The sequence below is a fragment of the Planktothrix serta PCC 8927 genome, from assembly GCF_900010725.2.
Taxonomy (GTDB): domain Bacteria; phylum Cyanobacteriota; class Cyanobacteriia; order Cyanobacteriales; family Microcoleaceae; genus Planktothrix; species Planktothrix serta.
Genome location: NZ_LR734855.1, coordinates 115,344 through 173,014 on the forward strand (window position 1 = coordinate 115,344; position 57,671 = coordinate 173,014).

The following is a 57,671-nucleotide window of genomic DNA, read 5'->3' on the forward strand; positions in this document are numbered from 1 at the left end:
GGTGTCAGTAACAACGAAACCGTTAACTTAAGCTACCTCACGGCGGGAACCTACTATGCCAGGGTTTATGGGTGGAACGGTGCTAGTAACCCAAACTATACGTTAAATCTTTCCACACCTGCTGGGGCAGGAACACCGACGACAGATGATCCCTATGAAGACAATGATTTTGTGGGAACGGGCGATTTAGGGTCGCTACAAGGATATAACCCCTATTATGCTTTAGTGCTTCAGTCTAATGATGAAGATTGGTTCCAGTTTCAAACCCCGAATACCGGAACCCTGAATGTTCGCCTAGATTTCCTCAATTCTCTGGGAGATTTAGACTTTAAACTTTACAATAGCGCGGGTGAAGAGGTGGGTTCCTCCGCTACTTCTGGAGATGTAGAACAGATCAGCATTCCCAATGCAGCCCCAGGTATTTATCATGCCAAAGTGATTGGATACAATGGAGTGGGTAACTCCAACTATACCCTCACCGTTGATGCTCCCACTGCGACTACCGTTGATGATCGGTATGAACAAAATGACTCCCTGGGAGGAGCAGCGCAATTACAACTACAAAATGGTCAATTTTCTGACAACAGTTTAATCTTAGCCGCCAACGATGATGACTGGTTCCAGTTTACGGTTCCCCAAAATCCGAGTCCTGGTAGCAATATTAGTGCGAATCTTGTTAACTCGATAGCCACCCTAGGCTTAACTTTGTACGATCAAAATGGCAACTGGGTTAACAGTTCATATAACTTTTCTAATGGCTACTCGAATGGTGCAACTATTCCCTTAGATTATCTAACTCCGGGAACCTATTATGCCGATGTTTGGGGGTACTCTGATTACGCTAACCCAGCTAACCCCAACGCTGCACCCATTACCTACGGCCTTTCAATTAATGCGACTTCTGCTGGTAGTGGAAATAATAATGGTATTGCAGATTCTTTAGAAGAAGATGACACGAGAGAAACAGCCACTCCCATCAGCCTAGGTTACTACGGTAATATTGCCAACATTCAATCCAACGATCCCGACTGGTACAGATTTGACCTACCAGGAAATCAAGACCCCAGTAGTAATATCACGATTAATTTTCAGAACAGTCTAGGGGATCTCGACTTCTATTTGTATGATCAAAATAATAGCCTGGTAGGCAGTTCAACATCAGGTTCAAATGACACCGAAAGTATTCCTTTAAGTGGACTGGGTGCTGGAACTTACTATGCACAAGTTATTGGTTGGGCTGGAGCTACAAACCCTAATTACGAATTAACACTAAATGCAACTACAGGTGGTAGTACGGGTACGGATGATCGGTATGAAACAAATGAACAAAATGTAGAAAATGACGATCGGAATGGAGCAAGACTATTAGAACTATCAAATGGTCAATTTTCTGACAACAGCTTAGTGGCCAACGATGATGACTGGTTCCAGTTTACGGTTCCCCAAAATCCAATTCCTGGGAGTAACATTAATATCGGGTTTAGTAACGCCCAAGGCAACCTTGACCTGTATTTGTACGATGAAAATGGCTACTACGTTGACGCTTCCTATAACTGGTGGGATGGCGAAACCATTTACCTAGACTCCCTACCCGGTGGCACCTATTATGCACAAGTGACGGGCTATGGAGTAGTAACGAACCCCAACTATAGTCTGAATATTAATGCTCAAGGAGGAATAACACCACCGACGACGGGCAGCAGCGATGATCAATTGGAAAACAATAATGATCTTCAAACAACCGCCACCAGTTTAACCCCAGGACAACAAACTTTTAACGCTTTGAGGGCTTTAGATGATGATTGGTACAAATTTACACTCAACAGCCCAGCCCAAGCCAGTGATTACGTTAGTATAGATTTTCAGCACAATCTAGGGGATTTAGACCTGGAAGTATTAACACCGACGGGTCAATATTTAGGTTCCTACGGGGTCAGCAACACTGAAACGATTAGTCTGCGTGATCAACCCGCAGGCGATTATTATATTCATGCCTACGGCTATGCTGGAGCAACGAATAACTATAACCTCAATGTTGTTACCTCAACTTCCTCAAGCCCGATCAATAATACCGGAGACGATCAATTTGAAGAAAATGATACTTCAGATCAGGCTACCGATCTACAGACAAAACTCCTGAGTGGAGAAAGCAGTTTTACCGATCTGAAGATTAACTCTAATGATGATGACTGGTTCAAATTTACAACAACTCAAACTGGAGGACTCAACGATAAGATTACAATCAACTCAACTCAATCGGGAGATTTAGATTTAGAAGTTTACGATTCTAATGGGCAAGTTGTTGGTGGTTCCTACAGTTTCTATGCTAATGAAGAAGTGAGCTTGGCTTATCTTCCAGCCGGAGAATACAAAGTCAAAGTCTATGGTTATGATGGAGCCAGTAATTCCAATTACAGTTTATCGGTTACTGCTCCGGTGACATCATCTAGCACCGCAGGAATTCAACCCGACTTACGAGAAACTAATGATACTGCGGAAACAGCAAGCCTTGTCTCCAACACCACGAAAATTGAAAATCTCAACATTCATGCAGCCAATAACCAAGATTGGTTCAAGTTTAACTTAACAAGTCAGGGTTTATCCTCAAATCAAATTGTTGTTGATGGTTTTCAACACGCTTCCGGGGATATCGATGTTGAACTGTATGATGCCACTGGAACGTTCCTACGAAGTTCAGGAAGCGTCAGTAACTCTGAAAATATCTCGTTAGAGGGACTACTCCCCGGTGAATATTATGTGAAGGTGTTTGGTTATGGTGAAGATACTAACCCCCGATATGACCTGACTGTTAATGGCAGTGTAGGTAGTGGAAGTGTGAATCCGGGGGTTCCTCAGATTACTGCGGATGGGTATGAAGACAATGACACTTTTGAAACCGCTAGTAACTTCGGTACAACTCGTGGTGGCCCCCCCGATCAAGCGCGGGTTGCCAACGCTATTCAAGATCAAATTGATACCGATTCAAATCAGTTTCGGCCTGTGAACCTGGAACAAAATGACGAAGATTGGTTCAAATTCAAAAAAACAACTGCTGGGAATGTCGATGTTCGACTCACTTTTGAACATGACTACGGAGATGTGGATCTTGAAGTTCGGGATAGTAATAACCAACCGATCGGTCAATCCCAAGGAACAAGCGACACTGAAACCGTTTCTTTTAATGCCGCAGCAGATGGAGTTTATTATGTCCGAGCCTACGGCTACCAGGGCGCGAGCAATCCCCATTATCGGTTGCAGATCACTCCTACCTTTGGCGATGGAGGTTCTGTAGAAGTTACCGCCGATCAGTTTGAACCGGGTAACGATACACAAGCAGGAGCCACTGTTCTCCGAGATTTAACCTCGACTCAAGGCAATTTGAGCATTGACAATGCTAATGATGTGGATTGGTTTCAATTTACTCCCGCAGCCAATAGCACCGAAAACAACCAAATCTTCATCAATTACGATTCCGTCGCTAATTTGACCCTGGAATTGTATGATCAAGCCGGAAATCTGCTCCCGGATCGACCGGTTGTTTCTCAACCCAATTCCGGTTTAGCCAGTATCTCCTTAGCTGGACTGACCGGTGATGGTACTACCCCCTACTATGCCAAGGTTTCAGGAGCGACTCCTTCCCCCTACAGTTTGTCCTTGAATGCACCGGAAACGGCAAGTGTGAACCCCGGTACATCCACGGATCAGTGGACGATTATGGTCTACATTGCCGGGGACAACAACCTGGGAGCAGCAGGTCTGGTTGACATTAATGAAATGGAATCCATCGGACTGCCCGATAATGTTAATGTTGTGGTTCAGTATGACGGCGCCCCAACACCACCTAATGGTAAGCCAGGTTATTCACCTCCCGGCTGGGAAGGTACTTTCCGGGGTGTGATTCAACAGGACTTTAACACCTCCACTGTTTCCAGTAACTTGAACAGTTTAGGTGAGTTGAATATGGGTGATCCCCAAACTCTAACTGATTTTGTCCAATGGGGTAAAAATAACTACGCGGCTCAAAACTATGCTGTTGTAGTTTGGGATCATGGTGGCGGTCGCGCTGGTGTGGCTTGGGATGAGACAAGCGGTAATGTTAACTTATCGGTGAACGAACTCACAACTGCAATTTCCAATGCCGGTTTAGGAGATAAGCTGCAAGTGTTGGGTTTAGATGCCTGTCTGATGGCTTTAACTGAACAAACCTGGGATTTGAAAGACTTAACCAAGGTATTTGTCGGTGCCCAAAACCCAGAGCCGGGTGATGGCTGGGATTACGCGGGCTGGTTCCAACGTTTGGCGGATGGAGGCGGTCGCTTGGATGCTAAACAAATGGGTGGAGCGATCGTCGATTCTTATGGTGAGTTTTATCGGAATCGTGAAACTCAGTCTGCTATCGATACTTCCAAGTTAGGTGATCTTCAAGCTAAATTGGATGCCTTCGTAGATGCTACCGCTAATGCCACCGAAAGCGATTGGCAAGCCATTACTCAAGCCCGTTCTGAAGCTACCTCGTTTTCCGAGTACACTGAAGACGAGCGAGATTTGGGCGGTTTCATGCAAGCGATTGATAATCGTTTAAGTAACCCCATTGGAGATGCGGCTCGTCAAGTCTCTGAAGCTCTGCAAGCAGCAGTGATTGACCAAGTGGACTATTCAGGAGCTTCCGGTTTGAGTATTTACCTGCCTCCAGTGAATGGTTCTGGTTATCAAAGTAGCTACAATGGCGATAACTACAATTTTGCCGCCGATACTAAATGGACTCAATTCCTCACCGCTTTCGCCAGTCGTGATCGGTCTGTGGCAAGCGATCGCAATCAACGGATTAGTCCTGACGCTGCCGAAACCACCGATTTAAGTGGCAATATTACGGGTAATCAAAATAACAACTCCGCCAGTGCTGCTTACTATCTGGGCAATTTAGCTGGATCGGAGTATACATTCTCTGATCTGAATCTGGATACGGCTGATGATAAGGATTGGTATCGGTTTATCCTGAGCGGAGATGGCACCGATGCCAATAGTATCTCATTAGACTCCGATACAACCACAGGTTTAACCCTGGAACTCTATAAAGCTGGAGATAATGGCAGTTTGGCAGCGAATCCAACGGCTGTGACAACGGGAACTGAAAGCGTCAGTCTTGCTGGTCAAACCGCAGGAACCTACTTTGTCAAGGTGGCAGGTAATGCTGCTAACCCGGAATATAGCCTGAAGGTTAATGCCCCGGCTGCCGCTATTAGTCGAGGCGGAGAAGGAATTACCTCGGATGCTTTAGAAGGTAATGCAGACAATAATATTCAGGCAAAAGCCCATGATTTGGGTGGGTTAGGGCCAAACGATTCCTTGAGTATTCCGGGTCTGAATATTACTTCTGGTGATACCGACTGGTATATGATTACGCCAACTCGCATTCCTGAACGTTATCCTAATGCGATCACGATTAACTTTGATAACGCTCAAGGCGACCTCAATCTGGCACTGTACAAAGCCGATGGGACTCTGATTGAAAGTTCTTCAACCAGCGATCGCAACTATGAGTCTATTAGTTTCCCCCCTGGTAGTGATCCGGTCTATATCAAAGTCTTTGGTAAAGACGGTGCTACTACCAATCCCAACTATACCCTTGATGTTGTGCGTCGGGAGTTGGATATTGATGGGAATGGTGTGGCGAATGCTAATAGTGATGGTTTATCAGCCTATGCTTATACTTTGTTACAAGATCAACCAAGTCTTCTCTCTCAGATACTCGAAAGCGATGGCTTCTCAGAAACAGGGGCACAGCGAATTTATTCTGATCAGCTAATAAATTATCTAGAAGATGCTGAACAAAATATGCTTGATGTTGACGGTAATGGAATCGTCGATCCTTCTTCTGATGGATTAATGACTTATGCCTATCTCCTTTTACAGGATCAACCTCAAGCTCTTCTTGATGGCGTATTGCAAAGCTTAATAGGATCTTCTGCACAGCGTACAACACCAGAAGAAATCAAGAACTTTTTGAATTTGTATTACCCATCAAATTCAAATTTATCTGGTAGCACTTCTCTGATTTAACTGTAACTTATTGACTTCTGTAACGATTGTTTTCTTCTGATCAGATTTTGTTGACTTTTAAGATTAGGAAGCTAAAATTTAGCTTCCTAATCTCTATAAATATAGAAACCAACATAACTATTAAAATAATATAAGTTTTCATTCTTTCGTAAGCCTAAATTCATGCCCTTAATGATACTTGAGACTGCTATGCAAATGTTGAATTTATTAAAAATTGTAATGAAACAAACTCTGGAATTCAAAATCTATTTTGCTTAGAAAATTTATAATATACTTAATGTATTTTAATGTGAATTTTAAGTAAAATAACAATCTTGATTTTCAATCTTTGTAAAGGGTATAATTGGTTATGAAAACAAAGATTGGGTTGATTAAATCAATCTAATTAGCACTCTTTTGATAGAGTAAAGGAATGATTATGGCTGAACAAATTTTTAGAGCCGGAAATACTGAGGATCAACAACCAATTTCTCCTTATACCGCACAACCAGGTGAAACTATTACATTTGATGTAGTTTATGAAACTAAAGATGATAATGGAGAAATTCCAGCACCAGGAGGCGAAGAACTTAAACCAATTCCCCTGTATGTAAATTTTGATTCTGATGAACTGACTTTAGTACCCGGCAGTGTCAGCTATCCTAATACATACGGATCTTCACCATTACAACCTGCCCAAAATTTAGCAGTAAATAATGATACTGTAGACGAAAACCCGGATCAAGACTTAGATACTAATGCCTACATTTTTGCAACATGGATTAGTTTTTCTCAAAACTGGACAGGGCCAGGCTCACAACCTGCATCTTTACTTCGGTTATCTTTTAATGTTTTAGATGGGTTTGATGGAAGTACAATTAACTTCACAACTATTCCCCAACAACAACAGGCTAATGCACCAGGATTTACATTTGCTCCTCAACCCCTACAAATTAATCTTTTAACAGATATACCCCCGACAATTAGTGATATCACTAACCAAACTACTAATGAAGACATCGCAACGACAGCTATCCCCTTTATCATTGGAGATGATCAAACTCCTGTTGCTGACTTACAAGTCACATTTACTTCTAGCAATACCACTTTAGTTCCTGCTGCTAATATCGCTTTAGGAGGAAATGGGAGCGATCGCACGCTCACCGTTACACCAGCCGCCAATCTAGCCGGAAGTTCAGATATTACCGTTACCGTCACCGATGGAAGCAATCAAGCGACATCGGACACCTTTACCCTAACGGTGAATCCGGTTAACGACCTGCCTACGATTACTGATATTACCAACCAAACCACCGCGCAAAACACAGTAACGGCAGCCATTCCCTTTACTATTGGGGATGTGGAAACCCCTGTAGCTGACTTACAAGTAGCTGTAACATCGGATAATCCAACCTTAGTTCCCAATACTAATATTGCCTTGGGTGGGGCTGGAAGCGATCGCACCTTAACCGTAACACCAGCAGATAATCAAAGTGGAACCGCTAATATCACCGTTACCGTCACCGATGCTGATGGTGGTATAGCCACAGATGTTTTTGCCCTAACCGTTGGAACTCCCAACCAACCCCCCACCGCCGATGCGGATACAGTTCAGGGTACACAAAATACCCCAGTTACGATTCCCGTCGCCACCTTATTAGACGGTGATACCGATCCCGAAAACGATCCTCTCAGTATTACGGCAGTTAGCAACGCTCAAAACGGGACTGTAGCACTGCAAAACGGTAACGTCATCTTTACGCCAACGGCAGACTTTATCGGAAATGGTACCTTTGATTACAGTCTCAGTGATAGTATAAATCCCCCCGTCACCGGAAACGTTACTGTTGAAATTACTGCTACTACTCCAGCCGGAATTACTGTTACTCCTACCACTGGATTAACTACCAGTGAAGCAGGTACAACAGCTACCTTTACGGTGAAGTTAGACACTCAACCGACGGCAGATGTAACGATTCCCGTTGCGAGTTCCAACACCGCAGAAGGAACAGCCGCTCCTACGAGCTTAGTCTTTACTGCTGCTAACTGGGATACCGCCCAAACCGTTACGGTAACGGGTGTAGCTGATGGTATCGTTGATGCAAATCAAGCTTACACGATTCAACTGCAACCTGCTGTTAGTGACGATGCCAACTATACGGGCATAGATGCGGAGGATGTCTCTGTTACTAATACCAATATTAATTTTCCTCCTCCTCCCGACACCACCACTACCACCACCACTACCACCGACACCACCACTACCACCGACACTACCACCGACACCGATCCCACCACCACCACTACCACCAACCTACCAACCGATGAAATCGATACCTTGCAAGGTGGAGAGGGTGCAGATAAATTTGTCCTGACAGGTACTTCACCGACCCAACCTTCTAATCCTTCAGCCACAGACTTTACCGAAGATCAACCCAATCAACTCTTTGGGACTGAGAATAATGATGTGATTATCGGTAGTAGTGGGGATGAAACCTTACTCGGTTTCCAAGGTAATGACTTCCTAAATGGACAAGGAGGCGGGGATGAACTATTTGGAGGTGTAGACAACGACACCCTCGTTGGTAGTAGTAGCGATCAACTCCTCTATGGCAACAAAAACAGTGACCTGCTCTTTGGTGGGGATGGTCAGGATACTCTCTATGGCGGTCAAGACGATGATACCCTGACTGGCGAAAGTGGCAATGACCTGGTGTTAGGAGATAAGGGAAATGATGTTCTCTATGGTGTGACTAACTTCAACTTCGGTTACACTCTGATTTCAGACTTCACCCCCAATCAAGACGTGATTCAACTCACAGGAAGTGCAGATAACTATCGTTTGACCGATGCACCCGCAGGTACAGGTATTGGCACCGGAATCGTCCGTATTGATGATCAAGGAAATCAGCAATATATTGGTGTGATTGAAGGAGTATTGATGTCACAAACGAGCTTAACGACTAGCAACTTCTTCCAATTTGTTTAAAAGTATCAATTACTCCCCCTTCCGAATAAAAACATTCTTCCTTTTCCCTCTCAAATAAAAACATTCTTCCTTTTCCCTCTCCTTGTAGGAGAGGGCAGGGAGAGGTGGAGAGGGCAGGGAGAGGTGGGAAGGGGGCTGGGGGGTTAGGTCATACAATTTACCAAACTTCCCAACAATCCCGTAGGGTGGGTTTTGCCCATCATCTCCCCCATTAAGGTTAAATATAAAGAAGGTGATGGGAGTCGGCTATCCGACTAATTAGTTTTCTATTTCCGGTTCAAAGAATAAATCTTCAGCTTGTTCCGAAGCGGGAGAAATCACACAATTAACAACATTACTAACAACACAAACAATAGGGGCTAAATCAGTTCCTTGTAAAACCGATCCTTTTAATACAGTTTGAGATAATTCCGCCCGATCTACATTAGTATCAGCTAGAATTGTAGCGGTTAAATTAGCACTTTCTAAATTTGTACGATCCAAATTAGCTCTCCGTAAATCCGCACCTAAAAGATTCGCACGGGTGAGATTTGCTGCTTCTAAATCGCTATTAAATAGAAACGCTTGACGCAAATCAGCATTTTCTAAATTAGCTTGATTAAGATAGGATTCACTCAGATTTGCATTAACTAAACTGGCATCTCTTAAATCGGCTTTAATCAAATTGACCTGAGATAAATCCGCTTGGGATAAATCCGCTTCTCTTAAATCTGCCCGTTCTAAGATAGTATTTCTTAAATTAGCATCAAATAAATTAGCATCCGCTAAATTAGCCTGGGTTAAATCGGCATCATATAAATTGGCTTGATTCAAATTAGCGCTGCGAAGATCAACGCCCCTTAAATTTGCTCCTTGGAGTTGCGCTTTAAATAAATGAGCCCCTCGTAAATCAAACTGTTGCAAATTTGCTCCTCTTAAATCACACTCAGGACAACGATTTGTTGTTCTTAATCGTTGTAAATCCGATTCATTTTCCGCTTGAGCGACTGTGGCAAATCCTAGTGTAGATAGAATTACAGAGAATGCTAAGGTTTTAAAGTTCATATAAATCTCATGGGAGTGTGGAAACTCAGCGTCTTCAGACCTGAGAGGAAACACGACTCAGGGGAATTTATTCCCCGTGAATATTGGATTGGGAACCGACAAAAATTTTTGTATTTGCCGATTCCCGGTTTTTTTGGGATTTCTCCCACTCCTATTGCTAGGGTAATGTTAGCTTCGCCAATGTTATCGGTCGGTAACTATCTCGGTCATCACTGTCTTACCCCTCGTAAAACTGTTTAACTTTTAAGTTCCAGAGCAACGGACTAGCTTCGCATCCATTGGTGGGTCTTTAACACTTGCCGATAACGTAGTCAATTAAGACTTAGGCTGGTCAACTATCCAAAGTTAGAGGCATGAAGCCCCGTCTCTTTAGAGCGGGGTGCTGACTCCATTTTTTTAGTATTATTGCTCAACCCGTTAAAATCCTACGGGTTAGCAATGGGTTAAGCATTTGCCCAAATTTTATCACAGACAGCAGGAGTGGCAAGAGCTTTTTGGCTGAATCATTGTCATTTTAGAAAATCGGAGTAAAATTAGACTGGAATTAACGTAAATTTTTTCAGGGGAAATTATGGACAACGAAATCTATGAGTTTAATGAATCCCAGAATCAACTGATTTTGGATTTGTCTAAAAAAATGCTGTTTGTGAGTTACTTTCTGATTGCGAGTGGAGTATTGGGGGCTATTACGGGATTAATCACAATTTTACAAGGAGGATTTGGTGGGATAGTTCAAGGAGTCGTTTTATTAGTAACGGGGATTTGGACAATTAATGCTTCAAAAGCCTTTAAATTAATTGTAGAAACCCAAGGCAATGATATTGAAAATTTGATGGGTGCTTTAGGACAACTTCGCAAACTTTATACCCTGCAATATTGGCTATTTTTTATTAGTTTAATCTTTTTGGCAATTGCTGTGATTGTGATTGTTATATTTGGTATTGCAGCAGGTGGAAGTTAATCTAATTTCATCAATTTGAAATCAAATTTCATCCTTAACCCCCCTTTAAGTTTTTTTCTGATATAACGAATTACTGAGCTAAATATTCTATTAATATTTTTGAAAAATATTAGGCTAATTCTGCCATAAGAAAAGTTAATAAAAAGGGGTATTATTGATGATTTACCATCAGTTATAGGTTAAAAATAGACAGTTCACTCTAATGAGATTAGCCGCTCAATATCGATCAAATTTGAAACGAATTGATGCCTTAGATGCGTTACGAGGACTTGCGGTTTTAGCAATGGTATTATCCGGTGTAATTCCCTTTAATGGAACCTTACCTCCTTGGATGTATCACGCTCAATTTCCGCCCCCAACCCATCAATTTAACCCGAAAATAGCCGGACTAACTTGGGTTGATTTAGTCTTTCCGATCTTTATTTTTTCATTAGGAACTGCTATTCCTTTAGCCTTATCTCGGCGTTTATCTCAAGGATGGACAAATCTTGAAATCAGTTTAGGAATAGTAAAACGGGGATTTTTATTAGGAACTTTTGCGATTGTTTTACAACATTTCCGTCCAACGGTGATTAATCCTGAAGCAAGTTCTGAAAAATGGCAACTTGCTTTAATCGGATTTGCTATATTATTTTTAATGTTTGTTCAGTTACCCAGGGTTATTCCTAAATGGATTAATTTAGCTATGAATTTAATCGGTTGGGGGGCTGCGATCGCAATTTTAACTCAAATTCAATATCCCCATAATGCCAAATTGCCTGAATTTTCTCTCTATCGAAGTGATATTATTTTATTGGTATTAACAAATATTATTATTTTTACTTCTTTTATTTGGTTATTTACACGCCATCATCCCCAATTTAGAGCGGGGTTGCTGGCGGTTTTATTCGCCTTAATGTTATCGAAATCAGCCGGAGGATGGATGAGCGATCTGTTATCTATTTCTCCTATTCCTTGGTTATATCGATTTGAATATTTAAAATATTTATTTATTGCTATCCCAGGAACCTTAATTGGGGATGAAATCGTCAGTTATACCCAAATTAATGATGAATATATCCCTAAAACTTGGAACCGATTTCGCCTAGGAGGAATTGTGATTTTAATGGTGCTAATCATTTTAAATTTAGTCATCGGTTTACAATCTCGTTTACTCCCCCAAACCACCGGAATTAGTTTAATTTTATTAATTTTAAGCTATCGCTTACTCAAAGACCCTAGCCATCCCTTAGAAGAGTTACTTTATCAAATGTATCAATGGGGAATTTATGGGTTAATTTTAGGATTAGCCTTTGAACCTTATCAAGGAGGAATTAAAAAAGATCCTACAACAATGAGTTATTTTTTTATAACATTGGCGATCGCAATTTTCCTATTAATTATCTTAACCATTCTCATCGATAGTTTTGATCAAACCCTTTGGTTTCAGTTATTCATCGATACGGGTAAAAATCCCATGATTGGTTATTTAGCCTTTGCCAATTTGTTATGGCCTATTTTAGAGTTAAACGGTTGGACTCCTAAAATTGAAGCCTTAACAAATACCCCTTTTCTGGGATTTTTGAGAGGATTATCCTATACTTTAATGATAGCATTATTTGTCAGTTTATGCACCCGGTTAAAATTATTTTGGAAAACCTAATTTTATGATAATTTCTGCTCAATTAACTGTCGTGACTGGCCCAGCCCGTTCAGGAAAAAGTGAATGGGCGGAAGCCTTAGCAATACAGTCTAAAAAACAAGTAATTTATATTGCGACATCTCAACGTGATCCAACGGATCAGGAGTGGGAAATTCGGCTTCAAAAACATCAGAAACGCCGTCCGATCAACTGGAAAATCTTAGAAGTTCCTGTAGAATTAACGACAACATTACAAACTCTATCCTGTCAAGATAATTGTATCCTTGTAGATTCATTAGGAACGTGGTTAGCTAATCTTCTGGATCAAGATGAAATCACCTGGGAAAATACTCAAGATCAATTGTTACAAACCTTGGATCAAATCCCAGGAAATATCATTTTAGTCGCAGAAGAAACGGGATGGGGAATTGTTCCCGCTTATCCTATGGGTCGAAGCTTCCGCGATCGCTTAGGGGCGTTAGTTCGTCATTTAGGGGCGATCGCCAACTGCGTTTATCTGGTGACAGGCGGTTATGTTTTGAATCTGACAGAATTAGGTTCGCCGTTAAAGTCAGAATTGCCAAAAACCTGATACCCTATGTTTGAGTCAAACTTTTTCCCTGCTACGGTCAGCTTCAATTTTATGCCTAAATGGTTTGTGTTGCACTGGCGTTTTCTATGTTTATTAATTGCTTTGGGAACAATATTAACCCCATTCCTTTTGACAGTTTATATTAAAACAGTTACGAATAAACGTCGATATTTTCAAGTTGAAAAAGTTCCCAATGAACCCGTTGCAATTGTATTTGGTGCGGGAGTTTGGGCTGATGGAACCCCGACACCGATGTTAGCAGATCGAGTAGAAGGGGCGGTAGAATTATATCGTTTAGGACGAGTTCATAAAATATTAATGACGGGAGATAATGGCACTCCTGAATATAATGAAGTCGTAGCAATGCAGCAATATGCAGAACGTTTAGGAGTTCCAAATAAAGATATTAAATTAGATTATGCGGGATTTAGTACCTATGAAAGTTGTTATCGAGCAAAAGAAATTTTTGGCGTAGAAAGAGCGGTTTTAATTACCCAAAAATATCATCTTCCCCGTGCGGTTTACACCTGTAACCAATTAGGGATAGAATCAGTGGGTTTAGGAACACCGGACTGGGGAAAATTTCGGGATGATTCTATGAGATTCTATACTCAACGGGAAGTTTTAGCTGTCCTAAAAGCCATCCTAGAACTCCATATTATTCGTCCTAAACCTACCTTTCTCGGCCCCTTTGAAGGAATGTCTTAATCAGTTGTAGGGGCGGGGTTTTCCCGCCCAAACTCAAATAATCAGCAAGGGCTAACTGTCAACAATTAACACAATTAAAATTATGGCTTTATATTTAGATTCTGCCATCATTTCCGAAGCAGAAATTGTCAAAGAGTGGGGATGGGTGAAAGGAATTACCACGAACCCTACCCTATTAGCCAAAAGTGAATTATCTCCTGAAGAAACGTTAACTCAGTTAAAAAGGTTAATTTCCGGGGAAATTTATTATCAATTAACGGCTTCGGATTTTCAGGGAATGGTAACAGAAGGAAAAAAAGCCTTTGAACTATTAGGAGAACAAACGGTTTTGAAGATTCCAGCTACCTCTGTAGGATTTCAAGTTGTTGCTAATTTATCTCCAGAAATTCCCTGTTCTGTTACTGCTATTTATAGTGCGGCTCAAGCGGCTGTTGCGATGGAAGCAGGAGCTAAATATGCGATCGCGTATGTTAATCGTGCTACCCGATTATTAGGGGATGGAATTGCATTAGTAAAAGACATGGCGAATATATTAGCAGGAAGTCCTACAAAAATATTGGCAGCGAGTCTTAAATCTCCTCAAGAAGCAGCCGCAACTTTGCAAGCAGGAGCTTATCATTTAACCTTACCCTTAGACATTTTAACCGCCATGACTACCCATGAATTATCGGAAAAAACCGTTATCGAATTTAATCAGAATGGCATGGGAATTAACTTAGTAAGTTAAAATAATCCTTACAATCTTTTGGGGTTTGGGCGAGAAGACCTCGCCCCTACGGACATCCTACAATAGAATAGAGAGTGTTGAATTCCCGTGTTTTTGTAGCCATGACTCAAACTGTTGATTTCCTTAGTCATTTGAATGCTTGTCAACGTCAAGCGGTTGAGCATTTTTGCGGCCCTATGTTGGTAGTAGCGGGGGCGGGTTCGGGTAAGACACGGGCGTTAACCTATCGTATCGCTAATTTAATCCGCAGCCATCGAGTTCATCCTGAAAATATTTTAGCAGTCACATTTACCAATAAAGCCGCCAGGGAAATTAAAGAGCGGGTTGAGTCAATTTTTGCTCAACAACAAGCAGAAATTGAATTTGGAAAACCGTTTTCAGCCTTAGCAGCCGATGACCAAACTCGCCTTAAATCAAAGGTTTATCGCAGTTTAACTAAACATCTGTGGATGGGAACGTTCCATAGTTTGTGCGCTCGGATTTTAAGATATGATATTAATAAATATCAAGATGAAAGTGGGCGAAAGTGGGACAAGAATTTTTCTATTTTTGATGAGGATGATGCTCAAAAATTGGTTAAATTCATTGTTTTAAAAGATATGAATTTAGACGATAAAAAATTTGAGCCTAAAAAAATTAGATATTCTATTAGTAATGCCAAAAATTTAGGGTTTTCTCCTCAACAATATGCGAGAGAGAATCCTGATTATTATGGGCGAGTCGTATCGGAAGTTTATAGTTCCTATCAATCTCAATTAGCCTCAAATAATGCCTTAGATTTTGATGATTTAATTCGAGTCACCGTTGACTTACTTAGTCAAAACGAGCAAGTATTAGCCTATTGGAATCAAAAGTTTTGTCATATTTTAGTGGATGAATATCAAGATACTAACCGCACCCAATATAACTTAATTCGATTATTAGTAACGAATGGCGAAAATCCTAGAACGATTAAAAATTGGCAAAATCGCTCTATTTTTGTTGTGGGAGATGTGGATCAATCGATTTATTCGTTTCGGATGGCAGACTATAAAATATTATTAGAATTTCAACAGGATTTTGGCGATCGCTTACCCGATGACGATACCCGGACGATGATTAAATTAGAAGATAATTATCGCTCACGGGAAAATATTCTCCAAGTCGCTAATCATCTGATTCAACAAAATACCGAACGCATTGATAAAATCCTGCGTCCAACGCGAGGAGAAGGTCAACCGATTTATTGTTATAAGGCGGATGATGAAATAGATGAAGCCAACTTTATTCTATCACAAATTCAAGGAATTAGTCAACAAAATCCCGAATTAGATTATGGGGCTTTTGCAATTTTATATCGAACTAACGCTCAATCTCGCGCCTTAGAAGATGTGTTATTAAGAAATAATATTCCCTATACGGTTGTCGGAGGATTAAGGTTTTATGACCGTAAAGAAATCAAAGATTCCATATCTTATTTACGAGTTGTTGCTAACCCCGCCGATAGTGTGAGTTTGCTGAGAATTATTAATGTTCCCCGTCGAGGAATTGGCAAAACCACCATTGATGGGTTAGTCAATGCGTCTAAACAGTTAGGAATTCCCCTTTGGGAAGTGCTAAGTGATGAAGATTCAGTGAATACAATAGCCGGACGTTCGGCAAAATCTGTGAATCAATTTGCTCAAATTATTAAAAATTGGCAAGAACGTATAGAAGACCATTCTGCACTGCAAATTTTAGAAGGAATATTAGAAGAAGCAGGTTATATTCAAGACTTAAAAAAAGAAGGAACAGACGAAGCAGAAAACCGCTTAGAAAATATTAAAGAATTGACGAATGCGGTGTCACAATTTCAAGAAGAATATGAGGATACAACATTAGAGGGATTTTTATCCAGTGCCTCCCTTGCTTCAGATTTAGATAAATTACAAGAAGGACAAAAAGCCGTTTCTTTATTAACCCTTCATGCAGCAAAAGGGTTAGAATTTCCCATTGTGTTTTTAGTCGGTTTAGAACAGGGACTTTTCCCTAATTTCCGCAGTTTAAATGATCCCTTATCTATTGAAGAAGAACGGCGTTTATGTTATGTGGGAATTACTCGCGCTCAAGAACAATTGTTTTTAACCCATGCGTGTCAACGGCGGTTATGGGGACATTTAGAACCCTGTATCCCCTCAATGTTTTTAAAGGAATTACCAGAAGGATTAATTCATGGGTATATTCCTCCGTCTCAACCGAAAACAAGTAAAAGCAAGGGAACTAAAAAAGAGGCAAAATCACCCACTGAGACGAAACAACCTGCAAAAAATGCCAAATTAGAATCCGATGTTAAGGACTGGAAAGTGGGGGATAAAGTTTTTCATCGTACCTTTGGAATTGGTGAAGTAACCCACGTTTTTTCTAATAAAGATAAAATGTCTTTAGCGATTAAATTTGGGAGTCTTAGTCCTAAAATTCTTGACCCCAATACTGTTCCCTTACAACGCTTCAAATAATCCCGTTGTTGCGCTTCAGCGCACTTCATTTATTATTGAAAATGATAAAGAATTGCACTAATAATCACACGGTTTATGACTGACTTACTCACAGAAGCCTTCAAAAAGTCCCAAAGTCTACCCGATTATTTAACACTGATTTTACCCCCGATCGCAAACCGAACTCGGACGAGAGGCACCCCTGTCCAGAGGATATAGCCTTCTCTGATAGACAGGTGGTTAGTCCGGTTTTCGGGTGGATGGGTCAACGATCGCCCAGCAGAAACTCAGCATTGCCCTGTCCGAAAATCCTGCTAAACTCAAAAAAACAGCCACGACCCGCCATAACCTGACTCCCTGGGATGACACATTATGGACTATTCCCGACTGGTGCGACTCAATCGACCCCTGTTAGCCGGAACCGCCCTCGTGGGCTTATGTTCCATCGTCACCGGAGGGGTAGCCGGTTCGGCTGCGGGGTTAGCGGTTCCCGTGTTAGCCGGATTTTCTAACTTTTTCGCGGGGATGACCGGGAATAATTTAGGCACATTAATCGATCGCTTTCGCAACAGTAGCGATGTGCTGCGGAATGAAGATATCGCCAAAGCCGCCGGACGCACCGTAGCCAAAGCCTTGATGGAAAAAATCAGCCCCAACTATTCCGACAAGGAATCCTTAGACGATTTCGCTAATCAAATCGAGGAATATTGGGTGCAATGGGCAGAACAAGCCAAAACCCTCAACCTGTTTGAAACCCTCCAGGAAGACCAACTCTATCAGATTTTCAGCCAACAACCGGAACAGTTTACCGAGTATCAGGTGTTACCGGAAGAGGAATGGCGGGAAGTGGTCACCTGGTTATTCCAACAGGGATGTGAGAGAGGGGTTTTGGGAGATACCCTGGAGAATTATCAAGATGTCATCAGAGATTTGGCGGCAGAATTAGCCACCAACTTTAATAAACACCTGCGCCAAGTCCTGAAAGATGATGCCAACAACGGGGGTCAAGCCTTTGTGGGGATGTTATTTGACCTGCATGGGGCGACCTTGGCGAAAGTTGACGAGATTCGGGACTATTTACCCGAAATCGCCACTCGTCAGGATATGCGCCGGGTATTGGCTGCCATTTCCCAATTACAACGCCCGAACCCACCGGCACCCGCCACCCCTTGGCACGGTTTAGGGGCAGTGGATACGGTACCCCAACTCCCCCCTCATTTTCTCCCCCGTCCTGAAGATATTGCCGCCTTAAAACAACGACTCTTGACCCCCACCAATCAAACCCTAGTGATGACTGGACAGGCGCAGAAAGTCGGGTTACAGGGGATGGGAGGCTTAGGGAAAACGGTGTTATCGGCAGCTTTAGGGCGGGATAATGAGGTGCGGCGACAGTTTCCCGATGGGATTATCTGGCTGACGGTGGGGATTAACCCGGACTGTATCGCCCTGTATCAACGCATTGCCACCACCTTGGGGGAAACCAGCGCCTATCAGGAAGGGGAACCCCAGTGGAATGCTTATCTCTCGAATCTGTTGCGGGAGAAGCGCTGTTTATTGGTGCTGGATGATGTGTGGTTACAACGGGAAGCCGAGCGATTTGTGGCGGTGTTGGGGCCCGACTGTCGCCTGTTGCTGACCACGCGGGATGCCCGGTTAATTGCGGGTTTGGGCGCGAATGGCTATGAGTTGGGGATGCTGGATGATACCCAAGGGCGACAATTATTAGCCAATTGGGCGAGAGTCCCTGTGGAGATGTTACCGCCGGAAGTGGCGGCGGTGATTGACCACTGCGGAAATTTGCCCTTAGCCTTGAAGTTGGCGGGGGCGCAAGTGGGCATGGGCAACAGTTGGGCGGATTTGGTGACGGCGTTGGATGCGGCGGATTTACACTTTCTCGACCATCCCGACGGCAGTATTTATAAAGTCATCGAGACCAGTGTGGAGCAGTTAGCCGCACCCTTGCGACAGGCTTATTTAGACTTAGGGATTGTTGCGCCGGACGTGGAAGTGTCCGAGGCGGCGTTAGTCAAGTTGTGGGGAAGGCGGGGAGAGGTGCCGGACTATCGGTTGCGGCAGGGGTTGACGGAGTTGGCGCAACGGGGGTTAGTGTTTGTGTCCGGGGAGTCGCCCTCGCGGTGGATGTCGTTGCATGATGTGCCGCAGAAGTATTTACGGGAACAGGTGCAGAATCCGGTGGCGCTGCATCGGGACTGGTTGCGGAGTTATGGCGGTGGCAAGTTTCCCTGGACGGGGGCGGAGGTGGCGGCAGAGGTTTATCTATATCAGCAGGCGCTTTATCATTTCCGAGAGGCGGGGGAAATCGAGGCGTTTCGGCGGTTGTTATGGGATTTTGATTGGTTGCAAGGGAAGTTAGAGGCGACCGATATTCGGGCGCTGTTGGCAGATTTTGAGGCGGTGACGGTTGGGGAGAGTCGGGATAGTGGGCTGAAGCGGCTGGAAGGGGCGTTGCGGTTGTCGGCTCATGTGTTGGAGCAGGATAGCAGCCAGTTGGCGGGGCAGTTGTGGGGGCGGTTGTTGTCTTTTGTTGACTCTCCCCAACCCTATCGCTATTTTTGGGAAAGAATCCCCCTCATTGGAAAGTATTTACCGAAGTATGGGTCGAATTTCCAAGCTAAAACCTTCCCCGGCATCAGCCAACTGCTGACAGAGGCACAACAATATCAAAGAAAACATTGGATTCGTCCCATCTTCCCCAACCTCACCCCCCCTGGCGGGCCATTAATCCGAACCCTCTCAGGTCATAGTGATTCGGTATCGGCTCTCGCCATTACTCCTGATGGGCAACGGGTGGTTTCCGGTTCAAAGGATAAAACCTTAAAGGTCTGGAACTTGACGATAGGGAAGGAGGAACACACCCTCTCCGGTCATAGTGATTCGGTATCGGCTCTCGCCATTACTCCCGATGGACAACGGGTGGTTTCCAGTTCAAAGGATAAAACCCTAAAGGTTTGGAACTTGACGACAGGGAAGGAGGAACGCACCCTCTCCGGTCATGGTGATTCGGTATATGCTTTCGCCATTACTCCCGATGGACAACGGGTGGTTTCTACATCATCTTTGGACAAAATATTAAAACTATGGAATTTGGCAACTGGTTCAGTAGAATTAGAAATTTCTATAGGTGGTCTTGTAACAGCAATGGCTTTAACTCCTGACGGACGACAAGTAGTTTTAACATCAGTACAAAGGGATCTAGCAGTTGATAAGACTGGACAGTGGTTTTCTACGAATGTCCTAGCCCTTTGGGATTTAACAACGGGGAAAAGACTAGCTTATTTCCGGCATAGTGACTGGCTATTAAGAGTGGCTATTACCCCGGATGGTCAACAAATTATATCTGGCTCTAGGGATACCAACCTTATACTGTGGCAGTTGGTAACGGATTCAGAAGTCGGTAAGCCTGCTTACGACAACTCCTTACTTAAAGCACGTTTAGTAAATGAACTACGAATTACCCCGAACGGTGAACGAGTGGTATCAGCATCAGGAGATAAAACCCTCAAACTTTGGAACTTAAAAACTGCAAAATATATAAGAACTATTACGACTTATCCAGGACCAGTAGAGACAGTTGCGATTACCCCCAACGGCAAACGAACCGTCTCAGGAACTTTAGCAAGTTTTGAAGAAATGAAATTATGTAGTTTACGGACAAACAGAGTAATTAAATCATTTGGACATCCCTCTAAATGTCTTAAAATTACCCCAAATGGAAAAAAAGTGATTGCTGAATCAGATAAAAATATTACAATTTGGAACTTGAGGACTGGAAAAAAAGTAGCTACTTTCACTGGTCATACCGATCAGATCACATCAATTGCCATTACTCCCAATGGCAGAAGAGTTGTATCGGCATCAAAAGATAAAACACTGAAACTATGGGAATTAGATACTGGAGCAGAACTCGCAACATTCTTGGGACATGATGACTCCGTATGGTCGTTAGGCATTACCCCCGATGGCAAAAGGGTTGTATCAGGCTCAAAAGATAAAACCTTGAAAATTTGGGATTTAGAAACAGCAGAAATAGTAGCTACTTTCACTGGACATAGTGATGAAATAACATCAATCGCCATCACTCCCGACGGCAAGCGAGTTATATCAACGTCAAGAGATAAGACTCTGAAACTCTGGGACTTAGACACTGGAGTGGTAATAGCTAGTTTTACTGTTGATGGCTCTTTACTATGTTGTACTATTGCACCAGATGGAGTAACGGTACTTGCAAGTGACTGGTTATTAGGACAGGTGCATTTTCTGCGGTTGGAGGGGTTGAGGGGTTAATATCACTGTGGACTATCTAATTTTGTTAAAATTACCGAAATATATCAACTGATTCACTCATGGAAATTGCCAAAGTCTCCGAAACAGGACAGATTATCATTCCACCAGAAATGCGGAAAATCTATAGCTTGGAGGTGGGGACAGAAATCATCTTGACTGATACAGGCAAAGGTATTTTAATTCAGCCCAAACCTCCTTTTTATCCTACTACTTTAAATGAAGTAGCGGGGTGTTTAAAGTATAACGGTTCACCCAAAACCTTAGAGGATATGGACGCGGCTATTAGCCAAGGCATTCAGGAGCAATGGCATGATTGCAGTTGATACCAATATTGTAGTTCGGCTTCTGACTCAAGATGATCCAGTCCAATATCAAAAAATTCTAGAACTTTTTCAAAACCCGGAAATCTTCATTTCCCACACCGTTATCCTAGAAACCGAATGGGTGCTGAGATTTGCTTATAAGTTTAAACGGAATCAAGTTTGTTCGGCTTTACGGAAACTTGTGGGATTACCAAATGTTTACTTAACTAACCCGATGTTAGTTCATCAAGCCCTACTCTGGCATGAAAATGGTTTGGATTTTGCCGATGCTTTACAAAGCCAGGGTGGGAGCGTGAAAGCCCACTGGCTTCAGCCGTGGGATGAAACGCGACGCAGGCACTTTTAAGTGCCGTCATCTACCAATTAATTTGTACCCAGTTATTAGATATTTATGTTATCATATTTTCCATGATCAAAGTAACTCGGACGATTAAATTAAAATTCTCAAAACTCAACCGTTGTAAAGCTCAAATGTTTGAGCAGATGACGGAAGAAAACACGCAGATTGCTAATAACCTGTTGTCATTGCCAATTAAAGAACGGCGTAAAATGACAACAGCTAAAATCATGTCCGAGTTAAAATCTGCCCTTGTTAACCAAGTTATCCGACATACCACATCCCCAACGGGTCGTAAAACTAAACAATATAAAGTTCTTCCCGTGGAAGTTAATAACCAAAACTGGAAGTTAACCCAGAAAGGTAATACTTATTCTATTAGTTTCCCGACCCTTAAAGGCGAAAAAAGAATCCCCATTGAAGTTGTATCCGCTCATTGGCAACCCGTTTTAGACGGATTGTTAGAGGAAACAATTCAAGGGGGTTCTTTTAAGTTGATTAAACATAGAAATAAGTGGTATGTCTATCTGTCAATCACTGAGGATGTTCCAGAAGTTAAGACAGAGAAAAGATTAGGATGTGATCGAGGGCAGAATAATTTAGCGGTAGTTGCACCAAAACAGGGTTTTGGCAAGTTCTTTAAAGGTCACAGCGTCAAGCATCGGAGACGTTATTTTCAACAAAGAAGACAACAACTTCAAGAAGCCAAAAAGTTTCGAGCTTTAAAGAAATGGAACAAAAAAGAGCGACGATGGATGGATGCTATTAACCATACTATTAGTCGCCGAATTGTTCGTTTTGCTGAATTTCATAACGCTGATGTTGTGATTGAGGATTTGGAAGGTTGTCGTAAAACCATGAAACAGAGCCAGAAATCTCGTTCTGATTCTGGTCAATCTCGACATAATTGGTCTTATTATTCTTTGGAACAAAAACTTAATTATAAGTTGGCTCTAAAAGGATTGAAATTAATCAAAAGACCTGCACCATATACTTCCAAATCTTGCTCAACTTGTGGTGTTATTGGCAAAAGAAATCGACATGATTTCAATTGCCCTAACGGTCACTACCATAATTCCGATCTTAATGCTGCACGAAACCTATCTCAATGGGACGGTTTCTCATGTGATTTGAACCTAAAGAGAGATGCTTCTGTAATGGATTCATCCGGTTTAGATCATGGGGTGCTTGGCACACCCCTGAACTCGATGAATACAGTTAAACAAGAGTATATTCAACTATCTCTGTTTGACTGGGCTAGATACGAGAATCCCACCCCTTAGCGTAGCGTAGGGGTGGGAGTGTCAAATCTCGCTCAAAGTCAAGATTGTCAGCAATTCTACACCTTCGATGAAAAATTCATTAAAAATGCCAGAGAGCTAACCAATTGTGAGGTCAAAAAACCAGGGGATTAAGAAGAGATCAGAAAAATGGTGGGACGGGTGTATTTTCTGCGGCTGGAGGGGGTGTGGGAGGTATGGGGGGAGAAATCTTCTTTGCTGGCATCCGAATCACCAACCCGACAGCTATAATGGCGAGAAAGCAGGCGTCTGGAGAACGTGATGCAAATTACCTTAAACAAAGAACAAGAGGGATTTATCGCTGCTCAATTAGCCAAAGGCAACTTTAGCCATCCTGATGAAGTGGTGAATGCCGCGTTTAAATTGCTCGAAAAATTACAAAGTATTTTTTAACCCGAAATCTGACAGCAGGGGAGCGGTTTTTTCAAGAATTTAATCGTAAATGTAAATACTTAACCCAGTTTCCTTATTTGGGAAAAAGTTACGATTATTTATTGGCTGACTTGCGCGGTTTACCTTTAGATGGCTACTTTTGGCACAGTTGCAGGATGAGCAAAAATGGGAAACCCGTTTTGCTACCACGACAGACGATCAATTTGGGAATTAACGGTTAAATCGATTTCAAATTGTTCTGCACCCAGTTGATATTATTAGAGGCGTGGGATATGTTAGGCTTTAATCGGTTTAGTTTTAATCGCCATCATTAAGGAGATAAAAACATGACACCCTTAATTTTAAATAACTCAGAAACTACCCCGATTACCCCTGAACAATTCTATCAACTTTGTGTTGCTAACCGAGACTTACGATTAGAACGCACCGCTAAAGGAGACTTAATTATTATGCCACCCACAGGAGGGGAAACCAGTAAGCGTAATTCCGATATTAACCTAGAATTAGGATTATGGAATCGGCAAACCCAATTAGGCATAACTTTTGACTCATCCGGCGGATTTACACTTCCTAATGGAGCCGATTTTTCCCCGGATGCGGCTTGGATACCGTTAGCTAAATGGGAATCTTTAACAGCAGAACAAAAAACTAAATTTTTACCTTTATCCCCTGATTTTGTTATAGAATTGCGTTCTCCTAGTGATTCTTTAAAACTCTTACAATTAAAAATGCAGGAATATATTGATAATGGGACTCGTTTAGGTTGGTTAATTAATCCGAAAAATCATCAAGTCGAAATTTATCGCCCCGAAACAGAAAAACAAATTTTAGAAAATCCAATCATGCTATCAGGAGAAGATATTTTACCCGGATTTGTTTTAAATCTTCAATTGATTTGGTAAATTTTTGCGAAATCTGGGTTATAACCTCAGTTGTTGATGAACAACGGCTAAATTCCACATATAATCATCAATTTGATATTCAGTTGCAGCTTGATTAATATAGGTTTTAGCTTGTTCTATATTTTGTTCCGCTTCATGATATAATCCTAAATAAAGATGGCTATAAAAATTTCCTCGTTTTCCGTCTTTTTGCCCGATTTTTAATAAATCTTCCGGGGTACAATTTCCCGCAAAAAGATCATAAACGCTTCTGAGAACAGGACGGGGATCATTTTTAACCGGAAGCAGGGTATTTTTAGCGGCTTCAACTCCTTGGAATTGGGCAATACATAAATAACGCCAAACCGTTTCCTCAACGTCTTGGGAATTAACGGTTAAATCGATTTCAAATTGTTCTGCACCGAGTTGATATTGCTGGGAATAATAATAGGATAACCCCCGTTGCCACAGATAGGGTTTAACGGTAGAATTTAATTGTTCAGCGTGATCAAAGTCTTGAATTGATTCAGCAATTTTTGCTAATTTAAAATAAACCATTCCTCGTTGAATATAAGCTCTAACATCATCAGGATGGGAAGATCGATATTTAGTCCAGTAATTAATTTGTTGTTCTAAGGAAAGAGACATATTTGATTAATATTTTAGATGATTATAAACAAGAATATAACCCCTGTAGAGACTTTACATAAAACGTCTCTACAGGGGTTACATGGAACGTCTCTACTGAATTAATCTCCTAAACAAATCCCCATACTTCGAGCCGTTTCTACTAAAATATCACTATTGTTAACGGCACGATATTGAGCGATCGCATCCAAAATCGGAATACTCGACACTTTACGATCTCGCCAAACAACAACCTGATCATATTTTTCCTCAGCAATCAAATCCACCGCCGCCACTCCAAAAGCAGAAGCAATAATTCGATCTATGGGTGAAGGAGTTCCTCCTCGTTGAATATGACCGAGCACTGTAACGCGAGTTTCTGCGCCACTGCGATCGCAAACTTCATCAGCTAAATATTGCCCAATGCCTCCTAAACGAGCTTGTCCCATACGATTAATCATGGTGACAGGTTCTCCCGTTTCCGTTTTCACCGCTTCCGCAACAACAACTAAACAATAGTTTTTCCCTTGTTTTTGTCGTTCTGCAATATGCTGACAAATGCTATCCAAACTGTAAGGAATTTCAGGAATTAAAATAATATCTGCACCCCCAGCAATTCCCGCATGAAGGGCAATATGTCCTGCATCTCGCCCCATGACTTCTAAAATCATCACGCGGCTATGACTTGCAGCAGTAAAATGTAGACGATCTAGGGCTTCGGTAGCAATATCAACGGCCGTACTAAACCCAATCGATAAATCCGTACTTCCCACATCATTATCAATGGTTTTAGGAATGCCAATTAAGTTGATATTTCCCTGTTGGGCAATACGTCGCAAAATTGCTAAACTGCCATCTCCCCCAATTCCAATTAAAGCATTTAATCCTAAGAGATGATAACCTTCAATAATCTCCTCAGAGCGGTCGAGCAAACTTCCATCCGGCATCGGAAAGGCAAAGGGATCACCCTTATTGGTGGTTCCCAAAATCGTCCCTCCGGCGGTGAGAATATTATCGACTTTATCAATTGTTAAAGGAACACTGTTGACGGGACGAGTCATTAACCCTTGGGTGGCTTCTCGAATGCCGAAAACTTCCCACCCCAAGATACCCGCCGCCCGGTAAACGACAGCCCGAATTGCTGCATTTAAACCTGCACAGTCTCCCCCACTGGTTAAAATACCAATGCGTTTATGTTCTCCCATATTTGGCGAATTTTGGATTAACAGATGCAAGCTTTTACTCTACATCCGATTTGGAAATGATCGATAAATCTTCGATCATCTTTAAGATTTTGCCCAGAAATCAGCAGCAAGAGTACAGGTAGAAAAGCCGATCAATCTGCTGAAATCATGGCTTTAAGGGGAATCTGGAGGTCTGTATATCGAGTTTGGGTTCGGAGTCCTTGGGGAGAGTGATGGGTTTATAGCACTACGCATTACAGTTAGGACACTTCTAAATCCTGAAATCCTTTCATTGCTTACTGTTCCTTGTTCCCTGTTCCTTGTTCCCTGTTCCCTGTTCCCTGTTCCCTAGCGCGTAGCGCTATAGCTTGATTCTCTGGTACACTTTAACGAGAGGATTAAGACAATGATCGGCTAAATTTGGGCTAAGTTTTTGTTCAAGTCCCACGATTTCTGACCCGACTTTGAAATCGTTCCCAGCGTTCTGCTTTTCCTCCTGTTCCCCTGTCCCCCAGCCTGCTTTATGCGTCTTCCTTTTACTGCATTTTCAACTTCTCGGCGTTCTTTGCAACATATTGCTGAAGTGATTGAAACGGCGACAACGGAATATTTAGCTCAATGTTTAGAACCGGAGGACTTAAGTTTCCCGGTGATGCCTGCCTTTGGCAGTTGGGTGAAAGCAATGGATGAGGAGTCGGGAAATAAAGTTTATGGAGTCGTTTATCATGCCACAACTAGCCCGATTGATTCCGTACATCGAGCCAGGGCGCTAGGATTAAGTTTAGAAGAATTGCGAGAACAACAACCGCAAATTTTTGCGATGTTAAAAACGGAATTTCGGGTGGCAATTGTAGGGTTTGAATTAGCGAGTGAGGGCAATGGTTCTCAACCGCAACGGGGGAAAATTTATCAATATATTCCGCCACGTCCTCCTCAAATTCATCAAGCAGTTTATGAATGTCAACCCGAAGAAATTGTAGATTTTAGTCAGGAATTAGATTTTTTAAGAACACTATTAGATGTAAGTCATGCCCCGGTTGATGCTTTAGTGGCGGCGGCTATTCGAGAAATTTATAAACTCAGAACCTTAGATCGAGCGTGGTTAATTGAAGCCGGACGAACGGTGAGCATTTTATTAAAAGATGATTATGATCGCTTGCGGGTTATTCTCAAACAAATTCATCCTTGATTATGGGGGACTTAAATTGATCCAGCTTCTGTCACTTTCCGAATTAAGCAAGTAGTCAATAAACTAATTTATCTCAATGTCATCATCCATAGGTTTTATTTTACTAACTCACAGAAACCCAGAGCAAATTCACAGGCTAATAGATCATTTAAACAAAATGTTCAATTATCCAACCATTGTCTGCCATCATGATTTTTCTAAATGTGATTTGTCTGTGGATAAATTACCCCAAAATATCTCCTTTGTCCGTCCTCATATAGAAACCTCCTGGGGTGATTTCTCCATAGTAGAAGCTACCATACAAGCGATTAAATTGATGTATGAGTCTGCCAATTCTCCCGATTGGTTTATATTGCTGAGTGGGTCAGATTATCCGATTAAAACTGCAAAAGAAATATTAAGTGATTTAACTTCAAGTCAATATGATGCTCACATACACCATGAAGAAATTATATATAAAGTTTATAAACAAAATGTAAAAATGAGTCTAATCTGGCAACTATTAGCTTATCAGCGATACTGTAGTTATGAATTATTTTCAATTCCTTTTTTAAATCCGCTCAAAATTCGTTTAGAACATCCATTATTAACTAAACCCTTTCTTCCCTTTTCCGAAAAACTTCGCTGTTTTGCTGGAAGTCAATGGTTTTCTGCTAATCAACGAGCAGCAGATTATATTATTAAGTTCCACCATCAAAAAAATGCTTTAACATCACACTATCGTCGTCGAATGTTTACCGATGAATCCTATTTTCAAACGATCCTGGCTAATGCACCGCACCTAAAGTTAAAAAATGATGATTACCGCTATGTAGACTGGTCAACACAAGGCGCTCATCCCAAAACAATGGAGATGGAAGATTTGCCTAATCTTCTCTCCTCATCATGCCATTTTGCCCGAAAATTTGATATAGATGTAGATAGTAATATTCTTGATCAACTTGACATTATTACCTTAGCATGATAACTTCAGTTTTGGTTGCGGATTTGTCGCAGTTGATGTTTAAAAATCTGAAAAAGACGCATATCATCCAGATTATCCTGTCCCTACCTGTATCGTAGCCCAAAAATAAAATTCACCCGCTATAAATTGCCATGAGTCCGATTAATTTTGATATCCAACCCGAAGTTAGCATCATTTTATGTACATACAATCGAGCCCAATATTTAAGTCAATGTATTGATAGTGTTATTAATCAAACTTTTAAAAATTGGGAATTGTTAGTTGTTGATGATGGCAGCAATGATCAGACTTTTGAAATCGTCAATTCCTATTTACAAACAACTCAAAATATCCGTTATTTGAAACATAAAAATCGCAAGTTAGCCTACTCTAAAAATGTAGGTATCCAAGCTTCCTTTAGCTCCTATATTACATTTTTAGATAGTGATGATACCTATGCTCCTAATCATATAGAATCGCGTCTTAACTATCTAAAATCTTATCCTGAAATTGATTTACTACAAGGCGGATTCTTTTCGGAGGAAGATATTATAGTGGCTGATTATTATAAACCTGGGAAAACCATTAATTTAAAAGAATGTGTTTTAGGCCCTACATTTTTTGGTAAACGTCAAGTATTTTTTGAATTAAAAGGATTTGATAATATCGCTTATGGTGAAGATACAGATTTTTGGCAACGAGCAGAAAAAATATTCAAAACTCACAACATTACCAACCCAGAAACCTATATTTACACAAGAGCAGAAACAAGTATTACTAAGAGTGTTTTAGAAAAAATTTCTTTCTGAGATTAGGTAATTGGTATGAAAGTTAATATTTTTTTCTCCCAGATTAGAAGCCCTTTTTACCTGATTGTCAGAATTTTCCTCAGTTTATCTCTAGTATTTCTATCGGGTTGTCAGACTACATTACCCCAGGATAATAATGTCATTCATCTGACACTATGGCAATCAATTAATCCTCCAGTAAACCGTGATGTTTTTGAAAGATTGGTGGAAAAATTTAATCAAAAACAGAGTAATATTCAAGTAGAGTCTATTTATGCAGAAGGATTACCGAAAGTATTAACGGCCGTTGTTGGTAATGCCTCGCCAGATATTCTCTCATTTTATCCTCAACTTACGGGTCAATTTGTAGAACTAGGTGCCATTGTTCCCCTAGAAGAATGGTTTGACCAATTACCCGGAAAATCTGAAATTATTCCTAACACATTGGAGGAATTAAAATTAGAGGGTCATTTGTGGTCAATTCCCCTTTCTACAAGTAATCTGGCTATTTTTTATCGTCCCACACTTTTTGAAGCTGCGGGAATAAAAGAAACCCCGAAAACTTGGGAAGAATTACGCCAAGTTGCTAAAAAATTGACTATAGATAAAAATGGCGATCAACTCCCCGAACAACATGGAATATTACTGCCTTTAGGTAAGGGAGAATGGACTGTTTTTAGTTGGTTTCCGTTTTTATTAAGTGCGGGGGGTGAAATAGTAACCAATGGCTATCCCAATTTAACAAATCCTGGAGCGATTACTGCTTTAAAATTCTGGGAAGACTTAATAAAAGAGGGTTCAGCCATTCTTTCTAGTCCAGAACGGGGTTATGAGGAGGATAATTTTCTGGCTGGTCGTGTGGCAATGCAAATCACTGGCCCTTGGACTTATATTACTAAATCTAATGTTGATTATCAAATCTTTCCTATCCCTGCTAATGTTGAGAAAGCTACGGTGATTGGGGGTGGAAATCTTTATGTCATGAAGACGAAGCCAGAAAGAGAGCAGGCAGCACTGAAGTTTTTAGAATTTGTGATCAGTGAAGAATTTCAAACAGAATGGGCGATAGGGACTGGTTTTTTACCCGTTAATCTTAATTCTGTTAAAAGTCAGGCTTATCAACAATTTCTCAACTCAAAACCTTGGTTAAAAGTGTTTGTAAACCAAATGTCTGTGGCTCGCGCTCGACCTATTATTGCGGGATATAATCGTTTATCTGATAGTTTAGGTCGAGCCATTGAGTCCACATTACTCGGTCAATCTTCTGCTGAATCAGCACTTAAACAAGCTCAAGCCCGTTTAGAACTGATTTGGAATAGGAATTAATTAGTTACAAATTCCCCGTTTTTTGTTTTAGCAAATAAAGCTTGGCTGCTTCTTCATAATAAGCAGTAGCCGCAGCAGATTCAGAGGCAATTAAGCGAGTAATAACTTCGTTTGGTTCGGGAACTTGTGGGTGATTGGCATGAACATAATCTAAAACATTATAGCGATACCAGGGGGCAACACTAGGATGATGGCGTAACTTTTCGCGCATACGATCGCTAATCAGAAAGTTAGATGCAGTAAATAAGCTGTGCCAATAATCACGGGTGCGTAAATTAATATGTCCCTCTGTATATTGACCCGGAACGGCGGCGGAAAATATGACCACTGGTGCAACTTTAGTGAGCCAATTTATAATAGTAGGTGAACTTTCTGGCTGTAAGTGTTCGGCTACTTCTAAGGATATAGCGAGATCAAATTGTTTGTCTTGGAAAAGGTTAGCGATCGCTGTAGGATCATTCAAGTTCAAAGGATAAAATTCTACTGATAATCCTGTAAAATCCGGTTGAGAATAACCATCAACAGATGTTACCTGTACTCCTAGTTTTGCGAGTTCTCGACTGAGATGACCAGGGCCACAACCAAAATCTGCTACGGTTTTGGGATGATAAATCTCCACAATATACAAAGCTAGAGTTTGGTAATCTGTGTCAAAAGCATCGCTCTGGAAATAATCTGAAGTGTAAATAATAGTCTCATCAGTCATTTTCGTTTATTCCACTTATGTACTCATAAGATAATATAAAAGTTGACCCCAACTGATTATCTTTCACTTGTTTGATTTAGAATACTCAAGACATGGTATAGTAGAAAGGTTGTCTAAAAATCACACATCCAGGGATTCGGGTGTTTCTAGGGTTTCAACCCTTAGCGAATACGCCTGGATGGAGGATTAACCCGAATTAGGAGTTATGACGAATGGCCGTTATTAGTTTGGCAGAAATGTTAGAGTCTGGAGTTCATTTTGGACACCAGACCCGTCGTTGGAACCCGAAAATGTCTCCTTATATCTACACGGAGCGTAACGGGGTTCATATTATCGATTTAGTTCAAACCGCAGAACTGATGGAAGATGCCTATGATTATGTCAGAGGCGCTTCTGAACAAGGGAAAAAGTTTTTATTTGTGGGAACTAAACGCCAAGCCGCCGGAATTATCGCCCAAGAAGCGGCGCGCTGTGGGGGATATTATGTCAATCAACGCTGGTTGGGAGGAATGCTCACCAACTGGACAACGATTAAAACCCGGGTTGAACGTCTGAAAACTTTAGAAGACCGAGAATCTAGTGGTTATTTCGATTATCTTCCTAAAAAAGAAGCCTCCGTTTTACGTCGAGAATTGACGAAATTACGGAAATATTTAGGAGGAATTAAAGCGATGCGTCGTGTTCCTGATGTGGTAATTTTAGTTGACCAACGCCGGGAATATAACGCTGTGATGGAATGTCGCAAATTAGATATTCCCATTGTGTCTTTATTAGATACAAATTGTGATCCTGATTTAGCCGATATTCATATTCCTGCTAATGATGATGCCATTCGTTCCATTAAGTTGATTGTCGGTAAATTAGCCGATGCAATTTATGAAGGGCGTCATGGTCAGTTAGATGCCGAAGTCGTTGAAGAAGATTATGAAGCTTACGAAGACGACTATGAAGAAGATGAAGAAGTTGAAGAAATCGAGGAATTAGATTCCGATAGCGACTCGGAAGAGTAAAACCGGGCTGAGGAGTCTTCTTTAGGGGCAGGTTTAAGGTTTATTCTCCTGCCCTGACTCCGGGGAAACAATCACGATCAATACAACGCTCAAGACGGAAGAAAGCTAGATTCATTTGTTATAATTTTTTTGACAGATGGGTCATGGCGGTAGGCAAACATCAACGAAACCACTGAGGACAAGATGGCGGAAATCTCAGCAAAACTTGTTAAGGAACTGCGCGATAAAACAGGCGCGGGGATGATGGACTGTAAAAGAGCCCTGACAGAAAATGATGGCGATATCAACAAATCTATCGAATGGTTGCGCCAAAAAGGGATTAGTTCTGCGGACAAGAAAACGGCTCGCAGCGCCACCGAAGGCTTAGTGGGAAGTTATATTCACACAGGCGGACGGGTTGGGGTCATGGTGGAAGTCAACTGTGAAACTGACTTTGTGGCGCGTCGGGATGAATTTAAAGCCTTAGTTCAGAATATTGCGATGCAAATCGCAGCTTGTCCCAATGTGGAGTATATTTCTGTTGAGGATATTCCCGCAACAATTGCAGCCAAAGAAAAAGAAATTGAAATGAAGCGGGATGACTTAGGCAATAAACCCGACAACATTAAAGAAAAAATTGTTCAAGGACGAATTGAAAAACGTCTGAAAGAGATGTCTTTAGTGGATCAACCTTACATCCGGGATCAAAATATTACGGTGGAAGAGTTGGTGAAACAAAGTATTTCTCTATTAGGGGAAAATATTAAAGTTCGTCGCTTTGCTCGATTTGTTCTGGGTGAAGGGTTAGAGAAAGAAGAAAAGAATTTTGCCGATGAAGTCGCTGAACAAATGGGCAAAGCCTAGGCTTACTTCTGAAGCCAAAGCTTAATTAACATAAGACTCCGATCTGTTTAGATTGTAATCAAAGATCGGAGTTCATTCATTCTTAATTCGTAATTTGTAATTCGTAATTCGTAATTCCCAATTCGTTTATGGCTGGATCAATAAATCGAATTGAGCAGGATATCACTGCCTTAGAAGAAGCGATCGCTAAAATTGCTCAGGAGTTTTATCAAGCTTATGAAGTGTATTTGATGGCTCTGGGGCAAGGAGTACGTCAACAGTTGATTTTGGCGAGTTATCACCTTTGTACTCAAACCTATCCTGAAGCCTTTTTAGAATTATCTGTTTCAGAACGACAAAGATTACAAAAAGGACTGAGAAATTTAGCCCAACAAATGCAAATGGCTTTGTGTCAGTCTCTCCAAATTCCGGCAGCTTTTGAAGTTCAAGATTTAGAGGATTTAGAGGATGAGGATGAGGATTTAGAGGATTTAGAGATAGATGAATCTCCCTCAGAAGATGGGGAAGAAGAACCAGAAGCCGACACCGCCTTAGAGGTTTCTCCTGTTCTCAAACCGTTGACGCCTGGGCGTTTATTGGCTTGGCAAGAAAGGATTGAAACCGGAATTATTAAAATGTTGAAACTGCTATCCAAGGATGCCAATTTGTTGTTACAACGGTTTGGGATGTTACCGAAGAAATTACCAGAAGCGATTCTGGAAGTGGCATCTAAGGCGGAAGCTTCTAGTGAGGGGGTGGCAGGGCCTCCGAATTTGCTCCAGATTATGATTGAGACGGAGGATGATGAGGATTCCCAAATGTCAATGGTGACGCGCTTAACGACTATTCATTTGCGGTTGGGAGAAATTGAGTTTGCGGATGCGAATGTGATGGCCCGACGTCATCAACTCCGGCATTTATCAGGACAGTTGAGTAGTATTCGTCGGGAATATCAAAAAAAGTTACGCGAGAGGGCTATTGTTCAGGCAGAATCAGCTTGGAGAGCGAGTTGGTATGAGGATTAAGAATGGCTGCAATACTTATAAATTAAGGGTTTGAGATTTAATTGACTAAAAAATCAAGTGCAAACCTATGTTCCCCCCAGTAGCATTTGCTAAAATTATAGCACCCGGAATTGAGCCGTGTCAACCCTCTTTAAAATTCGGCTAAATTTTCCCCAAAAAACCGAGAAGCGTAAAGGAGAGAAAAGTCTGTAAGGGTTGAAGATAAGGGGTTATGGTAGTTAATTGTTTAAAAAATCAAGTGCGACTCTATAAATAGACTTACTGCATTTGCTAAAATTCTAGCAAATGGGATTTAATATTGTCAACCCCCTCTACAATTTGCTGGAATTCTTGTTAGAAAAAGTAATGAGTAGAGAGGTTAAATAAAAGCAAAGGGAATGTCTATTTACTCAAAATACGATATATTATAATAGGCTTGGGTGAGTCACAAAGATAGGGTACTAGGATACAGAGATTACGATGAAATCTTATCAACCGGACTGGTGGAGATTTAGTAAAGCATTATCCGTTGAAGCCGAACGGGGTTTTACGAATTTGCAAGGGAATCAATATCAGTTCCATGAATTTTTTTATGTCAGTCTAAAGGAACTGTTTGAAAATGCACCGCCAGAGACACAAAAACGGTGTCAAGATTTGGCGGAGGAATTTTTGCGCTATCCTGAATTAGAGTTAGAAGACCGACAACATTTAATTGCAGATACGAGACGGTTTTTGCTGCAATTGCAACGGTTGTTTGACTGTCGGAATCAGGTATCAGAAATTCGGGAAAGCGAACAAGATCAAAAACAAAATAGAACAACCGTTCCGAATACGACGGCAATTACGGAACAGGCAAAAGTTGTTAATCTATCCTTAGAACAATCCTTAGAAAAAATTATCGGGCCGAGAAATAGCGATCGCGTTGCCAAATTAGGAATTTTAACCGTATTTGATTTACTCTATTATTATCCGAGGGATCATATTGACTATGCACGACAGGTGAAAATTAAGGAATTAGAACCTGGGGAAACGGTAACGTTAATTGCTCAGGTAAAACGGTGTAGTTGTTTTAGTAGTCCGCGCAATAAAAAATTAACGATATTAGAATTAGTCTTAAGCGATAATACCGGACAACTTAAAATTAGTCGGTTTTATGCCGGAAATCGATATAGTAGTAAAGGTTGGCAACATCAACAAAAAACCAATTATTCTCCGGGAGCGTTAATTGCGGCATCGGGTTTAGTGAAAAAAAATCAATATGGAATCACCTTAGATAACCCGGAAATAGAAGTGTTAGATCATGCCGGGGGTCAAATTGAATCAATGAAAATTGGGCGGGTTTTGCCTGTGTATCCGTTATCAGAAGGTATCGGGGCGGATGTGGTGAGAAAAGCGGTAATTGCGGCGTTACCTGCGGCGAAACTATTGCAAGATGCTTTACCCCAAGAGTTATTAAATCAATATCAATTAATTGGGTTAACTCATGCCATTGAGAATATTCATTTTCCCCCAGATCGAGATTGTTTATCGGCGGCGAGACGACGGTTAGTATTTGATGAATTTTTCTATTTACAGTTGGGATTATTAACCCGAAGACAACAGCAGAAACAAGTAGAAACCAGCGCAGTTTTAGCACCTCAAGGAAAATTGATTGATGAATTTTATCAGATGTTACCGTTTAAATTAACCAATGCTCAACAAAGGGTGATTCAAGAAATTCTCAATGATTTATATTCTCCTGAACCGATGAATCGCTTAGTTCAAGGAGATGTTGGAGCGGGGAAAACCGTTGTGGCGGTGGTGGCAATGTTAGCCGCAATTCAAGCGGGATATCAAGCCGCTTTAATGGCACCAACGGAAGTTTTAGCCGAACAACATTATCGGAAATTAGTCGAGTGGTTTAATTTAATGCACCTTCCCGTAGAATTATTAACAGGTTCAACAAAAGTTGCTAAACGGCGTCAAATTCATGCCCATTTAGAAACGGGAGAATTACCTGTTTTAGTCGGAACCCATGCCTTAATTCAAGATAAAGTTAATTTTCATCGGTTGGGGTTAGTGGTGATTGATGAACAACATCGATTTGGAGTTCAACAGCGAGCTAGATTACAACAAAAAGGGGAATCTCCCCATGTTTTAACGATGACGGCGACACCGATTCCCCGAACTTTAGCGTTAACCTTACATGGGGATTTAGATGTCAGTCAAATTGATGAACTTCCCCCCGGACGTCAACCCATTCAAACCACTATTTTAACGGGAAAACAACGCCAAGATGCTTATGATTTAATTCGGAGAGAAGTGGCTAAAGGCAGACAGGTGTATGTGGTGTTACCGTTAATTGAAGAATCTGAAAAGTTAGATGTCAAATCTGCGGTGGAAGAGCATGATAAATTACAGTCTAAAATTTTTCCTGAGTTTAAAATAGGGTTGTTACATGGTCGGATGAATAGTGCCCAAAAGGATGAGGCAATTACTCTATTTCGAGCGGGGGAAACGGAAATTTTAGTTTCAACAACGGTGGTGGAAGTGGGGGTTGATGTTCCGAATGCAACGGTGATGTTAATTGAAAATGCCGAACGGTTTGGATTATCTCAAGTGCATCAATTACGGGGACGGGTAGGTCGAGGAAAGGATAAATCCTATTGTTTATTATTATTAGGAGGTTCTACCCCAGAAGCGCGACAACGGTTACAGGTTTTAGAACAATCTCAGGATGGGTTTTTGATTGCAGAAATGGATTTACAATTGCGGGGGCCAGGACAAGTTTTAGGGACTCGTCAATCGGGTTTACCGGATTTTGCGTTAGCGAGTTTAGTGGAGGATCAGGAGGTGTTACAATTAGCCAGGGAAGCCGCACAAAAAGTCTTAGAAAAAGATAGAACGTTACACAGTTGGCCGTTAATGCGGGAGGAATTAAATCGTCGTTATATTAAGATTATGGGAGGTAGTATTTTAACGTAATTGAGAAGACAGCACTTCGGCAAGCTCAGTGACCAGATAGGAGAATATTTAACTTTAAGGGTTAATAGAGTATTGGATAAAAAAAGTATACTCTTTCTATTGCCTATTGCCTATTGCCTATTGCCTATTGCCTATTGCCTATTGCCTGTTCCCTGTTCCCTGTTCCCTGTTCCCTTTAAAAAAATGAAAATTGTATTAACGAATGATGATGGCATTGATGCACCGGGAATTCGAGCGTTAGGGAAGGCTATTTCTGGAGAAAAAATCTGGATTGCTCCCCAAAAAGAATATTCTCAATGTGGTCATCAAGTCACAACTCACCAAGGAATTCATGTTGAAAAACGGTCGGAAATTGAATATGCAATTGGGGGAACTCCAGCCGATTGTATTCGGTTGGCGGTGTCTCATCTTTGTCCTGATTTAAGTTGGGTAATTTCAGGGATTAATCCGGGGGGAAATATGGGGGTTGATGTCTATATTTCTGGGACGGTGGCGGCGGTTCGGGAAGCAGCAATTCAGGGAATTCCGGCGATCGCAATATCGCAATATCGCCAAGGCGGAAAACCCGTAAACTGGAAAACAGCAACTCGTTGGGCTAGTTTAGTCTTAGAGGAATTAATGAAACATCCTCCCCAACGGGGGTGTTTTTGGAATGTTAATTTCCCTTATTTAGAACCGGAAGAACCCGACCCAGATATGGTATTTTGTAAACTAGGAACCCAATCTTTACCAATTAACTATAGAAGAGAAGGAGATTATTTTTATTATTATGGGAACTATAGCGATCGCACCTATGAACTCGGAACAGATGTAGAGGTTTGTTTCCGGGGAAAAATTGCTGTGACTTTAATTAAATTGTAGGTTAGAAAGAAACCTGGTTTTTAGCTAAATTATTGATAATTATCCTAAATGTTGGGGCAAAAACCCGGTTTCTGGACGACCCGTAAAGCATCTCAAACCGTAAATGTGACAATTCTTAACACTATTTTTTATCAAATCAGTTTAATCTTAATAATTAGGCGGTTTTTCTCGGTGCTGTCATTAGCAAGACGCCTATTGTTGAATTTAGCTTTGGGATTAAATTTTAGTATGAGCGTTAACTTAGCAACCCAACTGCGAGAAGGCACGAAGAAGTCTCACACAATGGCGGAAAATGTCGGTTTTATCAAGTGCTTTTTAAAGGGTACGGTAGAAAAGACATCTTACCGGAAATTAGCGGGAAATCTCTATTTTGTCTACACTGCAATGGAAGAGGAGATGGAACGCCACCGCAACCATCCTGTTTTGTCTAAATTGTATTTTCCTGAACTGAATCGGAAACAAAGTTTAGAGCAGGATTTATACTATTATTATGGAGAAAATTGGAAGGAAGAAGTCCAACCTTCTGAAGCAGGAAAAGCATACATTGCTCGAATTCGGGAAGTTTCTAATTCTCAACCCGAATTACTAATTTCTCATCTGTATACTCGCTATATGGGTGATTTATCTGGGGGTCAAATTCTCAAAGGAATTGCTCAAAATGCTATGAACCTACCCGAAGGAAAAGGAACTCAATTTTATGAGTTCAACGATATTCCTGACGAAAAAGCTTTTAAAGTCAATTATCGTCAACAAATGGATAGCGTTGATATTGATCAAGAGATGGCGACTCGCATTGTCAATGAAGCTAATGATGCCTTCGGGATGAACATGAAAATGTTCAATGAATTAGAAGGTAATTTAATTAAAGCTATTGGTCAAATGTTATTCAATACGTTAACTCGCCGCCGTAACCAAGGGTCAACGGAAGAGTTAGCAACCGCCGCCGAATAATCAGTTAAAACACGGAAGATTCAACTTAATCCTGAACGCGAGATGGCTGTTAAATAGTCACCTTGGGTTCGGGATTTTGCAATTTTAAACAGGAGAGATTAGAAGTTAGTGCCCGGTCAAGGAGTTGGGGGGAATGGAACTGCATCTGAGTTTGGGGACTTAACAGGGATGAGTCGTCGAGAAGCGGATGAGTTTTTGCGTTCTTTAGGAGCAACTATCAAAATTACAAAAGGAGGTTATATTGAATATAAATTTGCAGATGCTTCAGTCGTTATGATTCGTCCTAACGGAGAAGTCATCCGAACACCTGCACCAAAATATAATGCAGAAGGACAAAGAATTAATAAGGGTTTACGTCTTGACCAAAATGGTTGTCTGTTACAAACCCGCGATAATCTAGGTAATCTTCTAGAAAATACCCATCAAACAGGAGAACGATTAAATGAAGAACTGGAATGATGATTACCATTTACTCGGTTTAGGAGGGTTCACTTCATTAATTAAAAGCATTAATGTTTCATTATGGGGAAATGAAATTACATTTCAATGTTTATATAACCCCGAAGAACCTATTCCTTATCAGATCATCTTTAAAGACTGTCAAGAAATTAGATGGGATGTGTATGATTCAGAGTTGGCGAATGAATTACAAGCCGATTTATTTGGGATTTCATTGGGTGAAGACCATCACCGCAAACCCGCTTTGATTACAACAGATATTTTTGAGATTTCAATTTTATATGATCAGTTTATTTTGGAAAAATCAGAAATCAATCATTTAAAAGTAGAAGAAAAAGAGACTCTAGGATTAAAGATATTGACATAATCAATAACTTAAAGCTATAATCAAATAATACCATGATTATCATTATATATAACTTCTACTTTTCTATACAAATTTTATCTAATTTATGGCATCTCTAACACCTTCAAGCTTGGAAGAAAAAATCCAAAATTTAGCCCAAAAATATTCCAAAGCTCTACTAAAACAAATCAACTGTCGTTTAGAAGAAATGAAAGGTGATGATACTTCTCATTTCTTAATCTATAGAGTTTTGGGTATCACTGAGGAAGAAGGAAAGTTAATAGATATTTATCAAAATAAAGGTCGTTTTTTATACAAGTATGCAGGATCATTTTTAGAGAAAGCCACTCAATTATCTTTTCTGGAAAAATATCCTAATTCAAAAGCAGTCAAGATTACTAATACTATGGGTTCCAGACCAAAAACATTTGAAATTGATTGTTTAGAAGGAAACAATGCCATTGAAATTAAATGGAGAGATGCAACAACAGATGGAGATCATATAACAAAAGAACATACTAGAATTAAAACTATATCAACCGCAGGTTATAGACCTATTCGTATTATGTTTTATTACCCCAATAGACAACAAGCTATAAGAGTTCAGCAGACTTTAGAAACACTTTATAAGGGAATTGGCGGTGAATATCACTATGGAGAGAGTGCCTGGAATTATGTGACTGAGAGAACAGGTATAGATTTAAAAGAAATTTTAGAAAGAATTGCTGATCAAAATACGAATTCTGATGGATTATAATTTATTAACTCCCTAAAAATTATGAATAATATTTACGATATTCTTCAAGGTGATTGTTTTGATATCGTTCAAAGGATGCAGTCAAATTCCGTTAATCTAATTTATTTAGATCCTCCTTTTTTTACTCAAAAGCAGCAGTCTTTAAAAACGAGAGATAGACAATTGGAATTTAGTTATAATGATTTATGGGAAAGTGAGCAAGACTATGCAAAATTTATTCATGATAGATTAGCTGTTTTATATCATATTTTAAGAGAAGACGGATCGATTTTTGTACATTGTGATACTCATGCTAATTATATGATTAGAGTGATTTTAAATCATATTTTTGGTCACGATAATTTTAGATCGGAAATTATTTGGAGTTACAAACGCTGGTCTAATTCTAAAAAAGGATTGTTACCCGCCCATCAAACGATATTTTTTTATTCTAAAACAAATCAATTTACCTTTAATCCTATTTATTGCCATTATTCAGAATCTACAAATGTCGATCAAATCTTACAGAAACGCACCAGAGATGAGTATGGTAAAGCGGTTTATGCCAGAGATGATGAGGGGGAAATTATTGCTGCTGACCCGAAAAAAGGAGTCCCTTTAAGCGATGTTTGGGAAATTCCCTATTTAAACCCTAAAGCAAAAGAGCGTGTCGGTTATCCTAGCCAAAAACCGATTTTACTACTAGAACAAATTATTGAATTAGCTTCTAACCCTGGGGATATTGTATTAGATCCTTTTTGTGGAAGTGGGACAACAATTATTGCTGCTAAATTATTAAATCGTTCAGGAATAGGAATTGATATTTCACCGGATGCGGTTCAACTTTCTAAAGATAGATTGAAAACCCCGATGAAATCCGAGTCTGTGTTACTACAAAAAGGTCGAAAAGCCTACCTGAATGTTGATGAAGAAGCTCTGAATATTATTTCGAGTTTAGATATTATTCCTGTTCAAAGAAATCAAGGAATAGATGCTATTTTAAAACAGAATTATGGAGGTAAACCCGTCCCGATTCGAGTCCAACGTCAGGGGGAAAGCTTACACAAAGCACTGAGTTTATTGCATAAAGCGTCTCAAGTTAAAGGAGCTTTGAAATCGATTTTAGTTAAAACCTCTGATGATCTTTTTGATCTTGAAGTGACAGATATTCCCCCTCATGTCATGATTATAGAATCTCCTGCTTATACGGTTCACAAGGTGCTATCTTAGAGAGATTGAGATTAGGATAAATTCAATTAATTCTGAGGTTTAAAACTCAACTTTATTATAAAGATCATCAACAGACATTTCAAACGAAATGGAGTTAAGCACTAGGTTTTCATTGCTATTATTATACTCCATAAATATCCAGTGTTTATCATCCGTTTTATAATAATGTTCAATATGAATCGTATATTGATCGATGAGTAGATATTCTTGAAAAGTCGGAATAGTACGATAGGCTGCAAATTTCTCGTCTTTGTCGTAGTTTCGGGTTGATGTTGATAATACTTCTGCAATCATTAACGGATTTGTAAGGGTGTCTTTTCTGCCTTCTTGGAGTTGAATATCACCCTGAATAACTATAATATCAGGATAGGTATAGAGGCGTTTTTCAGGAATCCAAAGCCGTTGATCGGTAACAAATATAGCGCTACGCGCTATGGTTAGGACAAAAGTATGATAAGATGCAGTAATACCTCAATATCGGAAAATAGTTATGCCGGCACCTTATAGTTACGATTTACGCTCCAAGGCGATCGCAGCCGTGAAAAGAGGAGAAAAGAAAATAGAGGTAAGTCGTTTCTTTAAAATAAGTCGCAACACATTAGATCTGTGGCTGAAAAAAGAAAGAGAAACAGGAGACTATCAGGCTAGCCGACAGGTAGGAGTAGGAACTCAACCGAAAATTCAGGAGTTAGAAAAATTTAAAGAATTCGTGAAAAAAAATAGTGACAAGACTCAAAAACAAATGGCCCAATTATGGGGGTGTGAGGCGACGCAACAGAATATTAGTTATGCTTGTCGAAAACTGGGTATAAGTCGAAAAAAAAACTTATGGGTATCGAGAAAGAGATGAAGAAAAAAGACGAGAATTTCTTCAAAAACTAGAGGGAATAGAAAGGAGCAGAAAAGTTTATGTAGATGAAGCGGGATTTGATAATAGAGAGGATTACCCGTATGGCTACAGCCCGATAGGGGAAAGATGTTATGCACTCAAGTCCGGTAAAAGAAGAGAAAGAGTCAGTTGGCTATCAGCATTGAAAGAAGGTAAATTATTGGCTCCTTTAACCTTTGAGGGGTCATGTAATAAAGATTTATTTGAAACCTGGTTAAAGAATTGTTTGCTGCCAGTGCTAGAACCAGGAGACATTATTATTATTGATAATGCCAGCTTTCATCAAGGGGAATATATCAAAGAACTCGTCGAAGAAGCCGGATGTAAAATTTGGTATTTGCCCCCATATTCTCCCGACTTGAACAAGATTGAAAACTGGTGGGCTGTTTTAAAGACATGGATGAAACAGAGATTAAACGAATTTCAAACCGTCAGAGAATGCGTGGATGCTGCATTTAGAAATTGTCCTAACGTATGCGCGTAGCGCTATACACGATAGGGTTGACGCTTGAGGGCAAAATTCAGCGTCGCGTAGAGATTACCAGCAATTTGATTATGATTGGGAGTTCCACCTGTCATAAGTCTAATTTCACCGTTAATATATTCATGGCGTTCTGAGGAATTAACCTCAAAATCGAGATATTCTTCAAGGGTATAGATTTGTTTAGCTTCAACTTGTAAGATCATGATCCTTTCCTTATCCTAAAATAGAATTGTAACCTATTCATAGATTAGCAAAAATTTTTCACTTATGTTTCAAGCAACCCGAAGACGGTTAGGAATTTGGTATACCGCAGTCACCGCTATTTTATTATTATTATTTGCAAGTGGGTTTTATTTCTATGTTAGAAATACCTTAATTGAACGCATTGATGATACTTTAAATCACGTTGTAGAAGTGGTAGAACGTTCTCTAGTTATTGAATCTGTTCCTACCCCTCCGGCGATGTCTCCGGTGGTCTTGGGCGGTCAATTTCAAGTAAATGTTGAAGCGAGTTTTAGAAATAATCCTAATACCGTTGAAGATGATCATATTGATATTGAATGGTTTAGTCCGACGGGAGAATTATTATGGTCTACTTTTTCTCAAGCATTGGATATTCCAATTCATCCTAATTGTAAAGGGGAAACTGTTCATATTTTTGAACAAAATCAAGTTGCAGAAATGATTTTAAGACAAGTCACCGACCGGGTAGAAATCGGGCGACAAGTCTTAGGCTATTTACGAGTGAGTCATCCTTGGTTTGAAGTCACAAAACCCATCCAGCAGTTAATCTTTGATTTAACATTAGGAACAATTTTGATGTTAATTGGTGTTGCTGCAATTGGCTGGTTTTTATCAGGTTTAGCAATGGAACCTGTACGGGATTCCTATCAACAGTTAAAACAATTTACCGCCGATGCTTCCCATGAATTAAGAAGTCCAATTGCGATGATTCAAACCAATGTCCAAGTCGCTTTAGCAGAACCTAATTTATCCAATTCTGAACAACAACAATTGCAAGTTATTGAACGAATTACTCGCCGTTTAGGTCGGTTAGTTGATGATTTATTATTTCTAGCCCGACAGGATAGCGGGATTGTTAAACCACAATTTTTTGCTATTCCTTTAGATGGGTTATTGATGGAAGTTGTGGAAGAACAAGAAGCGATCGCCATTCAACAAAACATCCATCTTTCCTTAAATTTTATTGAAGATTCTGAAGAAATTATTGTTAATTCAGATACTCCCCTTTTAACCGAAACTGAACCCTTTAGTTTACAGGGAGATTGGGATCAATTAGTCCGATTATTTACTAATTTAGTCAGTAATGCGGTGCAGTATACTCCCTCTGGCGGTGAGATTAAAATTGAATTAAAACAACTTCTTAAACCCAAACGACAACCGGGACTAGGAAAAGTGACAGAATCTTGGGAAAAAAATCATTCTCTCTTGAAATTTGAAGGATTACAAGTTATAATTAAAGACACAGGAATTGGGATTTCTTCTGAAGCATTACCCCATATTTTTGATCGGTTTTATCGCGTTGATCCCTCTCGTACTCATCGCCATAGTGGGGGGTCGGGTTTGGGTTTAGCGATCGCTCAAGCAATCGTAGAAAATCATCACGGTCAAATTTATTTAGAAAGTCAAATTAATCAAGGTACAACCGTTATCGTCACCTTACCGCTACATCCGAGCGGGTTATAAAGAATAGCCAACCTAAATCAGATGTACCCATTAACCCAATATTGACAAGATTAACAATTTGAAGGTATAATCAAGCTATTCCATTCGGTTAATTACAAGGTTAATTACAATGGTTCAAAAAATTGCTCTCTTTAATCATAAAGGTGGTGTTGGGAGCACAACAACGACCTTTAATTTAGGTTGGATGCTGGCAGAGAAAGGTAAAAAAGTGATTTTAGCCGATACTAATGCTCAGTGTAATTTAACGGGAATGGTATTAGGAGAAGGAACAGAAGAAGGTGAAGAAAGAATCGAACAAATTTATCATACAAAATCTAACATTAAAACAGGTTTAGCTCCTGTATTTGAGTCTCAACCCAAAGCGATTGAAGCTATAGATTGTATCCCGATAGAGGGTCGAGACGGATTATTTTTGCTTCCGGGTAATGTGGGATTTGCAGAATATGAAGTTACTCTCGGTATTGCACAAGAGTTAAGCGGATCAATTCAAACACTGAAAAATTTACCTGGTGCGATTAATTATTTATTTGAAAGAACGGCTGAAAAGTTTGAAGCTGATTATATTTTAATTGATATGAGTCCTAGTTTAGGAGCAATTAATCAGAATTTGTTGATGATTAGTGACTTTTTTATAGTTCCTACAACGGCTGACTTTTTCTCGGTGATGGTAATTGATTCTTTATCTAAAGTTTTACCAAAGTGGTATCGTTGGGCTAAATCAGCTAGTGCTTTGCCAATTTTAAGAAATGCTGATTATCCTTTTCCTGATGTGACATTACGTTTTCTGGGAACAATTATACAGAACTATCGGACTCACAATGGCAAAGAAACAAAGGCTTTTCAAAAGGGGATTCAAAAAATCGAGGAAACTGTGAGTTGTAAGCTATTTCCTATTTTACAAACCAATAATATGACATTACCAAAGGAAGCTTATCAATATCAGGGGATTCAAGATACATTTACTTTAGCAAAAATTCCTGATTTCAATAGTTTAATTGGATTATCTCAAGAATACCAAACCCCAGTTTATACCTTAACAGCAGATCATGTAAAGCTAACGGGTATCTTATTAGAACACACTCAAAAAAAACAAGAAGAATTTAGAGAAACTTTTTCAAACTTAGCCGATAAAGTGATTGGATTAACCACCGCTTATGCAGTCAGTAATTGAGAAATTTCGGATTAGTATAGGTCGTGTTAGAGATTTAATTGCTCTGCATAATTCTATTAAAGCTCAATCGACTAATATTTTAGATGTCTCAGATATTTTAAGATCTGCTTTGGTTTTAGCGGTGAGTGCATTAGATTATTATGTTCATGAAGTTGTCACGTTGGGGATGTTAGAAATTTATCGAGGTCAACGTCCTGAACCCAGGATTACTGCGAATACAACTCAATCCGCGTTTGATCGTTTTCAAGTCTCGTTAGGTACAGCACGCCAAGATAGAATTATAGCTCTTGATATTGAATCTTGGTTAGAAGATGAAGTGCAACAAATACAGGGTGAGGAATTTTTAGAACAACCTCAAAGCCTCTCTAATTTACTTCCTATAATATCTCAAAGTCTTTCTAATAAACTAAATAATATTTCCTTGTTAGAAAATGAGATTAGAGAACAATTAAGTTATAAAAGCTTTCAAAAACCCGATAAAATTGCTGAGGCGCTTCGGTTAATTTCTGATAAAAAATTATGGGATGAAGTTGCTGTTAAAATAGGAAGATCAGCACAAGATACTAAACAACAACTGAATGCGATTATTGATCGAAGAAATAAAATTGCTCATGAAGCCGATAGAAATCCAACCTTTAATATTGGTGATCGTTGGCCTATTGATGATAACCTCGTTAATGATGCTGTTACCTTTATTGAGCAAGTGGTTGAGAGTATTGATCAAATTCTATAACAAGATGATCAGCTTTAGGACTCAAACTCAACTTTATCATCAAGATCAGCAACAGAAATCTCATATCTTTTTCAATCCCCCTTGACACTCCAGTAAGGAGGAGACTTTAGAATAACAATGTAGGGTGCGTAAGCAAGGCGCACGCACCAACTCACTCAACTTTAGAATAACAGTGTAGGGTGCGTAAGCGCAGCGCACGCACCAACTCACTCAGAATGGAGTTTAAACCATGAAAACAAGCTATTTCCGATTAAAGGGGATGGGGTGCGCCTCCTGCGCCAATACCATAGAAACAGCGATTCAAAATGTTGATGGGGTTGCAATTTGTCACGTTAATTTTGGCGCTGAACAAGCAACGGTTGAATTCGATCCCAAGCAAACTAATATTGAGCAAATTCAACAGGCGGTTACAGATGCGGGATATACTGCTAAACCCATAGAAGATACCACTTCTCATCTCCAAGATACGGAAAAAGAGAACCGAGAAATTGAACAAAAATTAACCCAAAAAGTGTTAATTAGTGCAATTATTAGTGTGTTTTTAATCATCGGAGGATTACCGATGATGACGGGGTTAAATTTACCCTTTATTCCTACTTGGATGCACAACCCTTGGTTACAATTAATCCTAACAACACCGATTTTATTTTGGTCGGGTCAAACCTTTTTTCTGGGAGCATGGAAAGGGTTAAAACGTCATCAAGCGGATATGAATACCTTAATAGCAGTAGGAACAGGCGCGGCGTATTTGTATTCAATTTTTGTCACTTTCTTCCCCCAATTCTTCCTCAATCAAGGGTTATCGGCGGATGTCTATTATGAATCAGCCGTTGTGATTATTACCTTAATTTTACTCGGTCAATTATTAGAACATCGCGCCAGAGGAAAAACCTCCGATGCGATTAAAAAATTAATGGGATTACAACCCAAAACCGCCCGTTTAATTCGGTCTGGAGAAGAAATTGATATTCCCATAGAAGCGGTGAATGTTGGTGATATTATTCGAGTCCGTCCTGGTGAAAAAATCCCCGTTGATGGGGAATTAATAGAAGGGAATTCAACGGTTGATGAATCGATGGTAACGGGAGAAAGTTTTCCCGTCGAAAAACATCCAGGAGATGAAGTGATTGGGGCGACAATTAATAAAACTGGAAGCTTTAAATTTAGAGCTTCACGGGTGGGAAAAGATACGGTATTAGCGCAAATTGTGCTGTTAGTTCAACAGGCGCAAGGGTCAAAAGCCCCGATTCAAAAATTAGCAGATCAGGTAACAGGTTGGTTTGTTCCGGTTGTAATTGCGATCGCGATCGCTACTTTTATTCTCTGGTTTAATTTAACCGGAAATCTTACTCTAGCAATAACAACAACCGTCGGAGTTTTAATTATTGCTTGTCCCTGTGCTTTGGGATTAGCAACACCGACTTCTGTGATGGTGGGAACAGGTTTAGGGGCTGAACATGGGATTTTAATTAAAGGTGCAGATAGTTTAGAATTAGCCCATAAAATCCAAACTATTGTATTAGATAAAACCGGAACTTTAACCGCCGGAAAACCCACCGTAACCCAGTATGTAACCGTTGGAGGAACAAATAACGACCATGAATTAAAATTATTACGATTAGCCGCAGCAATAGAACAACAATCTGAACATCCCTTAGCAGAAGCTATTGTTCAATATGCTAAAACCCAAGGAGTTAATTTTCCCTTACCTGAAATTAACAATTTTCAAGCCTTAGCGGGAATGGGAGTTCAAGGTTATATTTCAGATCGATTTGTCCAAATTGGAACCTCTCGCTGGATGCAAGAATTAGGGATTGAAATCGAACCCTTACAACAGTATCAATTGAATTGGGAGGCGGAAGGAAAAACCACAGCTTGGATGGCAGTAGATGGAGAAATAGAAGGGTTAATGGCGATTTCAGATGCTCTAAAACCGACTTCTAAAACGGCAATTCAAGCGTTACAAAAAATGGGGTTAGAGGTGATTATGTTAACCGGAGATAATCAAAAAACCGCCGAAGCGATCGCTTCTGAAGTCGGAATTAAACGGGTATTTGCAGAAGTGCGTCCCGACCAAAAAGCGAATATGATTAAATCTTTGCAAACTGAACGCAAAGGACGGAAAAAACAGCCTTCAATTGTAGCTATGGTCGGGGATGGAATTAATGATGCTCCGGCTTTAGCTCAAGCGGATGTAGGAATTGCTATTGGTACAGGAACAGATGTTGCGATCGCAGCCAGTGATATTACCTTAATTTCAGGGGATTTAATGGGACTGGTAACAGCAATTAAATTGAGTAAAGCTACCTTAAATAATATTCGCCAAAACCTATTTTTTGCCTTTATCTATAACTCAGCCGGAATACCAATTGCGGCGGGAATTCTTTATCCCTTAACAGGTTGGTTGCTGAATCCGATTATTGCAGGAGGAGCTATGGCGATGAGTTCAATTTCTGTTGTTACGAATGCTTTACGGTTACGTCAGTTTAAGCTGAATTAATCTTTAGTTAAAAAGTGTATTGAAAATGGAAATAGAGCCAGTCTAAATGGATTGTAAAACCCTAATTTTAGGAGCATTAATCTCCAAAAGTGGACACACATCTCCGTGTCAGGGCGAGAAAACCTCGCCCCTACGATGCGCGGTAATTTGTAGCAATAATTGAAACTTACTTTCGAGGAATTATTCTTAGAATAAGGAGTGAAGACTATGAACATCAAAATCAAAACAGGATTACAATTTAGCGGAATTTTGCTATCAATTTTAATGGTTAACTCTGTTCCAACTCAAGCAATGGAATCTCATTCAGAATCCTCTAATAATCAATTTCGGACAATTGAACAACCTTTATCAACAAAAATAGCGGTTACAACGGGAGGATTAGCCTTAATTGGATTAGAACTTTGGTGGTTTTTATTCAGTAAATCCAAAGCCAAAAAAGCAACCATTAATTAAGATACTCAAGAATTTCCTATTAAACTAAACAAAGAAACCGGGTTTCTGGCTGTTGTCTATTGGTAACAATCAAAAATTTTCCTTGAGAAACCCGGTTTCTGCTTCTTTTCAAAAAAAATACCCCTTCAATCTTCCACAAATTGCAGGGGTAAAAACGTTACTTATTTTTTGTGTTCTTAACTTGAGCGTTAGAGAATTAGTTGCTTAAGTTATTGCTGGCGTAAGCATCCAAACTATAGGCGGGGATGCGGACGCTGTAGTCGGTTTCTTGACCTGTAACAGACTGAGCGATTTGCTCAAAGGAGTCAGAATTCCAATTCCGTTGGTGAATGGGTTTGGTTTGTTCACCCCGGAAGTAAGCTTGAGTCCCAATTACAGCAGCCGCAACCCAACCGACGATGAATAAGGAAATTAAAACGGTAAACATAATTTTTCTCCTAACCTGCTTTAGCTTGTCTTCTATGTAAACGATTGTAACAGACAGTTAAAAAATATTGCAATACCTTGACAGATTTTTTTTGTTGTGTTTACCGTACTTGGTTAGGGGGGTAGGGATCTGGGGGAGCACCGTCAACGGTCAACGGTCAACAGCCAACGGTCAACAGCCAACCGTCAACGAATAGTAAAAATTAAGGAAGAATTAAGTAAAAAGTGATAAGCATTTCTGCTAGATTTGATATACACCAGTTATGCCTTGTAGAAGCAAAGTTGATGAGAAATTACTAAGCCTGATCGAATAAAGGATATTTTTGGACAAGTTCCCTTTAGAATAATAAATAGGTAATTATGCAGAGATTGGAAGCTAATATGACGCAAAAAGATTCTCGCACTCCTGTTTCACTCTCCGAACGAGAACTGCAAGTTGTGGAGTTAGTTGCGAGTGGATTAACGAATCAAGAAATTGCGGATAAACTAGAGATTAGTAAACGTACAGTCGATAATCATATCAGTAACATTCTCACAAAAACGGCAACGGATAACCGAGTGGCATTAGTCCGTTGGGCGTTGCAATGGGGAAAGGTTTGTCTGGATCATATTAACTGCTGTCCTCTACCGCTTATAACTGATGAGGATGAAATGGAGGCGATCATTTCTTCTTCTGTAGAATAGCGGAACAATAGGTTAACGTTGAATGCAAACAGTTAAACAGAAACAACGGCTTCGCTATCAAGTTCGGTGTCAGAAACTTCCCTTAACGGTGTATCGGGAAGTGGCTGCACATTTGCGTCAGGTGGAAGGAGTGAACACAGGGTTAATTCCCACCAGTATCAGTCCCGATGAAATACCGCCAGAATTTGATTACACTCAAAGTCAAGTTGGCAGTTTATGGATCGAATATGATGACATCCATAATTCGGCAACTCGTCAACAGATTGATCAAATTTTGGCGTATTATAACGATCGTTATGGCGCCTGGGAAACAATCGATCCGCCACAGGACTAACGATTAATTGAGAAACTAATGGAACTGATTAAAGCATTACGAGGAACACGCGATATTCTACCTGATGAAATTGGATACTGGCAATGGGTGGAGTCTGTTGCCAGAGATATTTTATTCAGGGCAAATTATCAGGAAATTCGCACCCCAATTTTTGAACAAACGGCTTTATTTGAACGCGGTATTGGGGAAGCGACGGATGTTGTCGGCAAAGAAATGTATACGTTTGTTGACCGGGGTGAACGTTCTATTACCTTGCGTCCAGAGGGAACTGCTGGAGTGGTTCGCAGCTTTATTGAAAATAAACTCCACGCCACGGGAGGGGTACAACGGTTATGGTATACCGGGCCGATGTTTCGCTATGAACGACCCCAAGCCGGACGTCAACGACAGTTTCATCAAATTGGGGTTGAGGTGTTAGGAAGTCGGGATGCGAGGGCTGATGTTGAAGTGATTGCGATCGCAACTCATATATTACAAAAGTTGGGATTAAAAAATTTAAACCTCAACTTAAATTCTGTGGGAAATTCAACCGATCGTCAAGCCTATCGTCAAGCATTAGTAGATTATTTAACGCAATATAAAGAGGAATTAGATGCAGATTCTCAAGATCGATTATCTCGAAATCCGTTAAGAATTTTAGATAGTAAAGATCAACGGACGCAGGAAATTGTTCAAGAGGCTCCCAGTATTTTAGAGTATTTAGGAGAGGATTCTCGCGCCCATTTTGAACAGGTTCAACAGTTATTAACAGCCTTAGAAATTCCCTACAGTTTGAACCCTCGATTAGTGCGCGGTTTAGATTATTATACCCATACGGCGTTTGAAATTATTTCTGATGATTTAGGCGCTCAAGCTACAGTTTGTGGGGGCGGTCGTTATGATGGTTTAGTTCAAGAATTAGGGGGGCCAGAAACCCATGCTGTCGGTTGGGCGATCGGCTTAGAAAGGTTAGTGATTCTGTTACAACAGTTAAATTCTCTTTCCGGTTCTAGCTTAGATTTTTATGTTGTTTCTAGGGGCAATTTAGCCGAATCTCAAGGGTTAATTTTAGCTCAAAAATTGCGTCAAAATGGCTTCAGTGTGGAGTTGGATTTAAGTGGAAGTGCCTTTGGGAAACAGTTTAAACGGGCTGATCGCAGTGGTGCTGTGGCTTGTTTAGTATTAGGAGATGCAGAGGCGGAACAGCAAACAATTAAATTAAAATGGTTAAAAACAGGGGAAGAAATCACGATAAATCAATCTGATTTATTCGATAAAATTGATCAATTTCGGGAACAAATTCAAGCTCTAAAAAATGCTTAACTCCTTGTTCCAATGCTCTGCCTGATGAATTATACAATAATTGTTTAGATGGTGCGTGCGCGTTGCTTACGCACCCTACATTTTGATATCGAGGGAATTTTTTTAACCTCCGGCGGCAAAGGTTGCCATAATAATAATTGATAGGGCTAAACCGGGGAACAACAGAATCAATAACATTAAAAGATCGTGAGTATTCATAGTAATAAAGGGTCTAAATTAACTTGCCGATAGCATAACATAGATTTCCCAAAAAGTGGCTCGAATTTAAAAAATATTTTAAAATGAGAGGGTTTAAAGCATTTATCCTCATCATTCTTACCATGACAATTCCTGTTGATCAAATTTTCAATATTGCGAACCTGTTTGTGCTTCCCTTTTGGGCATTAATGATTATTTTACCGAATTGGGGAGTGACGCGAAAAGTTATGGAGTCCTATCTTCCCTTTGTGTTGTTAGCCTGTGTTTATTTATATCTGTTTATCAGCAGTATTAACCCAGAAAATGCCGCAGCATTATCTAATCCCAAATTATCAGATATTGCCCATTTTTTTGCTGATGAAAATGCCGCAGCAACGGGATGGATTCACTTTTTAGTCATGGATTTATTTGTCGGACGTTGGATTTATTGGGATGGACAAAAAACAGGGATTTGGACAATTCATTCCTTAGTATTTTGTTTATTTGCGGGGCCCTTTGGATTATTATCTCATATTCTGACAAGTTGGATTAGTAAGCTGTTTTTTACTCAACCGCAATCAGATATTAATCCAGTATCAAATTCTTAGATACCGAGAAACCGGGTTTCTGTAATAACTTTTCTGCTTAATAGAAAGATAGTAGAAGAAACCCGGTTTTTGAACCCCTATCAGCAATTGGAGAAATTACAATTGAGACAGTAATCTCTCATAATCTGTGTGCGAACCAATCCAAAACCAAATAATGATATCTCCTTCTAACTGTCCAACGGCTCGATAATCCTTGTTAATTCTAGCCGAATAAATGGGTAATTCTGGATGTACCTTTTTGAAACGAAGGCTGGGATAATTGGGATCTCGTTTGAATTGTCGATAGGCTTCACGAGCCTGGTTTTGGACTTGCTTTGGCAGAGTGGCAAATGCTTTACGAAAAGAAAAGGTTGTTCGTGACTTCACAGTGTTTCTGGATCTAACTCTTGGGTTTGTCCAGAATGGTATTCAGCCATTGCATTAGCTGCTAATTTAGCAAGCGCATCGGGTGATTCAGTAAATGCACTATCCCAGCGCATTTCTGCTTCGAGTTCCTGTAAAATTAGAGTAGCGATCGCATCTTGTTCAGTGGCGGATAAAATTTTCAATTGGGCGATCGCACGTTCAAGTAACTCGGTCATATTCCTAAAAGATATTATCTCAAAGATTACTGATAGCAATTATAGCACTAATCCCGAACCTTCCCTTAATATTAAGGCAATTTCTGTTGCAGCGTAACAAGGTAAAATTTTTTTGTAGGGGCGGGTTGATCAAAAAACTGTGTTACTCAGTAATAACCTGAATAAACCCGCCCTAACCCGCCCTTTCGGGTTTCTGTCTTAACTTTCTTTTAGAATAGAAAGATAGCTGAAGAAACCCGGTTTCTGAACCCCCACAGTTGTATCAAGAAACCGGGTTTTTGCTAGTTAAGATAGGGCGGGTTTAGAGATCTTAATTTGGAGTAACAAAAACCTGAGAAAACCCGCGCCTACAAATCCGTTTAACCCTAAACTACTTTTTTCCGCAAAAACAAGATTAAAGCTTCACTAATTTCTTGGGGCCAATGTTCTTGAGGGTAATGTCCGGCTTTTTCTAAGGTGACAATTTCTGCCCCAGAAATCCCGTTTGCAAAGGTTTCAACATCGGTAAAATTTAACCAAGGGTCAATTAATCCCCAAATGATTTGAGTTGGATGATGCCAATTTTTAAAGCCAGATTCTATTTCCATCATCGCCTCTTTTAAGCGTAAATTTTTTAAGGTTGCTAAGAGCGATCGCCCCGCCGCCGAAGCTTTTAAAAACGGACTGCGATAAACTTCTAAAACCTTATCCTCAATCACATATTTACTGCCTCCTTCTAAAGTTCTATCCACTAATAACGGGTCTTGGGTGATCATATCTCCCACAAACGGTAACGCCATTTGTTGTAATTTCCAGGGGAGTTTAGCTGATGTGGAAATAGGAGTATTGAGAATAATTAATTTTTCAATTTGTTCAGGATAACGTAGGGCATATTGTAATCCCATTGAACCTAAAAATCCTTGAACAACTAAATAAAATTTTTCTAGTTTTAATTGTTCTAAAAATCCCGCTAACCCTTGAATAAACGCATCAGGAGTATAGTCAAAATCTCGTTGATCTGGTTTTCCCGAATATCCAGAGCCGATCCAGTCCGGTGCGATCGCTTTATATCCTTGTTTTTCTAATTCATCCATAATCACTAACCAACTGTAGCTTTGAGAAACTAATCCATGCAATAACACCACTGGAATTTTCTCAGTTGTTTCGGGATTTGTTTCTCGATAAAACCAATCTAAAGAGCCGACTTTAATTTCGTTTTTAGTAATTGACATGATAGTTTTAAACCCTAAATTAAATTACCTATTGCCTATTCCCTCTTTCCCTCTTTCCCTCTTTCCCTCTTTCCCTCTTTCCCTCTTTCCCTCTTTCCCTGTTCCCTGTTCCCTGTTCCCTGTTCTAAAAACAGTTGTAGAGACGTTAAATTTAACGTCTCTACAAAGGGTGAAATCATGAAAATGATTCAAAGTTTAGAAGTTCATTTCAGCGGCTTGAACTTTCTCAACTTGTTTCTTCTTCATCACCAGCATCACTTGAGTTAACATCACCAAGGCGATAAACGCAATTAACCCAAGAACGCGAGAGGAACTTTGCAGAACGATTTCGGTATCATGCTGACCAAAGCCACCAACGTTGGGGTTATCGGTTAAAGCCTCACCGGCTGCAACCGTTTGACCTTCAGAGACAATTAACTGAGGGCCAAGGGGAATTTCATCGACAACGATTTGACCGTCAGCCTTTTGAATGGTAACTTGAGAACCCGATTCTGCTTCCGTTGTGATCTGGGTAATTGTTCCAGCAACAGAGGCTTTATAAAGGTTATTATTGCTAGAATTGCCAGCCGGATAGAGTTGACCCCGACCTCGGTTTCCGCCGACATGAATAGCAAATTTACCATAGTGAACGGATTTATCCGTTGCGGGGTTAGGAGACAACACCGGGAAGATAATTTCTTGATATTCTTCTCCAGGTAAGGGCCCGACAATTACCACATTGTCTTGATCTTCCCGATAGGGTTGGAAGTACAAATCACCAATTTCTTCCTTCCATTCTTCAGGAATGCGATCTTCTGGAGCAATCTTAAAGCCTTCGGGGAGCATTAACACTGCACCAACATTTAAACCGCCTTTGCTACCATCGGCTGTCACTTGCTGAAGGTTGGTATCGTAAGGAATTTTAACAACAGCCTTAAAAACAGTATCCGGTAGAACGGAATGGGGAACTTCAATTTCTGTCTGCTTTGCAGCTAAGTGACAGTTCGCACAAACAATTCGTCCCGTCGCTTCACGCGGAGTTAAGGGAGCCGTTTCTTGCGCCCAAAAAGGATAAGCCGCTGCTGACTGGGGGAAGGCAAAATCACTGGTTAGGAAGAAAGCAACCGTTGCTACGGTAACCCAAAGGATTTTCCAAGCCCGCAAACGAGGCATTTTTACTAATTGATCAATTGGTTGCATTACTATTGTTCTATTTCTGGTCAAAGTCAACAGAATCAATCATCACAGATTTTAGATTTCAGATGTTGCTCTAAAATCCAAAATCCTTGTATAGCAGGGAACAGGGAACAGGGAACAGGGAACAGGGAACATCGGAGGAAAAGACTTCACAGCCCTTGGTTTCAGCATCCGTCTCTGTCCTAACCGTATTGGCAACTGCTATATCTAAAATTTATTAAGACCACCAGGGATTTTCGCCCGTGCGGAAGTCGGTTTCTGTCCAAGTCGTAAAGCTCAATTTGTCATCCGCAACAGTGGCGTGAACCAATGCTAAGGATAAGGGGGCTGGGCCACGAACGACTTTACCCGCCGCGTCATATTGAGAACCGTGACAGGGACACATAAATTTGTTTTCGCTGTTGTTCCAAGGGACAACACACCCTAAGTGGGTACAAACGGCGTTAATTCCATAGTCCGCTAAAGCAGCATCGCCTTCTACCACCATGTAGGTGGGATCGCCTTTTAAGCCTTGGGCTAAAACGCGATCGCCGGGTTTATGGGTGGATAAAAATTCACTAACGATAATATCGTTACCCAGAGCATCTTTAGCCGTAACGCCACTGCCTGCGGTACCACTAGCCGGAGGCAGAAGATATTTGACAAACGGATACAGCACACCCAGAGCAACGCCTGTGGCTGAACCGAAGGTCAGTAAGTTCATGAATTGACGACGCCCCATGCTGGGAACATCAGGGTTCGAGGAAATTTGAGTCATCTCAACCTTACTGGAGAACGGAAACCGCGATGTTTTAACTCGCGGAGGAAGTTTGACGCGCAGTTTAAAAACTGCGTCCCCTGTTTAGGGGGTGAATAATAAGCATTATCACATTGATTTGCACCCATGTTTATCAGGTGTTGAATGTTGACTGTTGGCTGTTGACTGTTGGCTGTTGACGGTTGACGGTTGACTATCTCCCTCTGTGGCTTTTTTTGGTAATCTAATCTCAAATACAAGATTTTAAATTGAATGAGTGTTACATCTTTTCGCCCTTTAAGGGGGTTTCGTGTTCCTTCGGTATCAACGGCTATGACCTTTTGTGGATTAGTCCTGACAATTTTATTTTTATTAATCGCCCTATTATCGCCCTTATTTTCAATTTGGGGATGGATACAAAGCCCTACGGAATTTCTGTCTAACCCGATACATCAACCTCCTTCTCCTCAACATTGGTTTGGAACCAGTCGTTTAGGATATGATGTATTTTCTCGAACGTTATTTGGAACTCAAGTTGCTTGGCAAGTGGTGTTATTAGCAACGCTTTTGAGTGTGGGAATTGGGGTTCCTTTGGGAATGGTGAGTGGATATTTAGGAGGGAAAATAGATCGGGTTTTATTGTTTTTAATGGATACGATTTATACGTTACCCGGATTAT

51 protein-coding genes (2 of these 51 cut by a window edge) are annotated in these 57,671 nt (G+C 40.4%); 39 read left to right on the forward strand and 12 right to left on the reverse strand.

Going from position 1 to position 57,671, the window contains the following annotated elements:
• Together PL8927_RS07810 and PL8927_RS27975 are read left to right on the forward strand one after the other, a co-directional pair.
• On the forward strand, positions 1 to 6,060 hold the 3' portion of the coding sequence (locus PL8927_RS07810; RefSeq protein WP_083619349.1) for a pre-peptidase C-terminal domain-containing protein. Its footprint begins 234 nt before the window's first position; the window shows 6,060 of its 6,294 coding nt (coding positions 235–6,294); the start codon falls outside the window, past its left edge; the stop codon is at positions 6,058 to 6,060.
• Between the two features lie 418 nt (positions 6,061 to 6,478).
• Positions 6,479 to 9,028: a cadherin-like domain-containing protein gene (locus PL8927_RS27975; protein WP_197047351.1), complete on the forward strand. Its 2,550-nt coding sequence runs from the start codon at positions 6,479 to 6,481 to the stop codon at positions 9,026 to 9,028.
• A 258-nt stretch (positions 9,029 to 9,286) separates the two neighbouring features.
• On the opposite strand, the gene PL8927_RS07825 is transcribed toward PL8927_RS27975, so the two are convergent.
• The gene (locus tag PL8927_RS07825) at positions 9,287 to 10,072 is read right to left on the reverse strand and encodes a pentapeptide repeat-containing protein (RefSeq protein ID WP_083619354.1); all 786 of its coding nucleotides are present in this window, start codon (positions 10,070 to 10,072) and stop codon (positions 9,287 to 9,289) included.
• 571 nt (positions 10,073 to 10,643) lie between these two features.
• Here PL8927_RS07825 and PL8927_RS07830 point away from each other — a divergent pair.
• From PL8927_RS07830 to PL8927_RS07890, 12 genes are all read left to right on the forward strand, one after another.
• Positions 10,644 to 11,033 carry a hypothetical protein gene (locus tag PL8927_RS07830; protein ID WP_083619357.1) on the forward strand — a complete coding sequence of 130 codons (390 nt, stop codon included), beginning with the start codon at positions 10,644 to 10,646 and terminating at the stop codon, positions 11,031 to 11,033.
• 202 nt (positions 11,034 to 11,235) lie between these two features.
• The gene (locus tag PL8927_RS07835) at positions 11,236 to 12,675 is read left to right on the forward strand and encodes a DUF5009 domain-containing protein (RefSeq protein ID WP_083619360.1); all 1,440 of its coding nucleotides are present in this window, start codon (positions 11,236 to 11,238) and stop codon (positions 12,673 to 12,675) included.
• Between the two features lie 4 nt (positions 12,676 to 12,679).
• Complete coding sequence (cobU, locus tag PL8927_RS07840) at positions 12,680 to 13,246, forward strand: bifunctional adenosylcobinamide kinase/adenosylcobinamide-phosphate guanylyltransferase (RefSeq protein ID WP_083619363.1); 567 nt, start codon at positions 12,680 to 12,682, stop codon at positions 13,244 to 13,246.
• Positions 13,247 to 13,297: 51 nt separating this feature from the next.
• Positions 13,298 to 13,954, forward strand: coding sequence for a SanA/YdcF family protein (locus tag PL8927_RS07845; protein ID WP_083619366.1), 657 nt, complete (start codon positions 13,298 to 13,300; stop codon positions 13,952 to 13,954).
• An 82-nt stretch (positions 13,955 to 14,036) separates the two neighbouring features.
• Entirely contained in the window at positions 14,037 to 14,681 is a 645-nt protein-coding gene (locus PL8927_RS07850) for a transaldolase family protein (RefSeq protein ID WP_083619368.1), read from the forward strand.
• A 101-nt stretch (positions 14,682 to 14,782) separates the two neighbouring features.
• Entirely contained in the window at positions 14,783 to 17,155 is a 2,373-nt protein-coding gene (gene pcrA, locus PL8927_RS07855) for a DNA helicase PcrA (protein WP_083619369.1), read from the forward strand.
• Positions 17,156 to 17,506: 351 nt separating this feature from the next.
• Positions 17,507 to 21,439, forward strand: a complete 3,933-nt coding sequence (locus PL8927_RS07860; protein WP_083619372.1) for an NB-ARC domain-containing protein — start codon at positions 17,507 to 17,509, stop codon at positions 21,437 to 21,439.
• A gap of 59 nt (positions 21,440 to 21,498) precedes the next feature.
• Complete coding sequence (locus PL8927_RS07865; protein WP_083619374.1) at positions 21,499 to 21,762, forward strand: AbrB/MazE/SpoVT family DNA-binding domain-containing protein; 264 nt, start codon at positions 21,499 to 21,501, stop codon at positions 21,760 to 21,762.
• Positions 21,749 to 22,108, forward strand: a complete 360-nt coding sequence (locus PL8927_RS07870) for a type II toxin-antitoxin system VapC family toxin (protein WP_231505952.1) — start codon at positions 21,749 to 21,751, stop codon at positions 22,106 to 22,108. Before PL8927_RS07865 ends, PL8927_RS07870 begins: the two co-directional genes overlap by 14 nt.
• 62 nt (positions 22,109 to 22,170) lie before the next feature.
• Positions 22,171 to 23,382: an RNA-guided endonuclease TnpB family protein gene (locus PL8927_RS07875; protein ID WP_083619377.1), complete on the forward strand. Its 1,212-nt coding sequence runs from the start codon at positions 22,171 to 22,173 to the stop codon at positions 23,380 to 23,382.
• Between the two features lie 279 nt (positions 23,383 to 23,661).
• Positions 23,662 to 23,793 (forward strand): ribbon-helix-helix domain-containing protein, encoded by a 132-nt coding sequence (locus PL8927_RS07885; protein ID WP_156093130.1) that lies wholly within the window; start codon positions 23,662 to 23,664, stop codon positions 23,791 to 23,793.
• A gap of 326 nt (positions 23,794 to 24,119) precedes the next feature.
• Positions 24,120 to 24,695 (forward strand): Uma2 family endonuclease, encoded by a 576-nt coding sequence (locus PL8927_RS07890; RefSeq protein WP_083619382.1) that lies wholly within the window; start codon positions 24,120 to 24,122, stop codon positions 24,693 to 24,695.
• Positions 24,696 to 24,713: 18 nt separating this feature from the next.
• Here the strand turns inward: PL8927_RS07890 and PL8927_RS07895 are convergent, their stop codons facing one another.
• Together PL8927_RS07895 and PL8927_RS07900 are read right to left on the reverse strand one after the other, a co-directional pair.
• On the reverse strand, positions 24,714 to 25,322 hold the full coding sequence (locus PL8927_RS07895) for a tetratricopeptide repeat protein (protein WP_083619385.1): 609 nt from the start codon (positions 25,320 to 25,322) through the stop codon (positions 24,714 to 24,716).
• Positions 25,323 to 25,423: 101 nt separating this feature from the next.
• Positions 25,424 to 26,506 carry an ATP-dependent 6-phosphofructokinase gene (locus PL8927_RS07900; protein ID WP_083619388.1) on the reverse strand — a complete coding sequence of 361 codons (1,083 nt, stop codon included), beginning with the start codon at positions 26,504 to 26,506 and terminating at the stop codon, positions 25,424 to 25,426.
• A 502-nt stretch (positions 26,507 to 27,008) separates the two neighbouring features.
• Here PL8927_RS07900 and PL8927_RS07905 point away from each other — a divergent pair.
• The 4 genes from PL8927_RS07905 (at position 27,009) to PL8927_RS07920 (ending at position 30,731) form a co-directional block, all read left to right on the forward strand.
• Entirely contained in the window at positions 27,009 to 27,674 is a 666-nt protein-coding gene (locus PL8927_RS07905) for an HAS-barrel domain-containing protein (RefSeq protein ID WP_083619390.1), read from the forward strand.
• A 76-nt stretch (positions 27,675 to 27,750) separates the two neighbouring features.
• Positions 27,751 to 28,638, forward strand: a complete 888-nt coding sequence (locus PL8927_RS07910) for a beta-1,6-N-acetylglucosaminyltransferase (RefSeq protein ID WP_083619393.1) — start codon at positions 27,751 to 27,753, stop codon at positions 28,636 to 28,638.
• Between the two features lie 131 nt (positions 28,639 to 28,769).
• Entirely contained in the window at positions 28,770 to 29,426 is a 657-nt protein-coding gene (locus PL8927_RS07915) for a glycosyltransferase family 2 protein (RefSeq protein ID WP_083619396.1), read from the forward strand.
• A 15-nt stretch (positions 29,427 to 29,441) separates the two neighbouring features.
• Positions 29,442 to 30,731: an ABC transporter substrate-binding protein gene (locus PL8927_RS07920; RefSeq protein WP_083619399.1), complete on the forward strand. Its 1,290-nt coding sequence runs from the start codon at positions 29,442 to 29,444 to the stop codon at positions 30,729 to 30,731.
• Positions 30,732 to 30,735: 4 nt separating this feature from the next.
• Here PL8927_RS07920 and PL8927_RS07925 read toward each other — a convergent pair whose 3' ends face one another.
• Complete coding sequence (locus PL8927_RS07925) at positions 30,736 to 31,437, reverse strand: methyltransferase domain-containing protein (RefSeq protein ID WP_083619402.1); 702 nt, start codon at positions 31,435 to 31,437, stop codon at positions 30,736 to 30,738.
• 212 nt (positions 31,438 to 31,649) lie between these two features.
• Between PL8927_RS07925 and rpsB the strand changes: the two genes are divergently transcribed.
• The 10 genes from rpsB to PL8927_RS07975 all read left to right on the forward strand — a co-directional run bounded on the left by rpsB (position 31,650) and on the right by PL8927_RS07975 (position 41,820).
• Positions 31,650 to 32,447, forward strand: coding sequence for a 30S ribosomal protein S2 (gene rpsB, locus PL8927_RS07930; protein ID WP_083619405.1), 798 nt, complete (start codon positions 31,650 to 31,652; stop codon positions 32,445 to 32,447).
• Between the two features lie 183 nt (positions 32,448 to 32,630).
• Positions 32,631 to 33,290, forward strand: coding sequence for a translation elongation factor Ts (gene tsf / locus PL8927_RS07935; RefSeq protein ID WP_083619408.1), 660 nt, complete (start codon positions 32,631 to 32,633; stop codon positions 33,288 to 33,290).
• A 128-nt stretch (positions 33,291 to 33,418) separates the two neighbouring features.
• Positions 33,419 to 34,294 (forward strand): hypothetical protein, encoded by an 876-nt coding sequence (locus tag PL8927_RS07940; protein ID WP_083619411.1) that lies wholly within the window; start codon positions 33,419 to 33,421, stop codon positions 34,292 to 34,294.
• A gap of 459 nt (positions 34,295 to 34,753) precedes the next feature.
• Entirely contained in the window at positions 34,754 to 37,237 is a 2,484-nt protein-coding gene (gene recG, locus PL8927_RS07945) for an ATP-dependent DNA helicase RecG (protein ID WP_083619414.1), read from the forward strand.
• 183 nt (positions 37,238 to 37,420) lie between these two features.
• Positions 37,421 to 38,098: a 5'/3'-nucleotidase SurE gene (gene surE / locus PL8927_RS07950; RefSeq protein WP_083619545.1), complete on the forward strand. Its 678-nt coding sequence runs from the start codon at positions 37,421 to 37,423 to the stop codon at positions 38,096 to 38,098.
• Between the two features lie 228 nt (positions 38,099 to 38,326).
• Positions 38,327 to 39,049, forward strand: coding sequence for a biliverdin-producing heme oxygenase (locus PL8927_RS07955; RefSeq protein WP_083619548.1), 723 nt, complete (start codon positions 38,327 to 38,329; stop codon positions 39,047 to 39,049).
• 108 nt (positions 39,050 to 39,157) lie between these two features.
• Positions 39,158 to 39,508 (forward strand): PASTA domain-containing protein, encoded by a 351-nt coding sequence (locus PL8927_RS07960; protein WP_083619417.1) that lies wholly within the window; start codon positions 39,158 to 39,160, stop codon positions 39,506 to 39,508.
• On the forward strand, positions 39,492 to 39,875 hold the full coding sequence (locus PL8927_RS07965; RefSeq protein ID WP_083619420.1) for a hypothetical protein: 384 nt from the start codon (positions 39,492 to 39,494) through the stop codon (positions 39,873 to 39,875). The genes PL8927_RS07960 and PL8927_RS07965 overlap by 17 nt, the downstream gene beginning before the upstream one ends.
• Before the next feature lie 85 nt (positions 39,876 to 39,960).
• Entirely contained in the window at positions 39,961 to 40,611 is a 651-nt protein-coding gene (locus tag PL8927_RS07970; protein WP_083619423.1) for an ApaLI family restriction endonuclease, read from the forward strand.
• 21 nt (positions 40,612 to 40,632) lie between these two features.
• Positions 40,633 to 41,820: a DNA-methyltransferase gene (locus tag PL8927_RS07975; RefSeq protein ID WP_083619429.1), complete on the forward strand. Its 1,188-nt coding sequence runs from the start codon at positions 40,633 to 40,635 to the stop codon at positions 41,818 to 41,820.
• Between the two features lie 39 nt (positions 41,821 to 41,859).
• Here PL8927_RS07975 and PL8927_RS07980 read toward each other — a convergent pair whose 3' ends face one another.
• Entirely contained in the window at positions 41,860 to 42,288 is a 429-nt protein-coding gene (locus tag PL8927_RS07980) for a Uma2 family endonuclease (RefSeq protein WP_083619432.1), read from the reverse strand.
• Between the two features lie 22 nt (positions 42,289 to 42,310).
• Between PL8927_RS07980 and PL8927_RS07985 the strand changes: the two genes are divergently transcribed.
• Positions 42,311 to 43,193 (forward strand): IS630 family transposase gene (locus PL8927_RS07985; protein ID WP_197047317.1). Its coding sequence is split into 2 segments (ribosomal slippage): positions 42,311 to 42,637 and positions 42,639 to 43,193, totalling 882 coding nucleotides; the frame shifts between segments, so codons are not numbered across the junction.
• Between the two features lie 2 nt (positions 43,194 to 43,195).
• Here the strand turns inward: PL8927_RS07985 and PL8927_RS07990 are convergent.
• Positions 43,196 to 43,396: a Uma2 family endonuclease gene (locus tag PL8927_RS07990; protein ID WP_083619434.1), complete on the reverse strand. Its 201-nt coding sequence runs from the start codon at positions 43,394 to 43,396 to the stop codon at positions 43,196 to 43,198.
• A gap of 64 nt (positions 43,397 to 43,460) precedes the next feature.
• Between PL8927_RS07990 and PL8927_RS07995 the strand changes: the two genes are divergently transcribed.
• The 5 genes from PL8927_RS07995 (at position 43,461) to PL8927_RS08015 (ending at position 49,757) form a co-directional block, all read left to right on the forward strand.
• Positions 43,461 to 44,900 (forward strand): sensor histidine kinase, encoded by a 1,440-nt coding sequence (locus PL8927_RS07995; RefSeq protein WP_083619438.1) that lies wholly within the window; start codon positions 43,461 to 43,463, stop codon positions 44,898 to 44,900.
• Between the two features lie 109 nt (positions 44,901 to 45,009).
• Complete coding sequence (locus PL8927_RS08000; RefSeq protein WP_083619441.1) at positions 45,010 to 46,071, forward strand: ParA family protein; 1,062 nt, start codon at positions 45,010 to 45,012, stop codon at positions 46,069 to 46,071.
• Complete coding sequence (locus PL8927_RS08005) at positions 46,055 to 46,804, forward strand: HEPN domain-containing protein (RefSeq protein ID WP_083619443.1); 750 nt, start codon at positions 46,055 to 46,057, stop codon at positions 46,802 to 46,804. Before PL8927_RS08000 ends, PL8927_RS08005 begins: the two co-directional genes overlap by 17 nt.
• 229 nt (positions 46,805 to 47,033) lie before the next feature.
• Entirely contained in the window at positions 47,034 to 49,304 is a 2,271-nt protein-coding gene (locus PL8927_RS08010; protein WP_083619445.1) for a heavy metal translocating P-type ATPase, read from the forward strand.
• A 207-nt stretch (positions 49,305 to 49,511) separates the two neighbouring features.
• The gene (locus PL8927_RS08015) at positions 49,512 to 49,757 is read left to right on the forward strand and encodes a hypothetical protein (protein WP_083619448.1); all 246 of its coding nucleotides are present in this window, start codon (positions 49,512 to 49,514) and stop codon (positions 49,755 to 49,757) included.
• Positions 49,758 to 49,953: 196 nt separating this feature from the next.
• Here PL8927_RS08015 and PL8927_RS08020 read toward each other — a convergent pair whose 3' ends face one another.
• The gene (locus tag PL8927_RS08020) at positions 49,954 to 50,184 is read right to left on the reverse strand and encodes a photosystem II protein, Psb35-related (protein ID WP_083619451.1); all 231 of its coding nucleotides are present in this window, start codon (positions 50,182 to 50,184) and stop codon (positions 49,954 to 49,956) included.
• Positions 50,185 to 50,564: 380 nt separating this feature from the next.
• Here PL8927_RS08020 and pedR point away from each other — a divergent pair, with 380 nt between their 5' ends.
• From pedR to PL8927_RS08040, 4 genes are all read left to right on the forward strand, one after another.
• Positions 50,565 to 50,867, forward strand: a complete 303-nt coding sequence (gene pedR, locus PL8927_RS08025; RefSeq protein ID WP_083619454.1) for a photosynthetic electron transport-dependent transcriptional regulator PedR — start codon at positions 50,565 to 50,567, stop codon at positions 50,865 to 50,867.
• A gap of 22 nt (positions 50,868 to 50,889) precedes the next feature.
• The gene (locus PL8927_RS08030; RefSeq protein WP_083619455.1) at positions 50,890 to 51,201 is read left to right on the forward strand and encodes a hypothetical protein; all 312 of its coding nucleotides are present in this window, start codon (positions 50,890 to 50,892) and stop codon (positions 51,199 to 51,201) included.
• A gap of 18 nt (positions 51,202 to 51,219) precedes the next feature.
• The gene (gene hisS / locus PL8927_RS08035; protein ID WP_083619458.1) at positions 51,220 to 52,503 is read left to right on the forward strand and encodes a histidine--tRNA ligase; all 1,284 of its coding nucleotides are present in this window, start codon (positions 51,220 to 51,222) and stop codon (positions 52,501 to 52,503) included.
• 320 nt (positions 52,504 to 52,823) lie between these two features.
• Positions 52,824 to 53,288, forward strand: coding sequence for an ABA4-like family protein (locus tag PL8927_RS08040; RefSeq protein WP_083619461.1), 465 nt, complete (start codon positions 52,824 to 52,826; stop codon positions 53,286 to 53,288).
• Positions 53,289 to 53,384: 96 nt separating this feature from the next.
• Here the strand turns inward: PL8927_RS08040 and PL8927_RS08045 are convergent, their stop codons facing one another.
• From PL8927_RS08045 to petC, 5 genes are all read right to left on the reverse strand, one after another.
• Positions 53,385 to 53,654 (reverse strand): type II toxin-antitoxin system RelE family toxin, encoded by a 270-nt coding sequence (locus PL8927_RS08045; protein WP_079681166.1) that lies wholly within the window; start codon positions 53,652 to 53,654, stop codon positions 53,385 to 53,387.
• Positions 53,651 to 53,869 carry a hypothetical protein gene (locus tag PL8927_RS08050; protein ID WP_083619463.1) on the reverse strand — a complete coding sequence of 73 codons (219 nt, stop codon included), beginning with the start codon at positions 53,867 to 53,869 and terminating at the stop codon, positions 53,651 to 53,653. The genes PL8927_RS08045 and PL8927_RS08050 overlap by 4 nt, the downstream gene beginning before the upstream one ends.
• 365 nt (positions 53,870 to 54,234) lie before the next feature.
• Positions 54,235 to 55,080, reverse strand: a complete 846-nt coding sequence (locus PL8927_RS08055; protein WP_083619465.1) for an alpha/beta fold hydrolase — start codon at positions 55,078 to 55,080, stop codon at positions 54,235 to 54,237.
• A gap of 195 nt (positions 55,081 to 55,275) precedes the next feature.
• Complete coding sequence (gene petA, locus PL8927_RS08060) at positions 55,276 to 56,232, reverse strand: cytochrome f (protein WP_407947388.1); 957 nt, start codon at positions 56,230 to 56,232, stop codon at positions 55,276 to 55,278.
• Between the two features lie 241 nt (positions 56,233 to 56,473).
• A complete protein-coding gene (petC, locus tag PL8927_RS08065; RefSeq protein ID WP_083619470.1) occupies positions 56,474 to 57,013 on the reverse strand; it encodes a cytochrome b6-f complex iron-sulfur subunit in 540 nt (179 codons plus the stop codon).
• A gap of 312 nt (positions 57,014 to 57,325) precedes the next feature.
• Here petC and PL8927_RS08070 point away from each other — a divergent pair, with 312 nt between their 5' ends.
• A protein-coding gene (locus PL8927_RS08070; protein WP_407947389.1) for an ABC transporter permease crosses the window boundary here: on the forward strand, positions 57,326 to 57,671 show its beginning. It continues 470 nt past the right edge of the window; 346 of the gene's 816 nt are visible here — the first part of the coding sequence; it begins with the start codon at positions 57,326 to 57,328; its stop codon lies off the right edge, out of view.

Excerpts from the sequence above, each read along its gene's own strand:
- PL8927_RS27975 (WP_197047351.1), top strand. The coding sequence starts at position 6,479 with ATGGCTGAACAAATTTTTAGAGCCGGAAATACTGAGGATCAACAACCA.
- PL8927_RS07825 (WP_083619354.1), bottom strand. The coding sequence starts at position 10,072 with ATGAACTTTAAAACCTTAGCATTCTCTGTAATTCTATCTACACTAGGA.
- PL8927_RS07830 (WP_083619357.1), top strand. The coding sequence starts at position 10,644 with ATGGACAACGAAATCTATGAGTTTAATGAATCCCAGAATCAACTGATT.
- PL8927_RS07835 (WP_083619360.1), top strand. The coding sequence starts at position 11,236 with ATGAGATTAGCCGCTCAATATCGATCAAATTTGAAACGAATTGATGCC.
- cobU (WP_083619363.1), top strand. The coding sequence starts at position 12,680 with ATGATAATTTCTGCTCAATTAACTGTCGTGACTGGCCCAGCCCGTTCA.
- PL8927_RS07845 (WP_083619366.1), top strand. The coding sequence starts at position 13,298 with ATGCCTAAATGGTTTGTGTTGCACTGGCGTTTTCTATGTTTATTAATT.
- PL8927_RS07850 (WP_083619368.1), top strand. The coding sequence starts at position 14,037 with ATGGCTTTATATTTAGATTCTGCCATCATTTCCGAAGCAGAAATTGTC.
- pcrA (WP_083619369.1), top strand. The coding sequence starts at position 14,783 with ATGACTCAAACTGTTGATTTCCTTAGTCATTTGAATGCTTGTCAACGT.
- PL8927_RS07860 (WP_083619372.1), top strand. The coding sequence starts at position 17,507 with ATGGACTATTCCCGACTGGTGCGACTCAATCGACCCCTGTTAGCCGGA.
- PL8927_RS07865 (WP_083619374.1), top strand. The coding sequence starts at position 21,499 with ATGGAAATTGCCAAAGTCTCCGAAACAGGACAGATTATCATTCCACCA.
- PL8927_RS07870 (WP_231505952.1), top strand. The coding sequence starts at position 21,749 with ATGATTGCAGTTGATACCAATATTGTAGTTCGGCTTCTGACTCAAGAT.
- PL8927_RS07875 (WP_083619377.1), top strand. The coding sequence starts at position 22,171 with ATGATCAAAGTAACTCGGACGATTAAATTAAAATTCTCAAAACTCAAC.
- PL8927_RS07885 (WP_156093130.1), top strand. The coding sequence starts at position 23,662 with ATGCAAATTACCTTAAACAAAGAACAAGAGGGATTTATCGCTGCTCAA.
- PL8927_RS07890 (WP_083619382.1), top strand. The coding sequence starts at position 24,120 with ATGACACCCTTAATTTTAAATAACTCAGAAACTACCCCGATTACCCCT.
- PL8927_RS07895 (WP_083619385.1), bottom strand. The coding sequence starts at position 25,322 with ATGTCTCTTTCCTTAGAACAACAAATTAATTACTGGACTAAATATCGA.
- PL8927_RS07900 (WP_083619388.1), bottom strand. The coding sequence starts at position 26,506 with ATGGGAGAACATAAACGCATTGGTATTTTAACCAGTGGGGGAGACTGT.
- PL8927_RS07905 (WP_083619390.1), top strand. The coding sequence starts at position 27,009 with ATGCGTCTTCCTTTTACTGCATTTTCAACTTCTCGGCGTTCTTTGCAA.
- PL8927_RS07910 (WP_083619393.1), top strand. The coding sequence starts at position 27,751 with ATGTCATCATCCATAGGTTTTATTTTACTAACTCACAGAAACCCAGAG.
- PL8927_RS07915 (WP_083619396.1), top strand. The coding sequence starts at position 28,770 with ATGAGTCCGATTAATTTTGATATCCAACCCGAAGTTAGCATCATTTTA.
- PL8927_RS07920 (WP_083619399.1), top strand. The coding sequence starts at position 29,442 with ATGAAAGTTAATATTTTTTTCTCCCAGATTAGAAGCCCTTTTTACCTG.
- PL8927_RS07925 (WP_083619402.1), bottom strand. The coding sequence starts at position 31,437 with ATGACTGATGAGACTATTATTTACACTTCAGATTATTTCCAGAGCGAT.
- rpsB (WP_083619405.1), top strand. The coding sequence starts at position 31,650 with ATGGCCGTTATTAGTTTGGCAGAAATGTTAGAGTCTGGAGTTCATTTT.
- tsf (WP_083619408.1), top strand. The coding sequence starts at position 32,631 with ATGGCGGAAATCTCAGCAAAACTTGTTAAGGAACTGCGCGATAAAACA.
- PL8927_RS07940 (WP_083619411.1), top strand. The coding sequence starts at position 33,419 with ATGGCTGGATCAATAAATCGAATTGAGCAGGATATCACTGCCTTAGAA.
- recG (WP_083619414.1), top strand. The coding sequence starts at position 34,754 with ATGAAATCTTATCAACCGGACTGGTGGAGATTTAGTAAAGCATTATCC.
- surE (WP_083619545.1), top strand. The coding sequence starts at position 37,421 with ATGAAAATTGTATTAACGAATGATGATGGCATTGATGCACCGGGAATT.
- PL8927_RS07955 (WP_083619548.1), top strand. The coding sequence starts at position 38,327 with ATGAGCGTTAACTTAGCAACCCAACTGCGAGAAGGCACGAAGAAGTCT.
- PL8927_RS07965 (WP_083619420.1), top strand. The coding sequence starts at position 39,492 with ATGAAGAACTGGAATGATGATTACCATTTACTCGGTTTAGGAGGGTTC.
- PL8927_RS07970 (WP_083619423.1), top strand. The coding sequence starts at position 39,961 with ATGGCATCTCTAACACCTTCAAGCTTGGAAGAAAAAATCCAAAATTTA.
- PL8927_RS07975 (WP_083619429.1), top strand. The coding sequence starts at position 40,633 with ATGAATAATATTTACGATATTCTTCAAGGTGATTGTTTTGATATCGTT.
- PL8927_RS07990 (WP_083619434.1), bottom strand. The coding sequence starts at position 43,396 with ATGATCTTACAAGTTGAAGCTAAACAAATCTATACCCTTGAAGAATAT.
- PL8927_RS07995 (WP_083619438.1), top strand. The coding sequence starts at position 43,461 with ATGTTTCAAGCAACCCGAAGACGGTTAGGAATTTGGTATACCGCAGTC.
- PL8927_RS08000 (WP_083619441.1), top strand. The coding sequence starts at position 45,010 with ATGGTTCAAAAAATTGCTCTCTTTAATCATAAAGGTGGTGTTGGGAGC.
- PL8927_RS08005 (WP_083619443.1), top strand. The coding sequence starts at position 46,055 with ATGCAGTCAGTAATTGAGAAATTTCGGATTAGTATAGGTCGTGTTAGA.
- PL8927_RS08010 (WP_083619445.1), top strand. The coding sequence starts at position 47,034 with ATGAAAACAAGCTATTTCCGATTAAAGGGGATGGGGTGCGCCTCCTGC.
- PL8927_RS08015 (WP_083619448.1), top strand. The coding sequence starts at position 49,512 with ATGAACATCAAAATCAAAACAGGATTACAATTTAGCGGAATTTTGCTA.
- PL8927_RS08020 (WP_083619451.1), bottom strand. The coding sequence starts at position 50,184 with ATGTTTACCGTTTTAATTTCCTTATTCATCGTCGGTTGGGTTGCGGCT.
- pedR (WP_083619454.1), top strand. The coding sequence starts at position 50,565 with ATGACGCAAAAAGATTCTCGCACTCCTGTTTCACTCTCCGAACGAGAA.
- PL8927_RS08030 (WP_083619455.1), top strand. The coding sequence starts at position 50,890 with ATGCAAACAGTTAAACAGAAACAACGGCTTCGCTATCAAGTTCGGTGT.
- hisS (WP_083619458.1), top strand. The coding sequence starts at position 51,220 with ATGGAACTGATTAAAGCATTACGAGGAACACGCGATATTCTACCTGAT.
- PL8927_RS08040 (WP_083619461.1), top strand. The coding sequence starts at position 52,824 with ATGACAATTCCTGTTGATCAAATTTTCAATATTGCGAACCTGTTTGTG.
- PL8927_RS08050 (WP_083619463.1), bottom strand. The coding sequence starts at position 53,869 with ATGACCGAGTTACTTGAACGTGCGATCGCCCAATTGAAAATTTTATCC.
- PL8927_RS08055 (WP_083619465.1), bottom strand. The coding sequence starts at position 55,080 with ATGTCAATTACTAAAAACGAAATTAAAGTCGGCTCTTTAGATTGGTTT.
- petA (WP_407947388.1), bottom strand. The coding sequence starts at position 56,232 with ATGCCTCGTTTGCGGGCTTGGAAAATCCTTTGGGTTACCGTAGCAACG.
- petC (WP_083619470.1), bottom strand. The coding sequence starts at position 57,013 with ATGACTCAAATTTCCTCGAACCCTGATGTTCCCAGCATGGGGCGTCGT.